This is a genomic window from Streptomyces sp. NPDC031426, from assembly GCF_055581585.1.
The window spans coordinates 113,951-170,321 of record NZ_JBVIJE010000013.1 but is presented as its reverse complement, the minus strand read 5'-3'; the positions used below and the strand labels follow the sequence as shown (position 1 = coordinate 170,321).

52 protein-coding genes and 2 pseudogenes (2 of these 54 cut by a window edge) are annotated in these 56,371 nt (G+C 73.2%); 27 read left to right on the top strand and 27 right to left on the bottom strand.

The genetic code is table 11. The features are described 5' to 3' along the window. Both glgX and treY read left to right on the top strand, forming a co-directional pair. A protein-coding gene (gene glgX / locus ACZ5NH_RS26770; RefSeq protein ID WP_468778706.1) for a glycogen debranching protein GlgX crosses the window boundary here: on the top strand, positions 1-2,075 show its 3' portion. Its footprint begins 37 nt before the window's first position; 2,075 of the gene's 2,112 nt are visible here — the last part of the coding sequence; its start codon lies off the left edge, out of view; its stop codon occupies positions 2,073-2,075. Between the two features lie 195 nt (positions 2,076-2,270). Continuing rightward, positions 2,271-4,646, top strand: a complete 2,376-nt coding sequence (treY, locus tag ACZ5NH_RS26765) for a malto-oligosyltrehalose synthase (RefSeq protein WP_468778704.1) — start codon at positions 2,271-2,273, stop codon at positions 4,644-4,646. A gap of 26 nt (positions 4,647-4,672) precedes the next feature. Here treY and ACZ5NH_RS26760 read toward each other — a convergent pair whose 3' ends face one another. Continuing rightward, positions 4,673-5,575 carry a LysR family transcriptional regulator gene (locus tag ACZ5NH_RS26760; RefSeq protein ID WP_468778702.1) on the bottom strand — a complete coding sequence of 301 codons (903 nt, stop codon included), beginning with the start codon at positions 5,573-5,575 and terminating at the stop codon, positions 4,673-4,675. Between the two features lie 96 nt (positions 5,576-5,671). Between ACZ5NH_RS26760 and lpdA the strand changes: the two genes are divergently transcribed. Together lpdA and ACZ5NH_RS26750 are read left to right on the top strand one after the other, a co-directional pair. Further along, positions 5,672-7,219 carry a dihydrolipoyl dehydrogenase gene (gene lpdA / locus ACZ5NH_RS26755; protein WP_468778700.1) on the top strand — a complete coding sequence of 516 codons (1,548 nt, stop codon included), beginning with the start codon at positions 5,672-5,674 and terminating at the stop codon, positions 7,217-7,219. A gap of 138 nt (positions 7,220-7,357) precedes the next feature. After that, positions 7,358-8,608, top strand: coding sequence for a M14 family zinc carboxypeptidase (locus ACZ5NH_RS26750; protein ID WP_468778698.1), 1,251 nt, complete (start codon positions 7,358-7,360; stop codon positions 8,606-8,608). 35 nt (positions 8,609-8,643) lie between these two features. Here ACZ5NH_RS26750 and ACZ5NH_RS26745 read toward each other — a convergent pair whose 3' ends face one another. Beyond that, complete coding sequence (locus ACZ5NH_RS26745; RefSeq protein WP_468778696.1) at positions 8,644-9,057, bottom strand: SSI family serine proteinase inhibitor; 414 nt, start codon at positions 9,055-9,057, stop codon at positions 8,644-8,646. Between the two features lie 110 nt (positions 9,058-9,167). Continuing rightward, positions 9,168-9,719: an FHA domain-containing protein gene (locus ACZ5NH_RS26740; RefSeq protein WP_451557700.1), complete on the bottom strand. Its 552-nt coding sequence runs from the start codon at positions 9,717-9,719 to the stop codon at positions 9,168-9,170. Between the two features lie 191 nt (positions 9,720-9,910). Here ACZ5NH_RS26740 and treZ point away from each other — a divergent pair, with 191 nt between their 5' ends. Continuing rightward, entirely contained in the window at positions 9,911-11,656 is a 1,746-nt protein-coding gene (gene treZ, locus ACZ5NH_RS26735; RefSeq protein ID WP_468778694.1) for a malto-oligosyltrehalose trehalohydrolase, read from the top strand. Positions 11,657-11,735: 79 nt separating this feature from the next. Here the strand turns inward: treZ and ACZ5NH_RS26730 are convergent, their stop codons facing one another. The 4 genes from ACZ5NH_RS26730 to ACZ5NH_RS26715 form a co-directional block, all read right to left on the bottom strand. Continuing rightward, positions 11,736-12,671, bottom strand: coding sequence for a phosphotransferase family protein (locus ACZ5NH_RS26730; protein WP_468778693.1), 936 nt, complete (start codon positions 12,669-12,671; stop codon positions 11,736-11,738). 65 nt (positions 12,672-12,736) lie between these two features. Further along, positions 12,737-13,864, bottom strand: a complete 1,128-nt coding sequence (locus tag ACZ5NH_RS26725; RefSeq protein ID WP_468778691.1) for an aminopeptidase P family protein — start codon at positions 13,862-13,864, stop codon at positions 12,737-12,739. A gap of 254 nt (positions 13,865-14,118) precedes the next feature. Further along, complete coding sequence (locus ACZ5NH_RS26720; RefSeq protein WP_468778689.1) at positions 14,119-14,703, bottom strand: PDZ domain-containing protein; 585 nt, start codon at positions 14,701-14,703, stop codon at positions 14,119-14,121. 159 nt (positions 14,704-14,862) lie between these two features. After that, positions 14,863-15,729: a LysR family transcriptional regulator gene (locus ACZ5NH_RS26715; RefSeq protein ID WP_468778688.1), complete on the bottom strand. Its 867-nt coding sequence runs from the start codon at positions 15,727-15,729 to the stop codon at positions 14,863-14,865. A gap of 94 nt (positions 15,730-15,823) precedes the next feature. Here ACZ5NH_RS26715 and ACZ5NH_RS26710 point away from each other — a divergent pair, with 94 nt between their 5' ends. Continuing rightward, positions 15,824-16,546 carry a CTP synthase C-terminal region-related (seleno)protein gene (locus tag ACZ5NH_RS26710; protein WP_468778686.1) on the top strand — a complete coding sequence of 241 codons (723 nt, stop codon included), beginning with the start codon at positions 15,824-15,826 and terminating at the stop codon, positions 16,544-16,546. 139 nt (positions 16,547-16,685) lie between these two features. On the opposite strand, the gene cyc2 is transcribed toward ACZ5NH_RS26710, so the two are convergent. Together cyc2 and ACZ5NH_RS26700 are read right to left on the bottom strand one after the other, a co-directional pair. Then, positions 16,686-18,848, bottom strand: a complete 2,163-nt coding sequence (gene cyc2 / locus ACZ5NH_RS26705; protein WP_468778685.1) for a germacradienol/geosmin synthase Cyc2 — start codon at positions 18,846-18,848, stop codon at positions 16,686-16,688. 52 nt (positions 18,849-18,900) lie between these two features. After that, a complete protein-coding gene (locus ACZ5NH_RS26700) occupies positions 18,901-19,149 on the bottom strand; it encodes an LLM class flavin-dependent oxidoreductase (RefSeq protein WP_468778683.1) in 249 nt (82 codons plus the stop codon). Positions 19,150-19,244: 95 nt separating this feature from the next. Here ACZ5NH_RS26700 and ACZ5NH_RS26695 point away from each other — a divergent pair, with 95 nt between their 5' ends. Together ACZ5NH_RS26695 and ACZ5NH_RS26690 are read left to right on the top strand one after the other, a co-directional pair. After that, positions 19,245-20,117: an alpha/beta fold hydrolase gene (locus tag ACZ5NH_RS26695; protein WP_468778681.1), complete on the top strand. Its 873-nt coding sequence runs from the start codon at positions 19,245-19,247 to the stop codon at positions 20,115-20,117. After that, entirely contained in the window at positions 20,114-21,376 is a 1,263-nt protein-coding gene (locus ACZ5NH_RS26690; protein WP_468778679.1) for a cytochrome P450, read from the top strand. The genes ACZ5NH_RS26695 and ACZ5NH_RS26690 overlap by 4 nt, the downstream gene beginning before the upstream one ends. Here the strand turns inward: ACZ5NH_RS26690 and ACZ5NH_RS26685 are convergent. Both ACZ5NH_RS26685 and ACZ5NH_RS26680 read right to left on the bottom strand, forming a co-directional pair. After that, entirely contained in the window at positions 21,369-22,559 is a 1,191-nt protein-coding gene (locus ACZ5NH_RS26685; protein WP_468778678.1) for a damage-control phosphatase ARMT1 family protein, read from the bottom strand. The genes ACZ5NH_RS26690 and ACZ5NH_RS26685 overlap by 8 nt on opposite strands. A gap of 22 nt (positions 22,560-22,581) precedes the next feature. Then, entirely contained in the window at positions 22,582-23,229 is a 648-nt protein-coding gene (locus tag ACZ5NH_RS26680; RefSeq protein ID WP_388624271.1) for a ScbR family autoregulator-binding transcription factor, read from the bottom strand. A gap of 437 nt (positions 23,230-23,666) precedes the next feature. Here ACZ5NH_RS26680 and ACZ5NH_RS26675 point away from each other — a divergent pair, with 437 nt between their 5' ends. Then, a complete protein-coding gene (locus ACZ5NH_RS26675; protein ID WP_468778677.1) occupies positions 23,667-24,482 on the top strand; it encodes a lytic polysaccharide monooxygenase in 816 nt (271 codons plus the stop codon). Positions 24,483-24,512: 30 nt separating this feature from the next. Here ACZ5NH_RS26675 and ACZ5NH_RS26670 read toward each other — a convergent pair whose 3' ends face one another. Then, positions 24,513-25,166: a Tat pathway signal sequence domain protein gene (locus tag ACZ5NH_RS26670; protein WP_468778675.1), complete on the bottom strand. Its 654-nt coding sequence runs from the start codon at positions 25,164-25,166 to the stop codon at positions 24,513-24,515. 591 nt (positions 25,167-25,757) lie between these two features. On the opposite strand from ACZ5NH_RS26670, the gene ACZ5NH_RS26665 reads away from it, so the two are divergent. Beyond that, positions 25,758-26,480, top strand: a complete 723-nt coding sequence (locus ACZ5NH_RS26665; protein WP_468778775.1) for a DUF6230 family protein — start codon at positions 25,758-25,760, stop codon at positions 26,478-26,480. A 5-nt stretch (positions 26,481-26,485) separates the two neighbouring features. Beyond that, complete coding sequence (locus ACZ5NH_RS26660; RefSeq protein ID WP_468778673.1) at positions 26,486-26,947, top strand: DUF6114 domain-containing protein; 462 nt, start codon at positions 26,486-26,488, stop codon at positions 26,945-26,947. A 181-nt stretch (positions 26,948-27,128) separates the two neighbouring features. Here ACZ5NH_RS26660 and ACZ5NH_RS26655 read toward each other — a convergent pair. Beyond that, positions 27,129-27,658, bottom strand: a pseudogene (locus ACZ5NH_RS26655) (P-type ATPase actuator domain-containing protein); the annotation flags it as partial. 230 nt (positions 27,659-27,888) lie between these two features. On the opposite strand from ACZ5NH_RS26655, the gene ACZ5NH_RS26650 reads away from it, so the two are divergent. Together ACZ5NH_RS26650 and ACZ5NH_RS26645 are read left to right on the top strand one after the other, a co-directional pair. Beyond that, a complete protein-coding gene (locus ACZ5NH_RS26650) occupies positions 27,889-28,344 on the top strand; it encodes a tellurite resistance TerB family protein (RefSeq protein ID WP_388624291.1) in 456 nt (151 codons plus the stop codon). A gap of 29 nt (positions 28,345-28,373) precedes the next feature. Beyond that, positions 28,374-29,366, top strand: coding sequence for an Lrp/AsnC family transcriptional regulator (locus ACZ5NH_RS26645; protein WP_468778671.1), 993 nt, complete (start codon positions 28,374-28,376; stop codon positions 29,364-29,366). An 89-nt stretch (positions 29,367-29,455) separates the two neighbouring features. Here ACZ5NH_RS26645 and ACZ5NH_RS26640 read toward each other — a convergent pair whose 3' ends face one another. From ACZ5NH_RS26640 to ACZ5NH_RS26580, 13 genes and pseudogenes are all read right to left on the bottom strand, one after another. Next, positions 29,456-30,847, bottom strand: coding sequence for an MFS transporter (locus ACZ5NH_RS26640; RefSeq protein ID WP_468778669.1), 1,392 nt, complete (start codon positions 30,845-30,847; stop codon positions 29,456-29,458). Between the two features lie 216 nt (positions 30,848-31,063). Beyond that, positions 31,064-32,023, bottom strand: coding sequence for an ABC transporter substrate-binding protein (locus ACZ5NH_RS26635; RefSeq protein WP_468778667.1), 960 nt, complete (start codon positions 32,021-32,023; stop codon positions 31,064-31,066). 114 nt (positions 32,024-32,137) lie between these two features. After that, positions 32,138-32,806, bottom strand: a complete 669-nt coding sequence (locus ACZ5NH_RS26630) for an ABC transporter permease (protein WP_468778666.1) — start codon at positions 32,804-32,806, stop codon at positions 32,138-32,140. After that, entirely contained in the window at positions 32,803-33,456 is a 654-nt protein-coding gene (locus tag ACZ5NH_RS26625; protein ID WP_388624306.1) for an ABC transporter permease, read from the bottom strand. The genes ACZ5NH_RS26630 and ACZ5NH_RS26625 overlap by 4 nt, the downstream gene beginning before the upstream one ends. Positions 33,457-33,938: 482 nt before the next feature. After that, positions 33,939-35,054, bottom strand: a pseudogene (locus tag ACZ5NH_RS26620) (ABC transporter ATP-binding protein); the annotation flags it as partial. A 126-nt stretch (positions 35,055-35,180) separates the two neighbouring features. Further along, positions 35,181-35,900, bottom strand: coding sequence for an FAD:protein FMN transferase (locus ACZ5NH_RS26615; RefSeq protein ID WP_468778664.1), 720 nt, complete (start codon positions 35,898-35,900; stop codon positions 35,181-35,183). Between the two features lies 1 nt (position 35,901). After that, a complete protein-coding gene (locus tag ACZ5NH_RS26610) occupies positions 35,902-36,324 on the bottom strand; it encodes an FMN-binding protein (protein WP_451553894.1) in 423 nt (140 codons plus the stop codon). A 15-nt stretch (positions 36,325-36,339) separates the two neighbouring features. Then, the gene (locus tag ACZ5NH_RS26605; protein ID WP_468778662.1) at positions 36,340-37,677 is read right to left on the bottom strand and encodes a ferredoxin reductase family protein; all 1,338 of its coding nucleotides are present in this window, start codon (positions 37,675-37,677) and stop codon (positions 36,340-36,342) included. Between the two features lie 286 nt (positions 37,678-37,963). Next, positions 37,964-39,322 (bottom strand): PP2C family protein-serine/threonine phosphatase, encoded by a 1,359-nt coding sequence (locus ACZ5NH_RS26600; RefSeq protein WP_468778660.1) that lies wholly within the window; start codon positions 39,320-39,322, stop codon positions 37,964-37,966. A gap of 191 nt (positions 39,323-39,513) precedes the next feature. After that, entirely contained in the window at positions 39,514-39,921 is a 408-nt protein-coding gene (msrB, locus tag ACZ5NH_RS26595) for a peptide-methionine (R)-S-oxide reductase MsrB (protein ID WP_388624320.1), read from the bottom strand. 14 nt (positions 39,922-39,935) lie between these two features. Next, entirely contained in the window at positions 39,936-41,324 is a 1,389-nt protein-coding gene (murC, locus tag ACZ5NH_RS26590) for a UDP-N-acetylmuramate--L-alanine ligase (RefSeq protein WP_468778658.1), read from the bottom strand. 148 nt (positions 41,325-41,472) lie between these two features. Continuing rightward, entirely contained in the window at positions 41,473-41,946 is a 474-nt protein-coding gene (locus ACZ5NH_RS26585; protein WP_388624326.1) for an indole-3-glycerol phosphate synthase, read from the bottom strand. Positions 41,947-42,076: 130 nt separating this feature from the next. Continuing rightward, the gene (locus ACZ5NH_RS26580) at positions 42,077-42,973 is read right to left on the bottom strand and encodes a pyrimidine reductase family protein (protein WP_468778656.1); all 897 of its coding nucleotides are present in this window, start codon (positions 42,971-42,973) and stop codon (positions 42,077-42,079) included. Between the two features lie 37 nt (positions 42,974-43,010). Between ACZ5NH_RS26580 and zapE the strand changes: the two genes are divergently transcribed. From zapE to ACZ5NH_RS26535, 9 genes are all read left to right on the top strand, one after another. Beyond that, entirely contained in the window at positions 43,011-44,114 is a 1,104-nt protein-coding gene (gene zapE, locus ACZ5NH_RS26575) for a cell division protein ZapE (RefSeq protein WP_468778654.1), read from the top strand. A 166-nt stretch (positions 44,115-44,280) separates the two neighbouring features. Beyond that, a complete protein-coding gene (locus ACZ5NH_RS26570; protein WP_468778652.1) occupies positions 44,281-44,619 on the top strand; it encodes a hypothetical protein in 339 nt (112 codons plus the stop codon). Positions 44,620-44,696: 77 nt separating this feature from the next. Further along, positions 44,697-45,275, top strand: a complete 579-nt coding sequence (locus ACZ5NH_RS26565) for a carbonic anhydrase (RefSeq protein WP_451553887.1) — start codon at positions 44,697-44,699, stop codon at positions 45,273-45,275. 8 nt (positions 45,276-45,283) lie between these two features. Beyond that, a complete protein-coding gene (locus ACZ5NH_RS26560) occupies positions 45,284-46,762 on the top strand; it encodes a SulP family inorganic anion transporter (protein ID WP_468778650.1) in 1,479 nt (492 codons plus the stop codon). 137 nt (positions 46,763-46,899) lie between these two features. Beyond that, on the top strand, positions 46,900-47,751 hold the full coding sequence (locus ACZ5NH_RS26555) for a slipin family protein (RefSeq protein ID WP_388624341.1): 852 nt from the start codon (positions 46,900-46,902) through the stop codon (positions 47,749-47,751). A gap of 10 nt (positions 47,752-47,761) precedes the next feature. Further along, on the top strand, positions 47,762-48,319 hold the full coding sequence (locus tag ACZ5NH_RS26550) for a YbhB/YbcL family Raf kinase inhibitor-like protein (protein WP_468778648.1): 558 nt from the start codon (positions 47,762-47,764) through the stop codon (positions 48,317-48,319). A gap of 50 nt (positions 48,320-48,369) precedes the next feature. Then, on the top strand, positions 48,370-49,227 hold the full coding sequence (locus ACZ5NH_RS26545; protein WP_468778647.1) for a PPK2 family polyphosphate kinase: 858 nt from the start codon (positions 48,370-48,372) through the stop codon (positions 49,225-49,227). Positions 49,228-49,244: 17 nt separating this feature from the next. Continuing rightward, the gene (locus tag ACZ5NH_RS26540; protein WP_468778645.1) at positions 49,245-50,768 is read left to right on the top strand and encodes an FAD-dependent oxidoreductase; all 1,524 of its coding nucleotides are present in this window, start codon (positions 49,245-49,247) and stop codon (positions 50,766-50,768) included. An 81-nt stretch (positions 50,769-50,849) separates the two neighbouring features. Then, complete coding sequence (locus tag ACZ5NH_RS26535) at positions 50,850-51,704, top strand: polysaccharide deacetylase family protein (protein WP_468778643.1); 855 nt, start codon at positions 50,850-50,852, stop codon at positions 51,702-51,704. A 64-nt stretch (positions 51,705-51,768) separates the two neighbouring features. Here ACZ5NH_RS26535 and ACZ5NH_RS26530 read toward each other — a convergent pair whose 3' ends face one another. Then, positions 51,769-51,987, bottom strand: coding sequence for a hypothetical protein (locus ACZ5NH_RS26530; protein ID WP_468778641.1), 219 nt, complete (start codon positions 51,985-51,987; stop codon positions 51,769-51,771). Positions 51,988-52,071: 84 nt separating this feature from the next. On the opposite strand from ACZ5NH_RS26530, the gene ACZ5NH_RS26525 reads away from it, so the two are divergent. The 5 genes from ACZ5NH_RS26525 to ACZ5NH_RS26505 form a co-directional block, all read left to right on the top strand. Then, positions 52,072-52,806 carry a peptidyl-tRNA hydrolase gene (locus tag ACZ5NH_RS26525; protein ID WP_468778639.1) on the top strand — a complete coding sequence of 245 codons (735 nt, stop codon included), beginning with the start codon at positions 52,072-52,074 and terminating at the stop codon, positions 52,804-52,806. A 107-nt stretch (positions 52,807-52,913) separates the two neighbouring features. Further along, the gene (locus ACZ5NH_RS26520) at positions 52,914-54,230 is read left to right on the top strand and encodes an MbnB/TglH/ChrH family RiPP precursor modification enzyme (protein WP_468778637.1); all 1,317 of its coding nucleotides are present in this window, start codon (positions 52,914-52,916) and stop codon (positions 54,228-54,230) included. A gap of 249 nt (positions 54,231-54,479) precedes the next feature. After that, positions 54,480-55,253, top strand: a complete 774-nt coding sequence (locus tag ACZ5NH_RS26515; RefSeq protein WP_468778635.1) for a DUF4142 domain-containing protein — start codon at positions 54,480-54,482, stop codon at positions 55,251-55,253. Positions 55,254-55,358: 105 nt separating this feature from the next. After that, positions 55,359-56,138 (top strand): TIGR04222 domain-containing membrane protein, encoded by a 780-nt coding sequence (locus ACZ5NH_RS26510; protein WP_468778633.1) that lies wholly within the window; start codon positions 55,359-55,361, stop codon positions 56,136-56,138. Positions 56,139-56,309: 171 nt separating this feature from the next. Next, a protein-coding gene (locus ACZ5NH_RS26505; RefSeq protein WP_468778631.1) for an alpha/beta hydrolase crosses the window boundary here: on the top strand, positions 56,310-56,371 show its beginning. The gene runs 1,579 nt beyond the window's last position; 62 of the gene's 1,641 nt are visible here — the first part of the coding sequence; it begins with the start codon at positions 56,310-56,312; its stop codon lies beyond the right edge, outside the window.

The following is a 56,371-nucleotide window of genomic DNA, read 5'->3' as shown; positions in this document are numbered from 1 at the left end:
CCACCTATGACGGCGCCGGAACCAACTTCGCGGTCTTCACGGAGGCCGCGGACCGAGTAGAGCTGTGTCTGCTGCACGACGACGGCTCGGAGACGGCGGTGGAACTCCGCGAGACCGACGCGTTCGTGCGGCACGCGTACGTGCCGGGCGTGATGCCGGGGCAGCGGTACGGGTTCCGGGTGCACGGCCCGTACGACCCCGGGCGCGGACTGCGCTGCAACTCCGCGAAGCTGCTGCTCGACCCGTACGCGAAGGCGGTCAGCGGGACGGTCCGGTGGGGCGAGGAGGTGTACGGCTACCACTTCGGCGCTCCGGACAGCCGCAACGACCTGGACTCGGCCCCGCACACCATGGCCTCGGTGGTGATCAACCCCTACTTCGACTGGGGCGACGACCGGCCACCGCGCACCGAGTACCACCACACGGTGATCTACGAGGCCCATGTCAAGGGCCTGAGCATGCGTCATCCCGGACTGCCGGAGGAGCTGCGCGGCACTTACGCGGCGCTGGCGCATCCGGCGCTGATCGAGCACCTGACCAAGCTCGGGGTGACGGCTCTGGAGCTGATGCCGGTCCACCAGTTCGTGCACGACCACCGGCTGGTCGACATGGGACTGAGCAACTACTGGGGCTACAACACCATCGGCTTCTTCGCCCCGCACAACGCGTACGCCTCCTGGGGCGACCGCGGCCAGCAGGTGCTGGAGTTCAAGTCGGCGGTCCGGGCGCTGCACGAGGCCGGGATCGAGGTCATCCTGGACGTCGTCTACAACCACACCGCCGAGGGCAACCATCTGGGCCCGACGCTGTCCTTCAAGGGCATCGACAACCGGCAGTACTACCGCCTCACCGAAGACCCCCGCTACTACATGGACACCACGGGCACCGGGAACTCGCTGCTCATGCGGTCCCCGCACGTGCTCCAGCTGATCATGGACTCGCTGCGGTACTGGGTCACCGAGATGCACGTCGACGGGTTCCGCTTCGACCTCGCGGCGACCCTGGCCCGGCAGTTCCACGAGGTGGACCGGCTGTCGTCGTTCTTCGACCTGGTGCAGCAGGACCCGGTGGTCTCGCAGGTGAAGCTGATCGCGGAGCCCTGGGACGTGGGTGAGGGCGGCTACCAGGTGGGCAACTTCCCGCCGCTGTGGACCGAGTGGAACGGCAAGTACCGGGACACCGTGCGGGACCTGTGGCGGGGCGAGCCGCGGGCGCTGGCGGAGTTCGCGTCCCGGCTGACCGGATCGTCCGATCTGTACCAGGACGACGGACGCCGGCCGCTGGCCTCCATCAATTTCGTGACCTGCCACGACGGCTTCACGCTGCACGACCTGGTCTCGTACAACGACAAGCACAACGCGGCCAACGGCGAGGACAACAGGGACGGCGAGAGCCACAACCGGTCCTGGAACTGCGGGGCGGAGGGCGAGACCGACGACCCGGACGTGCTCGCGCTGCGCGCCCGGCAGATGCGGAACTTCATCGCCACCCTGATGCTGTCCCAGGGCGTGTCGATGATCAGCCACGGCGACGAGTTCGCCCGCACCCAGCAGGGCAACAACAACGCCTACTGCCAGGACAGCGAACTGTCGTGGGTGCACTGGCCGGAGGAGCCGGAGAGCGACCTGCTGGAGTTCACGCGCGCGATGGTGTGGCTGCGCCGCGACCACCCGGCCTTCCGCAGGCGCCGTTTCTTCCACGGCCGCCCGGTGGAGGGCACCCACGACGAGCTGTCCGACATCGCCTGGTTCACTCCGGAGGGCGCGGAGATGACCCAGCGGGACTGGGACTCGGCGCGGGCGTCCGCGCTGTCAGTGTTCCTGAACGGCAACGCGATCTCCGAGCCCGGCCCGCGCGGGGAGCGCATCACCGACGACTCCTTCCTGCTGATGTTCAACGCCTCCCCGCAGCCGCTGGACTTCCTGGTGCCGGTCAACCACGGCAGGCAGTGGCAGGTCATCGTCGACACGGCCCGTCCGGACGGGGTGCCACCGGGATCCGGACCGAAGGTCGGCGCGGGCGACCGGCTCACCCTGCCCGACCGCAGCCTGACGGTGCTGCAGCGGCCGACGTAGCCGGGGTCCGCGCGCGGCGGCAGCCCCCGTCGGCGGGGCTGCCTGTCCGGTACGCGTGCGTGGAGGACGTTTTCGCCGCGTCGGCCGGAAGGGGCGAGTCGGCCGGAAGGGGCGAGCATGAGCCGTTCGGGGCGAGCATGGGTCCGTTCGGGGGCCGATGACACGAAAGGCGGCGGGCTGGGTACGTAGGTTTCCATGACTTCTGCGCGACTCGCACCGGAGGTGCCCACCGCCACCTACCGGCTGCAGCTCCAGCCCGCGTTCCCGTTCGCCGCCGCCGCGGCGGCCGTACCGTACCTGGCGTCGCTCGGCGTCTCGCATCTGCATCTGTCCCCCGTCCTGGAGGCCGTGCCCGGCTCGCTGCACGGCTACGACGTGGTGGACCACGCGCGCGTACGCGAGGAACTGGGCGGTGAGGAGGGTCTGCGGTCGCTGGCGCGGACCGCGCGGGAGCACGGTCTGGGCCTGGTGGCCGACATCGTGCCGAACCACATGGCCGTGGTGCCCCGGCACAACCACGCCCTGTGGGAGGTGCTGCGCGAGGGCCCCGACTCGCCGTACGCCCGGTGGTTCGACATCGACTGGGAGGCGCAGGACGGACGGCTGCTGCTGCCGGTGCTCGGCGGTCCGGTCGGCTCGCAGCTGGAGCACCTCGTGGTGGACGGCGACGTGCTGCGCTACCACGAGCACGCCTTCCCGCTGCGCGAGGGCACCCACGGCCTGCCGCTGCCGGAGCTGCTGGACGCCCAGTGGTACCGCCCGGTGTGGTGGCGGCTGGCCCGCACCGAGCTGAACTACCGGCGGTTCTTCAGCATCTCGGAGCTGATCGGGCTGCGCGTGGAGGACCCGGAGGTGTTCCAGGCCACCCACGCCAAGATCCTCCAGCTGCTGCACGAGGGCGTGCTCGACGGGCTGCGCGTCGACCACCCCGACGGGCTCGCCGACCCCGACGCCTACCTCGCGCGGCTGCACGAGGCGACCGGCGGGCGCTGGACCGTGGTCGAGAAGATCCTCGCCGAAGGCGAATGGCTGCCGGCGTCCTGGCCCGTCGCGGGCACCACCGGCTACGACGCCCTGCGCCAGGTCGACGGCCTGTTCACCGACCAGACGGGGGCGTACGAACTGCTGGGCCGCTACCGGGCGTTCGCGGCGCCGCAGACGGACCGGGGCGGCAACTGGGAGGCGACGGCACGGCGGGCCGCCTACAAGGTGCTCACGCACGAGCTGGCCACCGAGGCCGACCGGCTCACCCGGGTGGCCACCCGGCTGTGCGCGTCCTCGCCGGATCTCGGCCTGCGCGACCGGGCTCCCTGGGCGCTGCGCACGGCCGTGGAGGAGCTGCTGGTGCGGATGCGGGTGTACCGGCCGTACGCCTCCGGTGACGCGGCCGCCGTCGTCACCGAGGACGCCGCCGAGGAAGCCCGGCTCGCGTTCGTGGTGCCCGAGGAGGCGGAGGCCGTCGACATCGTGCGCCGGCTGCTGGTCGAGTCCCCCGGTGACCCGTCGGCGCCGGACCACGCCGACCGGGTGGAGTTCCGCACCCGGTTCGCGCAGACCGCGTCGGCGCTGCGCGCCAAGTCGGTGGAGGACACGGCGTTCTACCGCTATGTGCCGCTGCTGTCGGCGACCGAGGTGGGCGGCGATCCGGGCCGGCCGGGGGTGCCCCCGGAGGACTTCCACGCGTACTGCGCGCGCGTGCAGCGCGACTGGCCGGCCACCGGCACGGTGGTCTCCACGCACGACACCAAGCGCAGCGCCGACGTACGCGCGGCGCTGGCCGTGCTCACCGAGTGCCCCGGCCGGTGGGCGGAGCTGCTGGCCGAGGTGAACCGGCCCGAGGAGGGCGTGGGCGTCCCGGACGGCCAGCTGGCCTGGGCGGCCTGGCAGACGGTGTTCGGGCTGGGGCCCGCCGAGGAGGAGCGGGTGCAGCAGGCGCTGCTGAAGCACGTGCGCGAGGCGGGCATTTACACCAGCTGGACGGAGCAGGAGCCGCCGTACGAGGAGGCGGTGGCCTCGTTCGTCGCGGCCGGGCCGTGCGGGCCGCCGGGCGAGCGCGTGGCGGCCTTCCGCAAGGCGCTGGAGACGCACATCCGGGCCAATGTGCTCGGCACCGCCCTGGTCCATCTGACGATGCCCGGGGTGCCGGACGTGTACCAGGGCACGGAGGGCGAGTACCGGGCTCTGGTGGACCCGGACAACCGGCGTCCGGTGGCGTTCCCGCCCGAGGTGCCCGGCGAGAAGGACGCCCTGACGGCGGCGGCGCTGCGGCTGCGCGCCCGCCGTCCCGGCGCCTTCGGCGCGGCGGCCTCGTACGATCCGCTGACCGCCGAGGGCCCGGCGGCCGGGCACTGTGTGGCGTTCGCGCGCTCCGGCGAGGTGGTGACGGCGGTGACCCGGCTGTCGCTGCGGCTCGCGGAGGCGGGCGGCTGGCGGGAGACCCGGCTGGCACTGCCGCCCGGACGGTGGGCGGACGTGCTGGCCCCGGAGCGGGAGTTCACCGGCGACGCGCGCGTGGCGGACCTTTTCGACCGGTTGCCGGTGGCGTTGCTGGAGCGGGTCGCCGAGGGGTGAGCGGCAGGGCGGAACGCTGAGGAGCCTCAACGGACCGGAGGGGCTCCCGGGGCGGCCCAGGTGGCGCGCAGGAGGTCCGTGAAGGCCTCGGCGGCGCCGGTGGGCGGCACGCGCGCGTAGACGGTCAGGGGGCGCTTCCAGGCCGGGTCGGGGGTGAGGATCACACAGTCCTCGCCCACGGCCCCGCGCACGACGTCGGCGGACGCGGCGCACACGCCGACCCCGGCGGCGGCCATGCGTACGGCTGTCGAGGTGTGCTCGGTCCACACGGCGGTCCGCGGCCGGAACCCGGCCTTCCCGCACGCCCAGTCGAGGAAGCGCTCGCCGTGGACGACGGGTTCCAGCGCACAGCGGACCCAGGCGCGGTCGGCGAGCTCGGGCAGCGTCACCGTCGTACGACCCGCGAGCCGGTCGTCGAACGGGACCACCAGGACGAGCTCCTCCTCCCCGACCGGTACGACGGTGCCCGGCGGGTCGGCGGGCTCCGGGCCGAAGGCGAGGTCGGCGGTGCCGCGCAGGACGGCCTCCTCCAGCGCCTCGGCGGTGGCGTACTCGTGCAGCCGCAGCAGAACCCGGGGATGGTCCGTGCGCCAGCGGGCGAAGACATCGGGCAGGACGCCGACGGCGAGGGAGTGCAGGGTGGCGACGTGCAGTTCGCCGCCCTCGGCGCCGACGGTGGCGCGGGCCGCGCGGCGGGCCTGCGCGGCGCTGCGGACGGCGAGTTCGGCGTGCGGCAGGAAGGCCCGCCCCATCGGGGTGAGGCGCACACCGCGGGCCATGCGCTCCAGCAGGGCGCCGCCGACCGACTTCTCCAGGGCCTTGATCTGGTGCGAGAGCGCGGGCTGGGTGACGTGCAGGGCGTCCGCCGCGCGGGTGAAGGACGCCTCCTGGACGACCGTCACGAAGTACTCCATCTGCCGCAGGCTCAACTCCGCGCCCTCCCTCGCTCCTCATAAGCATCCTGCATGGCTTCCACAAGAACATTGCCTTGGACTCATGGCAAAGGGCAAGCGGAGGGTGGGGGCATGAGCACACGGGGCATGAGCACACAGGCCACGAACACAGCGGACGTCATCGTCATCGGCGGCGGCACGGGCGGTTACAGCACCGCCCTGCGCGCCGCCGCGCTGGGTCTTGACGTGGTCCTCGTCGAACGCGACAAGGTCGGCGGAACCTGTCTGCACCGGGGCTGCATCCCGAGCAAGGCAATGCTGCACGCCGCCGAACTGGTCGACGGCATCGCCGAGGCACGCGAGCGGTGGGGCGTGAAGGCCACGCTGGACTCGGTCGACTGGGCGGCGCTGGTGGCCACGCGGGACGACATCGTGGCGCGCAACCACAAGGGGGTCGAGGCGCATCTGGCGCACGCGGGCGTGCGGGTGGTGCGGGGCAGCGCACGGCTGACAGGGGCGCGCACGGTGCACGTGGAGGGCGTGCGCGCGGATTCCGCGCTGGGGACGCAGAGCATGTACGCGCCGGGCGCGCACGCCTCTGCCACACGCCCGCTCACCGATCCCGCGCCCGGCGTACAGCCGCAATCCGCGCCGGGCGTTCACGACTTCAGGGCGCGCCGGGGCATCGTGCTCGCGACCGGTTCGCGACCGCGCACGCTCCCGCAGCTCCAACCGGACGGGCGGCGGGTGGTGACCAGCGACGACGCGCTGTTCGCGCCGGGGCTGCCCGCGTCCGTGCTGGTGCTGGGCGGGGGCGCAATCGGTGTGGAGTACGCCTCCTTCCATCGGTCGATGGGCGCGAAGGTCACCCTGGTCGAGGCCGCGGACCGGATCGTTCCGCTGGAGGACGCCGATGTGAGCCGGCATCTGACGCGCGGGCTGAAGAAGCGCGGGATCGATGTGCAGGCCGGCGCGCGGCTGCTGGACGCGGAGGTGCTGGAGAACGGCGTACGCGCGCGCGTGCGCACCGGGCGGGGCGAGACACGCGCGGTGGAGGCGGAGCGGCTGCTGGTGGCCGTCGGCCGGGCGCCGGTCACCGAGGACCTGGACCTGGCCGCGGCCGGCCTCACGACGGACGAGCGGGGATTCGTCGTACCGGCGGACTGGAACCGGCTGGAGACGGCCGTGCCGGGGATCCATGTCGTCGGGGACCTGCTGCCGCCGCCCTCCCTGGGCCTCGCCCACGCCTCGTTCGCGGAGGGCATGCTGGTCGCCGAGACCCTGGCGGGCCTGCCGTCGGCCGCGGTGGACTATGCGGCCGTGCCCCGGGTGACGTACTCCTCGCCGCAGACCGCCTCGGTGGGGCTGAGCGAGACGGAGGCACGCGCGCGTGGGCGTGCGGTCGAGGTGAACACGATGCCGCTGACGGCGGTGGCCAAGGGCATGGTGCACGGCCAGGGCGGCATGGTGAAGGTCGTCGCCGAGGCCGGCGGGCCGGTGCTCGGCGTGCACCTGGTCGGCCCGAACGTGTCGGAGATGATCGCCGAGAGCCAGCTGGTCGTCGGCTGGGACGCCGAGCCCGCGGACGTGGCCCGGCATGTGCACGCGCATCCGACGCTGTCGGAGGCGGTGGGCGAGGTGTTCCTGACGCTCGCGGGACGCGGCCTGCACCAGCAGTGAACGCACGGCACGCACCGCGCCCGCCGCGCCCCCGGGATCCCGCCCGGGCGCCCCCGGGAGCCTCCCCCGCCGAATCCTTGACAGTTCACCCTTCTCGTGCGGGACTTGGAGGGCGAAGCCGGGCGGAACAAGTCGGGGGTGAGTCTTCTGCCGGAGCTGCGCTACCCCAGCGTTCCCGAACTGATCGCCTCCGCGAAGGCGTTGGCCGCTCAGGAACCTGGGCTGTGCTCGCTCAGGCGGGTGGGCGTCTCGCGCGCGGGAAGACCCCTGCACCTGCTGTCGGTGGGGCACGCCCGGCAGGCGGTGCTGGTGGTCGCCGGCGCCCACGCCAACGAGCCGACCGGGGGCTCCACCCTGCGGGTGCTGGCCGAACGCGTACTGGCCGAGCGGGAGTTGCGGACGAACACGTCCTGGCACTTCCTGCTGTGTGCGGATCCGGACGGCGCGAGCCTGCACGTGACGCCGGCGCCGCGCAGCCTGCTCGACTACCACCTCGGCTTCTACCGGCCGACGGGCGCCGAGCAGCCGGAGTGGTCGCCGTCCGTGCTGCCCCCGGACCGGCTGCCGCCCGAGACCCGGGCGCTGACCGGGGTGATCGACGAGCTGCGGCCCTACCTCCAGGTGACCCTGCACGGCACGGACCTGGGCGGCAGCTGGGTGCAGCTGACCAGGGACGTGCCGGGGCTCGCGGAGCCGTTCGCCAAGTCCGCGGCGCAGCTGCACATCCCGGTGGAGACGGGCGCCTCGGACGCCGCCGGCTGGCCGGCCTCCGGCCCCGGGGTGCATGTCATGCCCGGCCCGGAGACGGGCGTGGCCTATCCGAGCATGCCGGACGACGCCCGGCACAGCACCTGGTACCACGCGCACCGCTACGGCGGTCTGACGGCCGTGGTGGAGGTGCCGATGTGGGCGAGCGACCTGGTGGACGATCCGGCGCCGCACCCGGCTCCGGCGGCGGCGATGCGGCGCCTGGCGCAGCGGCTGCTGCGGGACTCGCTGGAGGTGGAGCGGATCCTCGCCGAGGCGCTGCCCCGCCTCGACGGCGCGGACGGCCCGCTGCTGCGGGCGGCGCGCTGGGGGCTGGAGCTGATCCCGGGTCTGGCCGAGGACTGGACCCACACCCCGCCGGCCGCCACGACGATGGCGTACGTCGGCAGTGTGGACGCCTTCGGGCGGCGGCTGCCGCTGCGCGCGGCGGCGATGCTGCTGCGGGTGCTGCGGGAGACGGACGACCTGGCGGCGCCGCGGCTGGAGCAGCTCGTCGCCGACTGGTGCGACGCCTTCGCGGCCCGTTTCCGGGCCCGCTGGGTGCCGTTGGAGCATCAGGTGGAGCACCAGTCCCGGACGGTGCTGGTGGCGGCGCAGCAGGCCCGGGAGCGGGCGGTGTGAGCCGGCTGGGCCCCCACCGCCCACCTGATCGGTGGTCAGCCGTCCAGGGCGAACACCGCGCCGGTCCGCGCCTTCATGACGCACGTGTTGGCATACGTCTGCCGGAAGTGGACCGGCCGGCCGTTCCAGCGGCCGCTCGCGTGGGCGGTCACCGGGGCGTAGATCATCGGGCAGAAGACTCTCTTGGGCGGGACGCGGCCGATGTCTCCGTCGGCGGCGGCGAGTTCGGCGCAGGCCTCGGCCGCGTGCCGTTGGCCCAGGGGCGGGTCGCACAACAGCAGGGTGCCCCGGGCGCCGCCCGGACTCGCCTCACCCTTGGTGACGGTGAGGTGGAGCCAGTTGCCGGGGAGGAGATCGCGGGACGCCGCGTGGGCCGGGCCCGCGGCGAGGAGCCCGGCGGCCGCCAGCAGGACGCCGCCCGCCGCTGTCGCTCTGGTGAAGTACGTCATGCCCCCTTGCATCGGCACGCCGGCGCGCGTTCCCCAGCCCGGCTCACCCGATCGGGACCCCACGCGCCCGTGCCGGGAGCATCCGTTCGAACGGGACCGGCCGGCGCCGCTCAGCTCGCGGCGAGCCGGAACGCCATCCTGCCGAAGGCGACCTGGTCGCCCTCGCTGACGACGACCGCGCCGATCACCCGGCGGCCGTTGACGGTGGTGCCGTTGGTGGAGCCGAGGTCCCTGAGGACCCACACGCCGCCCTGCCGGCTGAGCTCGGCGTGCACGCGGGAGACGGTGTCGTGGTTCAGGCGCAGCCCGTTGGCCGGGTCGCGGCCGATGCGCAGCGGATGGGTGCGCGCCGGGTGCGGCAGCAGCAGCTTGGGCAACCGCTCGGCCTGCCAGGCCCGGCGCAGCCGTACGGTGAACCCGGAGACGGCCTCGACGGTGCCGAGGACCGCGCGGGAGAAGCGGTTCTCCCGGGGCAGGTCGGCGACGAGGGCGGCCAGTTCGTCGGCGCGGCGGGCGGCCAGCGCCAGCTCCATGCGGCGCACGAACGTGTCGTGCGAGAGCCGGCCCATGGCGACGCCGTCACGCAGCACCTGCAGCGCCTTGTCGCGCTCCGCGTCGGACAGCCGCGCGGGGTACGTGGAGAACTCGAAGGACGACGTCACGCAGGTGATTGTCGGGCAGTGAACCCCGGGTGTCCAGAAGACGGGGAATCGACGCCGATCTGCGGGTACTTCCGCGACACCCACCGGGAAAGGACGGATTCGAAGGCGGATTGATCGTCCCGGCGGGCACGATGGGAGCGCGGGACATCACGGTGAGCAGGCGAGACATCACAGACGAAGGGGAACCGTCCGTGCAGTTCGAGGTGTGGGCACCGCAGGCAGACCGAGTGACGCTCCATTGCGAGGGCGGCACGCGCGCGTTGGCGCGCGATACCGAGCGAGCGGGCTGGTGGACGGGGGAGGCGGAGGCCGGGGACGGCGCCCGGTACGGCTTCGCGCTGGACGACGGCCCCGTCCGGCCCGACCCGCGCTCACGCCGCCAGCCGGACGGACCCGACGGGCTGAGCGCGGTCGTGGACCACGGGCGCCACGCGTGGCGCACCGAGTGGGCGGGGCGGGGCCTGCCGGGTGCCGTGCTGTACGAGATGCACGTGGGCACGTACACCGCGGAGGGCACCCTGGACGCGGCGGCGGCCCGGCTGGAGCACCTGGTGGAACTGGGCGTCACCCACGTGCAGTTGCTGCCGGTGTGTCCGTTCCCCGGCCGGCACGGCTGGGGCTACGAGGGGGTGTCGCCGTGGGCGGTGCACGAGCCGTACGGCGGCCCGGAGGCGCTGAAACGATTCGTGGACCGGGCGCACGAACTCGGTCTGGGTGTCGTGCTGGACGTCGTGCACAACCACTTGGGGCCGTCGGGCAACTATCTGCCGCTCTTCGGGCCGTACTTCACCGACGCCCACCACACGCCATGGGGCTCGGCGGTGAACCTGGACGGGCCCGGCTCGGACGAGGTGCGCGCGTTCTTCGTCGGCAGCGCGCTGGCGTGGCTGCGGGACTACCGGATCGACGGGCTGCGGCTGGACGCGGTGCACGCGCTGTACGACACGCGCGCGTGCCACTTCCTGGAGGAGCTGTCGACGGCCGTGGACGCTCTGGCCGAGGAGCTCGGCCGGCCGCTGTTCCTGATCGCCGAGTCGGACCTGAACGACCCGCGGGTCATCACCCCGCGCGCGGAGCACGGCCTCGGGCTGCACGCCCAGTGGAACGACGACTTCCACCACGCGCTGCACACCGCGCTGACCGGTGAGTCGCAGGGCTACTACGCGGACTTCGCGCAAGGACCGTTCGCCGCGCTGGCCAAGACGCTCACCGGTGGCTACTTCCACGACGGCACGTACTCCGCCTTCCGCGGCCGGCACCACGGCCGGCCGCTGGACCGCGCGCGGGTGGCCGGGCACCGGCTGCTCGGCTACAGCCAGACACACGACCAGGTCGGCAACCGCGCCCAGGGCGACCGGCTGTCCGCCCGTCTCTCCCCCGGTCTGCTGGCCTGCGCGGCGACGCTGACGCTGACCTCGCCGTTCACGCCGATGCTGTTCATGGGCGAGGAGTGGGCGGCGGGCACGCCGTGGCAGTTCTTCACCGACCACACCGATCCGGAGCTGGCCGAGGCGGTACGGCGGGGCCGGCGGCGGGAGTTCGCGGCGCACGGCTGGGCCGAGGAGGACGTACCGGACCCGCAGGACCCGGCGACCCGCGAGCGGTCCTGCCTGGACTGGTCGGAACCGGAACGCGAGCCCCACGCGCGCGTGCTCGCCTGGTACCGCCGGCTGATCGCCCTGCGGCACGAGCAGCCGGACCTCACCGACCCGGACCTGGCCGACACGAAGGTGGCGTACGACGAGGACGCCCGCTGGCTGGCCTTCCGGCGCGGTGACGTACGGGTGGTGGTGAACCTTGGCAAGGCCCCGGCGGCGATCCCGCTGGGCACCCGCCCCGCGGTGGTCCTGGCGGCCTGGGAGCCGGTGGAGCTTCCGGGCCCGGACGGGGTGCTCCAGGTGCCCGGGGAGTCGTGCGTGGTGCTGGCGCAGCCCTGAGCGGGTCTGCGCCCGGTCTGCGACTCCCGCCGCGCGGGCGCCCCCGTTGTGCGCCCCGCGGCGGGCCGGAGCCGGTGCGCTACGGCTCCGGCCCGTCCTCCTTGAAGTCCGACAACCGCTCCAGGAGGATCGGCTCCCACGCGCGCCGCAGCTGCGTCCGCAGCAGCGCCGGGGAACCGCCCGCGCGGCCTTCCAGGTGGCCGGCGAGGTGGATGACGGCGTCGCAGCGGGCGAGCCACAGGCCGCGCAGGCAGGGGCGGGTGCCGTAGCCGGCGAGGGTGGCGGCGCGGACGGCGGCCGGGGAGCCGACGGCGAGGGCCAGGCCGGCGATGTCCTCGGCGGGGTCGCCCAGGGCCGCCCGGGTCCAGTCCAGGATGCCGCGCACCCGCCCGTCGGCGCTGACCACCACGTGCTCGCCGGTCAGACCGTGGTGGGTGAGGACGGCGGTGCCGGGCTGCGCGGCGAGCTGGGCCGCGCCGGGCGGGGTCAGCTGGTGCATCCGGGCGGCGTCGAACTCGTCGGCGGCGGCGAGCCGTTCGGCCGCGTGCACGGCCATGCGGCGCAGCGCCTCCAGGGAGCGCGGGGCGGTGCGCGGCACGCCGAGCGCCTCGGCCTGCCGCGCGGGCACCGCGCGCAGCCCGGTGAGCAGCCCGGCGAGGTCGGCCTCGCCGACAGCGGAGACGTCGTGCTCGTCGGCGGTGCCGCCGGGCACCTTGGTGTCCAGGGTGTAGGCGAGGCCGGGCGCCCAGTCGCCGTGCGCGACGCTGGTGGGGACGGCGACGGGCAGGTGCGGCCGGAGCAGGTCGCGCAGGCGTAGTTCCCGGCGGCGCCCTACCGAGGCCTCGCGGTCGGGGGCGAGGCGGAGCACATGGCGGGTGCCGACCCACCAGGTGTACGCACGGCCCTCCGTCACGGGCCGCACATCGGGGCCCGCGGTGTCGTCGCCGCCCTCCTTGAGCAGCGAACGGACCAGTCTGCGGACGGTGTCCGCGGTGGGTGTCGGTGCCTGGGTCATGGGTCGCGCGTCGCCGTTCCTGAATGTCCGTCGCGGGTGTGTCTGCGGAGTAGCTCAGTGCTCTCTCAGTCCACCATGACCAGGTCGTGCGTGGTGTTGTTGAGGCGGCGGCCGCCGCCCTCCGTCACCGTGACGATGTCCTCGATGCGCACCCCGAAGCGGCCGGGCAGGTAGATGCCGGGCTCGACGGAGAAGCACATCCCGGGCACGAGGGGCTGTTCCTCGCCCTCGATCATGTACGGCGGCTCGTGCGTGGTGACGCCGATGCCGTGCCCGGTGCGGTGGATGAAGTACTCGCCGTATCCGGCGTCGGTGATCACCGCGCGGGCGGCGCGGTCGACGTCCTGGCACGCCGCCCCGGGCCGTACGGCCTGGTAGCCCGCCTCCTGGGCCTCGCGCACGATGTCGTGCACCCGGCGCTGCTCCTCGGTGGGCTCGCCCACATGGACCGTACGGGTGGTGTCGGAGCCGTAGCCGTCCTTCAGGCCGCCGAAGTCCAGGACGACCATGTCGCCGCGCCGGATGACGCGGTCGCCGACCTCGTGGTGCGGGTTGGCACCGTTGGGGCCGGAGCCGACGATGGTGAAGTCGACCTGCTCGTGGCCGAAGCGGCGCAGCAGGCCGGCGAGATCGTGGCCGACGTCGGACTCGCGGCGGCCGGCGAAGGGAACTTTGCGGATCTCCTCGAACGTTGCATCGGCAGCCGCTCCGGCGGCGGCGAGGAGTTCCAGTTCCGCGGCGTCCTTGACGGCGCGCAGCATGGGGAGGGCGTCGGTGAGAGAGGCGTAGGAGGTGTCCGGCAGGGCCCGCTGGAGGCCCAGCAGGTGCATGGCCCAGGTGTTGTCGCTGATGCCGAACCGGCCGTGGCCGTCGAGGAGGGCGGCGGTGACGGCGTAGGGGTCCTTGCCGTCGGTCCAGTCGCGCAGGGTGAGCGCGGACGCGCCGGTCGCGTGCTCGGCGTCGGGGGCCTCCAGGGTCGGCACCACGAGCACGGGCTCCCGGCCAGGGGTGAGGACCAGCACGGTGAGCCGTTCGGTGACGGCGGTGGGCGTGTAGCCGGTGAGCCAGACCATGTCGGGTCCCGGTGCCACGAGCAGCCCCGCGAGGCCGGCGTCGGCCGCGGAGCGCGCGGCACGCTCCATGCGGGCCCTGTAGTCGGCGGCGGTGAAGAGCGCGGGCGTACTACCGGTCATCCGGGCCTCCGGGCGGGTGGGGATACGGGCGACGGCGTCTCGGGCAGCATCCTGCCCGGCCGGACAGGGTCACGCGAGCCGATCGCCGGTGCTCCCCGCAGGGCGCGGTCGGCTCGGAAGGGACTCGGCATGGGGCCATCATGGCGCGCGGGGCGCACGGTGACCAGCGGGTTTCCCGGGGTGACCGAGAGGTCGTGGGCCGGTGGCCGCGCCGGCCCGCCGAAGTGTCCTGAGACGGGCCCGCGCCGGCCCGCTCAGGTCGCCATGCCCGGTACGACCGTCAACTGCTGGCAGACCCCGCCGCTGTGACGCACGGTGAGGAGCACCTGCTTCCCGGGGCGGGCCTGGGCGACGGCCCGGGCGAGGTCGGCGGCGGTGTCCACGCGCGCGGAGCCGAACCGCAGCAGCACGTCCCCGCGGACCAGGCCGGCCGCGTAGCCGGGGCCCGGCACATGCACGCCCACGACCAGCGCGCCCGCCTTCTCGGCGTCGACGACCTCCACGCCCAGGGTCGCCCCGGTCGCGGCGGCAGGGGCGGGGCTCGGGGTGGCGCCGGGGGCGGCGGGGACGGTGGACATGCCCCTGGCCGGGGGTGCGCTCGGCGGGGCCTGGCGTTGCAGCTCGGCGAGCCTGCTCATGCCGATCACCGTGGCGCCGACGGTGCCCATGCCGACGCCGGACAGCACCAGCAGGGTGCCGGCGCACAGGACGAACAGCAGGGTCCGCAGCCGCCGTCCGCGCCGTGGCACGGCGTGCGGGCGGTGGGGCGGGCCGGTGGTGCCGCCCTCCCGTGGGTCCTGACCGGGCATCGGCTTGGGACGCAACGCAGTCTGTTCCATGGTTCGCTCGCCTCCGGCTGGTGCTCTACCCGGGACGCCGGGCCGCGACGTGACACGAACGAGTGAGAATGGCCGGAGCGTGGCGGAGGGTAGCCATGGCCTGAAGAGGCGGCGCCAGGGGAGCGCCCGGACCACCACGCCCTCCGCGCGAGGCGGTGATCACACCGTTCCCACCAGCCTCCGCACCACCTCCTGCGCCGCTGCCCCGGGACTCCCGCCGTGGACGAGTTCCGTGCGGTGGACGACCCGGGGCGCGGTGAGCGGGACGGCGACCGCGTCGGGTACGGCGGTGACGGCCGACCGGGGCAGCAGGACGAGGCCGTGTCCCGCGGCCGCGAGGGCGGTGAGGGCGCGCAGATCGGTGCCCTCGTAGCGCAGGGCGGAGCGGAACGCGCGGCCGCCGGTCGCGGCGCGCAGCTGGTCGAGCGGGAGGGCGGCGTCCGGCGCGTCGAGCCAGCGGGCGTCGGCGAGGTCGTCGAGGCGCAGGCCGGCCCGCGCGGCGAGGGGGTGGCGGGCGGGCAGCAGGACGCTCACGGGTTCCTCGGCGAGGCCGTGCGTGGTCAGCGGCGCCACGTCCGGCAGGCGCAGCGGGTCGCTGGGTGCGGCGAGCCCGTCGACGAGGCCGAGATCGGCGGTGCCGATGGCGACGGCGGCCGGGATCTCCTCGCGGGTGAGGACACGCAGGGTGACGCCGGCCGGCGGGAGGGCGGCGAGGACACCGGCACCGAGCGCGGTCGGGGTGGTGACGAGGGTCAGGCCCCGCTGGGGTGCGGCGGCCATACGGAGGATGTCGGCGCGGGCCGCGTCCAGCCGCAGCAGCAGCGGGGCCGCGTGCTCCAGCAGCCGCTCGCCGGCCGCGGTGGGCGCGACCGGCCGCCGGGTCAGCAGGGATGCGCCCAGGTCCTGTTCGAGCGCGGCGATGTGCTGGGAGACCGCGGACTGGGTGTAGCCCAGCTCGCGGGCGGCCTCCGAGAAGGAGGCGAGGCGGGCCACGGTGACGTAGGTGCGCAGCAGATGCGGGTCCATACGGCCCAGGATCCCATCACCATCAGCTGCGCTTATCGACAGTGCAGGAATCATCGTTGGACGTGAACTGACGCCGGCCCGGAGGATGGCGGCCATGACGAACAACGCAACCGTCGCCCTGGTCGGCGACCGCTCGCCGCATGTCCTGTCGCACACGCGCGTGCCGCTTCTGCTGGAGACCCTGGCCGAACGCGACCGGCTGGTCCTGGACGCGTACTGGATCTCCTCCGAGGACGCCGCGGCCGAGGACGCGGTCCGCGGCTTCGACGCCGTGTGGGTGCTGCCGGGCAGCCCGTACCGCAGCGAGGCCGGTGTCCTCGCGGCCGTGCGCACGGCGCGCGAGGAGGGCATTCCGTTCCTGGGCACGTGCGGCGGCTTCCAGCACACGCTGCTGGAGTTCGCCCGCGATGTGTGCGGACTGACCGAGGTGGCGCACGCCGAGAACGACCCGGACGCCGCCGACCCGCTCATCGAGCCGCTGGCCTGCTCGCTGGTCGGCCATGAGGCGGCGGTGACGATCGAGCCGGGCTCGCTGGCGGAGTCCGTGATCGGCTCGCGGCGCACGGTCGAGCGGTACTTCTGCGCCTACGGCCCCTCCCGCCACCTCGACACGCTCCGCGCCCACGGACTGCGGTTCTCCGGGCACGACGAGGACGGTCAGGTGCGGGTCGTCGAACTGCCCGGCCACCCCTTCTTCCTGGCGTCCCTGTTCCAGCCGGAGCTGTCCGGCGACGGCTCGCGCCCGCACCCGATGATCCGGGCCCTGGCGCGAGCCGCGGTCGGCCACGCGGTGTCCGGGCTCGCCCGGCCGGCGTGACCCGCTCCACGAGAAGGTCCGCCGAGGCCGAACTGCGCGGGGCGGCCCGCACGGCGCTGGACAGGGCCGCCGGGGAGCCGGCCGAGCGGTTCGGCGAGTCCGGCTGACGAGTGGCTCGGTCAGCCGGCGAGCGGCGCGGTCAGCCGACGAGCTGGACGGGCGGCGCCGGGGCCCGGTCGGGCAGGAAGCCGTGTGCGCGGCGCCCCAGCCACTCGGCCCTGTAGCGGTCCACGTTCCGGTGCCAGTTCAGGATGCCGGCCATCCAGTTCTGCAGGTCGAGGACATAGCCCTCCATGGCGGCCCGGCCCGCCTCCGAGAGCTGGAAGTCGTCGTGGAGCGCGGGCAGTTCGTGCTCCACGACCTGCTCGAACTGCTGCATGCGCTGGGTCGTCAGATCGTGTACGACCCGGAGGGCGGTCGGGTGGTCGACGCCGAAGAAGTTCTGCACCACCAGGACGGAGTTGTGGATCTCGCCCTCGAACTCGATCTCCTTCTGGTACGAGAAGATGTCGTTGACCAGACAGGCGTAGTCGATGGCGGCGTTCTCCAGGGAGCGGACCGGGCCGCTGCGGTACACCTCCGGCGGGACGGCGGGGCCGTGACCCATGCGGCACAGGCTCAGGGTGAGGTCGGAGCCGAAGGTGGCGCGCCGCATCTCCAGGTAGTCGACCGGGTCGGGGATGCGGTTCTGCAGCTTGTTGGACAGCTCCCACACCCAGCTCTCGGTCATCGTGTCCACGGTGGCCTTCAGGGTGCGCCGCTGGTCGGCGGTCATGCCGGCCGTCGTCCGCGCCCACAGGTCGGTCAGCCCCCGCTCCATCGCGTCGGCCGGGACCAGGGCCGGCTCGCCCTCGACGGGCATGCACCGCGACAGCCGGGCCGTGGTCAGCCGGGCGGCGGCGAGGTTCCGGCGGTGGCCGTGGACCAGCGGGTAGTAGTCGTCACCGTAGGTTCCCCAGGCGAGCCACTGGGCGCTGAGGTCGAGCGCCTCGGGCGTGGCGTCCGGGTCCAGGCCGGCGGAGCACAGCGCGAGGTCGTAGGCGGCGAGTTTGTCCTCGTCCCAGACGCCCTCCTCCAGGATGCCCATGCGGTGCGACCAGTCCACGAGGTTGCGGCGCGCGGCGTCGAGATGGGGGCTCAGTCCGAGCCGGTAGGGCATGTGGAACTCGGGCAGTACGGACGGGCCGACCTTCTGGTACGGCAGGTGGGTGTAGGCGCGCAGGCGTTCCTGCGCGGCAGCGGCGAGGAGTGCGCCGACGTCGGCGGCCGAGACGCCGGGGCCGCTCGGCAGCTGCCAGGGCGAGCCGGGCCGCGCCCCCTTGTTCATGTAGCGGCCGGAGCGCATGTGCCATTCGTGGCCGCCGGACTGCCAGTCCTGCAGTCCCTTGGTGTACGCGGCGACCGCGGCGACCTGGTCCGGGGTGAGCCCCTTCTCCAGCGCCACGACGGGGACTTCGGTGAGCGCGGTGTGCTCGAACTGGTGCAGGCGTGAGGTGAGGATGTCGTTGACGGTCTCGGCGGCCTCCTGGGTCGTACAGCCGAAGAAGGTCTCCAGCACCAGCACGCCGTTGCTGTTCTCGCCCTCGTCCTCGACCTCTCGCTGGTAGGAGAACAGGTCGTTGCGCAGGTGGACGGCGTCGGAGAACGTCTCCATGAGGACCCGCAGCGGCCGGGTGCCGGCGACGGCGGCGGGCACCTCGGCGGTCGCGTACTCCACGAGCCCGGCCGACCAGGGGGCGCCGCCCACCTTGCGGCGCATCTCGATGTACTCGACGGGGTTGGCGATCCGCCCCTCGTTGATGTTCGACAGCTCCCACATCGACTCGTTGAGCAGATGCTCGGTGGCCACGGAGAAGCGGCGGCGCCAGGCCACGGACATCGACGGCACCGTGCGCGCCCACAGGTCCTTCAGCCCCGCCTCGACGGGATTCTCCGGTTCCGGCACGGGGGTCGCCGGGTCGAGCGGCATGAACAGCGGCAGGCGGTCGAGGTGGGCCTTTCCTGCGGCGCGGTCGGGGGTGCGCTTGTACATGTCGAGGAAGTGGTCGTCGAAGAAGAACACCCACACGTACCAGTCGGTGATCAGCGAGAGAGCCGGGCCGTCGCAGTCGGGGTGGGTGTAGGCGCACAGGAGTCCGTAGTCGTGCGCCTCCAGGTCGGCCTGCTCCCAGATCCCGGAGCCTTCCAGCATGCCCGTCTCGCGCGCCCACTCGGTCGAGTGGGCGCGGGCCTCGTCGAGGTGCGGGTTGAGCCGCGCGGGATACGGCATGTAGAAGTGCGGGAGTTGGAACGGCTGCGTCATGGCCGGGGCCCTACCCGCGGTCTCCGACGCCCATCCGCCGTGCGGGACATGATCACACCATCGCGTGAACCGCCCCTGAATCGGGGAACTCCCGCCGCCTGCCTCGGGCGTTCACGACCGGGGCGGCAGAAGTTCCGCGGCGCTTCCGAGTCGGCCGTTGGGAGGGCTGGTCGAGGGTGGCGGTCTGGTGGGCGAGGAGGACCGGGTCGTGCAGCGCCGTCACCAGGACGCTGGTGACCAACCGGATCCTCCGGGTCGCGCCGGCCATCGCGAAGAGCAGGACCAGCGGCGCCGGGCTCACCCCGACGTCTCCGGCCCGGGGCAACACCGCCGCCCCCGCCCCTGTGCCACCTCCGGGCCCTTGCCGTGCCCCCGCGCGCGGGCCACGGTAGGCGCATGACCTCCTTTGTGCTGCCCCATGAGGTGCACGGCGACGGCGCCCACAAGGTGTTCGCCGTGCACGGCTGGTTCGCCGACCGGTCCGCCTACGCCGCCGTCCTGCCGGATCTCGACCGCACTGCCTTCAGTTACGTGCTGGTCGACCTGCGCGGCTACGGCGAGGCCCGGGACGCGGCGGGCGCGTACACGACGGCCGAGGCGGCCGGGGACCTGGTGGAGCTGGCCGACCGGCTGGGCTGGGACCGGTTCTCGGTGATCGGGCACTCCATGGGCGGCGCGGTGGCACAGCGCCTTGCGGCCACGGTCCCGGACCGGCTGCGCCGGATGGTGGGCGTCTCCCCGGTGCCGGCCTCGGGGGTGCCGCTGGCCGACGGGCAGGGCACGCTGTTCACGGACGCCGCGTACAAGCCGGAGAACCGGCGCGCGATCCTCGACCTCACCACCGGGGGCCGGCGTCCCGCCGCCTGGCTGGACCGGATGGTCGCCCGCTCGCTGCAGCGCAGCGACGCGAAGGCGTTCCGGGCCTGGCTGGACTCGTGGGCGGGCGAGGACTTCCACGCCGACGTGGCGGGCAGCGAGGTTCCCGCGCTCGCCGTGGCCGGGGAGCTGGACCCGGCCCTGTCGCCGGAGGTGATGCGGCAGACCTGGATGTCCTGGTATCCGCGTGCCGAGCTCGTGGCACTGCCGTTCGCCGGGCACTACGCCATGGACGAGGCCCCGCTGGACCTGATCCGCGTGGTCGAGGACTTCCTGCGCGCGGACGCCGAAAGCCCGGCGGACGCCGAAGACCTGGCGCCCGCCGTGGACCCGGCGCCCGCCGTGGACCCGGCGGCCGCCGTGCCCCACGCCGACGCGAGTGAGCCGGCGTGAGCGTGCGTGAGACCCGGCCGGTGCCCGACGTGTTCGACCCGCGCCGGTACGCCGTCGGTGTGCCGCACGACGACTACCGGCTGCTGCGCGACCGCCATCCGGTCGTCTGGCAGGAGGAGCCGGAGGTGCTGGGCTGGCCGGCCGGGCCGGGCTTCTGGGCGGTGACCCGGCACGCGGACGTCGTCCGGGTGCTGAAGGACGCCACGACGTACTCCTCGCATCTCGGCGCGACCCAGATCCGCGACCCGGATCCGGAGGATCTGCCGTTCATCCGGCGCATGATGCTCAATCAGGATCCGCCCCAACACGGGCGGTTGCGGCGGCTGGTGAGCCGGGCCTTCACCCCGGGCCGGGTCGACCGGTTCGCGGCCGTCGCCCGGGAGCGGGCGCGCACCCTGCTCGACGGGGCGTTCGGGCAGGCGCGGGAAGGGGACGGCACGGTCGATCTGGTGGCCACCGTCACCGACGAGTACGCCCTGCTCAACCTGGCGGATCTGCTGGGCGTGCCGGAGAGCGACCGGCGTTTGCTGCTGCACTGGACGCAGCGGGTCATCGGTTACCAGGACCCGGACGAGGCCGGTCCGGCGGTGCTGGACGAGGCGGGCAAGCCGGTCAATCCCCGGTCCCCCGCGATGCTGAAGGACATGTTCGCCTACGCCGGACAGCTGGCCGCACACAAACGACGGCATCCTGCCGACGACATCATGACCACGCTCGCCCAGGATCCCGAACTCGCCGACGGGGAACTGGAGATGTTCTTCTTCCTGCTCACCGTCGCGGGCAACGACACCGTGCGCAGCGCGGCCCCCGGCGGGCTGCTGGCACTGGCGGAACACCCGGAGGCGTACGCGGCATTGCGCGCGGGCAAGATCGAAGTCGCCACCGCCGTGGAGGAGTTGCTGCGCTGGCATCCGCCCGTGCTGACCTTCCGCCGGACCGCCGCACGGGACACGGAACTGGCGGGTCGGCGGATCCGGGCCGGGGACAAGGTCGTGGTCTTCCACGCCTCGGCCAACCGGGACGAGCGGGTCTTCACCGATCCGGCCCGGCTCGACCTCGCCCGCTCCCCCAACCCGCACGTGTCCTTCGGCGACGGCCCGCATGTCTGCCTGGGCGCCCACTTCGCTCGGCTGCAACTGCGGCTGCTCCACGAGGAGGTGCTGCGTGTGCTCCCCGAGCCGCGGCTCGCCGCACCGGCCGGGCGTCTCGTCTCGAACTTCATCAACGGCATCAAGTCACTGCCTGTGCGGGTCACTTGAGGTCGGCGCCCGACACCTGGATCAGCGCGTGCGTGCCGCTGGTGCGCCAGCGCCCGTCCTCGGTGGCCACCAGCGCGGCCTCGGTCGTCGCGGACAGGCCGGTGATCACGTCCGACTTCAGGGTGCGCAGTGCGGCGACCGGGCCGGGGAAGTAGGCGGTCGTCTCCTGGAAGGGCGTGGTCGGCGGCCAGAGCCGGTCGCCCACCAGACGCCGGTAGTTGAGGTCGCCCTTGAAGACGGTCAGGGTGGCCGCGGCGAACTCGGCGCGCAGGTCGTCCGGCATCTCCGCATACGGCAGCGGGGCGCAGGAGAACGGGTGTGCGCGCACGGTGAGGCGGCCGTCGGCCATGGCCGACCAGAGCACGCGCGCGTACTCGGCGGCCGCGCCGGACGCGGCCCGCAGCCGGTGCAGCGCGTCGACGACGTCGGCAGTGGTGGCGTCGGAGACGTAGTACGGATACGGCTTGACATGCAGCACCGCCCGCGCGGCCCGGCCCTCGGCGAGAAGGTGGCCGAGCAGCAGCAGGTCCGGGACGAGTTCGCGGCCCGCGTTGTCCGCGACCAGGACGAGCGTGGCCGCGTTGCCGGGCGGTAGCAGCGACCACAGGGCCGCGCTGTCGTCGGCGACCAGCGCGGGGGCCGGGTCCAGGGCCTCGGCGCCCTCGGCGGAGAGCCGGAAGCCGAGGTCGGCCCGGTTGCCCCACAGCGAGCCGTGCAGCAGGGCACGCGCCCGCTCCTCCTCCGGCAGGCCGGGCAGGGCGTCCAGCGCGGCCAGTTCCCCCTCCGTCTCCGGCGCGTCGAGTTCGGCGCGCTTGAACGGGCGGAAGGGGTCGATGCCCTGCCAGGCGCCGGGGCCGAACCAGCCGACGGCGTCCAGCAGCCGGCGGTAGAAGTAGCTCTCGGACCACAGCCACGGCACGTCGTACCAGGAGAGCCCGGCACAGCCGGCCAGGCCCCAGTCCTGCCACCGGTCCCGGTCCGGGGCGTCGGCGGGCAGCGGCTGGACCGTGCCCTCGGTGCAACTCTTCAGCAGCTCGTCCAGCGCCCGGTGCTGCCCGGGGCCGTACGGGAAGGCGTCCCGTACCCGGCTGATGATCGCGGGGTGCCGCTCGGCCAGCACGCTGTGCGGGAACGAGCCGGGTTCGTTGCCGAGGATCACGGGTGCGAACGAGGTGGAGGGCATGTCCGTCACCGTATCGCGTGGGTCAGGCGGTTCTGATCTCCCGCTCCAGCTGCGTGGCGAGGGTGACGTAGCGGGGGCGGCGGTGGACCGGGACCAGGCCCCGGATCAGGAGGTGCCACATCTCGGCGACCCGGCGCGGAAGCCGTCCTACCGGTTCGAGTGAGCGGCCCGCGACCCGGGTGCCGACGAAGAAGGAGACCAGGGAGTGCGCGACGATGCCGATGTCGAGATCGCCGTGCACATCGGACTCCCTGACGGCCCCGTGGAACTTCCGGTTGGCGAACTCCAGCCATTCGGTGAACGGGTGCCGCAGGGGCGGCCGTACGGCGACGCCGGCGGTGGCGAGGCGGAGCGCGGCGCGCGGCACGGGGTCCTCCACGGCGAGTCTGGCGATCCCGAACGTGGCGCGCATCAGGCCTTCCAGCGAGGAGTAGCCGCGGCTCTCGACCTCGGCGACAAGCGCTTTCGCGGCGCCCGCGTTGAGTTCGAGGATGGCGTGGGCGAGGTCCTCCTTGGCGGCGAAGTGGAAGTACAACGCCCCCTTGGTGACCTTCGCGTGCGCGACGATGTCGCTCAGGCTCGTGGACTCGTAGCCCTGCCGGTCGAACAGATCGGCGGCGGCCGTGATGATCGTTGCCCGGGTCTGTTCGGCGCGTAACTGCCTCGCCATCCTGGGACCCCTCCTCGCGACTCGTACGAACGGGACATGCGGTTTGTTTTTGACCCCTTGCACACGATAACTCACTGTCCGGCAGCGGCAGTCCGGGGTGCGGGCCGGCGTCGGGACACGTGTCATCGGCGGATCCGGCATCGGGCGGGCCCCCAGCGGTCCGTGAACGACGAGACCAGAACGGTTCCCCCCTTCCTTGCCCGGCTGTCCTCGGCAGCCGCGGGGCGGCGGGTGCCGGACCCATGATCGCCACGATACGAGGACGACCGCCGGCTCCTCAACGGGGTCGCGAATCAGGCGCGAAACGTCCGTACCGGTCGGTGGTTTCGCACCCCCCCCGGGCCATCGATGCGCCGGTCCGGCTGAACGCGGGGAACGCCTGCGCCGTACTGGACCGCGCAGACCCCGTTCCCGCGCCCGCCGAGGAGACATCCCGGATGACCCGGATGACCGCCCGCCCGAGCGTCACGGTGGCCGTAGCCGCGGCCCCGCTCCTGCTCCTGTCGTGGGCGGCGGGGTCCGCCCAGGCGCACGGGGCCCCCACGGATCCGGTCAGCCGGGTCTACGCCTGCTCCCCTGAGGGCGGCGACGCCGGCCGCTCGGCGGCCTGCCGGGCGGCCGTCGCGGCGAACGGCGCTCCCTTCACCGCGTGGGACAACCTGCGCGTGGCCGGGGTGAACGGCCGTGACCGGCAGGTGATCCCGGACGGCAGACTGTGCAGCGGCAACCTTCCGGCGTACCGGGGCCTGGACCTGGCGCGGCGGGACTGGCCGGCGACCCGGCTGACACCCGGCGGCAGACTGACGATGACATACGCCTCGACGATCGCGCACACGGGCACGTTCCGGCTGTACCTGACCGAGCCCGGCTACGACCCGTCGAAACCGCTCACCTGGTCCGAGCTGCCGGAGCGGCCCTTCGCGCAGGTCACCGATCCACCGCTGCGCGGCGGGGCGTACCACATCGCCGCGACACTCCCGAAGGACCGGACGGGGCGTCAGGTGCTGTACACCATATGGCAGAACAGCAGCACGCCGGACACCTACTACTCCTGTTCCGACGTGGTCTTCGCGGCGAAGGGGGCGGGGACGGCGGAAGCCGGACCTGCCGTCTCGGCAGGTCCGGCTTCCGCCGCGGGCGGGCAGGCCACCCGGGAGACGGGCCCCTCGGCGCCCGCGCTGGCGGGCGGCGCCGCCGCGGTGCTGGTGCTCACCGGAGGCGTCGCCCTCGCCGTACGGCTGCGGCGTCGCTGAACTCGGCGCTGCCGCAGTCCGGTTGACGGCTCAGTTGACGTAGACCGGGGTGCCGCCGTCCGTCACGGGCGCGTACTTGGCGGTGAAGTAGCCGCTGGAGAAGCACAGCGACGAGCCCGAGGTCTTGGTGAACTGCTGGTTGGTGAAACTGATGCTGTTGTCGGTGTTGTCGGCCTTCCCGGTCAGGGAGGGCGCCTGGTAGACGCAGGTGATGGAGCCCAGCAGGGTGCGCAGCTTGACCGTGGTCTGGATGGTGGAGCCGCTCGCCGGTGAGACGGTGAGGGTGCCGTCGGAGGCGACCGTCGCCGTGTAGGGCAGGTTGTCGACGGTGATGCTGCTGACGCCGAGGACGCCGGTGACGTTGCTGGTGCAGGAGCTGCTGTCGAAGGTGTGCCCGGTGACGGACTCGGTGGCCGGGCCGGGGGCGGTCGGGTTGCCCGTGACCGTGGCGGTGAACTGGGAGGTCTTGCAGGTGACGCCGCTGGTGCCGGTCGCGCTGGAGTAGAGCGTGGCCGACGTCCCGGAGGCCAGCGGCGCGGTGAGGGTGTCGCCGGTCGCGACGGCGGTGCCGCCCGCGCTGCCGGTGGTGAGGACGGCGCTGCCGTCGGCGGAGGCGGGGGCGGCGACCGCGAGGGCGAGTGCGGTGGCGGTGCCGGCGAGGGCGAGAAGGGATCGCGTACGCATGCGGGTGCCTCTTTCCTGGGTGGGGTCCGGGTGAGGTGGGGATGGGGGGTGGCGGTGCCGCCGGCGCAGGGCCGTGCGCCTTCTCCGTACGCGACGGTCCGGCGACGGCGGCGGTCCGGGCACCGGCCGAAGGCCTCGGGGGAAGGCCTTCGGCCGGGCCGGCAGGGGGCGGCCGGCACGGCCGGGGGAAGGGGCCGTGCGGTGCCGCACTGAGGTGAACGGTTTCTTTCGGCCGCGATGAGCGGTCGGCGCGAGACGCCGGGAAACGCATCCGGTGCCGCTCGGCGGATCCGGCGCCACGGATCCGTGAAAACAGGGGAAGTTGTAGACCTGATCAACCATCAACGTCAAGCGCTGCAAGGGGAGTTGTAGGGTGCGATCGCAGCTCGGGCACATCCGACACTCTTTTTTCACATCCGCCTTGACCCCCTGAAGTAACCGGCGGTAACTTCCTCGCAGGCTACTGACGCGTAACGAGAAAGCCCTTGCTCCGCCGGGGTGTGAGGAGGCGTACGCGACAGTCGCTGTCCGCGCCAGGACACCGCGCCGCTGAAGCCCAACCCGCATTGATCCATGCCCCTGGGAGCAGACATGGCCTCGTCCCCGGACGTCTCGTCCGTCGGAAACACCCCCGAGAACCCGGGAAACGGTTCGCCCTCCGAAGCCTCCGGATCCTTGGCAGCCTCCGGAGCACCGCACACGGCCGGGACCGCCACCGGCGAGAGACGGGGCCGGGTCCGGGCCCGCCGGGCCGCGGTGATGGCCGTACCCGCCACCCTGATAGCCGCCGGTCTCGCGGTACTCACCGCCCAGGGGGCGCTGGGTGTGCAGTTCGCGATCTCCGGCATGCCGTTCACGGTCACCGCGACGGAACTGAACGGAACCGGTTTCGAGCAGTTCGGCGGCCTCGACAACATGGCCGACGGCAGCCCGAACGCCGGGGACACCGGGGGCCAGGAGCTCGTGGTGACCTCCGCCATCAAGAACGCCACGCTCGACCATCTGTGCCAGAGCGTCGACCTCGGCGGCACCAACATGCTGATCACGGCGGGCGCCGGCGCGGACAAGGTGCAGGCGAGCCAACTGACCACGGACTCCACGCAGCTGTCCGGCGACGCCGCGTTCAACAACATCGAGATCGGCAACGACGCCAGCACGCTGACCAAGGCCGGCGTGAAGGGCCCGATCGGTGTGTTCAGCCAGCAGGCCGACACCGTGCACATCGCCAACCTGCGGCAGACCAACTACGCGACGACCGCCGGTGTGTTCAAGCTTCCCGGTCTCAAGCTCCGCTTCAGCGACTCGGGTTGCTGATCGCGGTGGCCGACCGTCCACGCCGGGGAGCGCGGGCCGCCTTCCGTGGCTGGCGGGCCCGCCGGCCGTTCTGGGGCGGGCTGCTGCTCGCGCTGGCCGGGGGCGAGATCCTGCTCACCGAGAAGGCCTCGCTGAAGGTCGTGATGCACATCGGCATGCAGGGGGTGGCCGGCTATCTGCTGCCGACGCTGATGGCGCTGCTGGGCCTGCTGATCCTCTTCAACCCGACGCAGCGGCTGTTCTACTCCATCACCGGGGTCCTGCTCTCCCTGAGCAGCTGGGTCACGTCCAACCTGGGCGGCTTCTTCATCGGCCTCCTGCTGGGCGTGACCGGCAGCTGCCTCGCCTTCGGCTGGCTCCCCGACCAGGAACCGCGCGTCAGCCGCCGCCGACGCCGGACGCAGGCGAAGGCGGCGGCGCATGCACCGGCCGCAGGGGCCGAGGGTGCGGAGGGCCTGCCGGCCTGACGAGCGGGCTCCTTCGCCTCGCTCTTGAGGATGCGCATGGACTTGCCCAGCGCTCGGGCGGTGCGCATCACGGCCGGCCCCGCGCGTGGCGGGTCGTGGCCACGGCGAGGGCCAGGGCGCACAGCCCGAGGACCGCGGCGAGCAGCAGGTGGTACGGCGCGGGCAGGGCGGTCATGCCGAGCCCGGCGAGCGGCTCCGGCAGATCGGCGGCGGCCTTGGCCACGGGCGCGGACTCGCCGGTGAGCGCGGACTCGGACACCGTCACCGGGGGGCGCAGCAGTCGTACGTCGGCGGGCACGAGGTCGCCCGGGCCGAGCGGTACGACGTCGCCGGGGACCAGGTCGGCCACCGGGACCTCGTGGGCGCGCGGGGCGGCGGTGTCGTCGGTGCGGCGCAGCACGGTGGCCGTACCGGCGACGAGTTCGCGCAGGGCGGCGGGCGAGCGGTCGGCGCGCCGCTCGCCGGCCGCGCGCAGCGCACAGCTGAGGGCTACCAAGGGGTCGCGAAGGCCCCGCAGACAGCGCCGGAGCGGGGAGAGGATGTGCGGGCGGAGCGCGCGTTCTCGCCGTGGGTGGCGAGCCGGGCGGCCGCCTCGGCGTCGGTGAGTCCGCGCGGGCCGGTGTCCAGATGCCGCAGCACCTGGAGCGACGTACCCGCTCGACGGTCCGGTCCCGGGTCCGCCCACCGGGCCGTCGACGGCTCACAGGCCACGGAGGCCGCGGGCCGGGGCCGGTACGTCCGCGGCCCGTTCGGCGAGCCCGGCCGACGAGGGGGCGCACGACGTCGACGACGGCGGCCTGTCCGGCGGCGTCCACGAAGTACACCTGGCGGCGGCAGGAACTTCCCGGTGGTCCCAGGAGTTTCCACGGTGCTGTAGAAGCTGCGGCCGGTGCGCAGAGGGGGCACCCGTCCGAGGATCACGAGCGATACGAGGAGTGCGCATGGCCCTGTGGGACCGCGTCAAGGAGTCGGCGTCGCAGATGCAGACCCAGTTGGTGGCGAAGAAGAACGACCTGAAGAGCGGCGCGTTCCGCGATGCGAGCATGGCGATGTGCGCGCTCGTGGCCGCCGCCGACGGCACCGTGGACCCCTCGGAGCGGCAGCGGGTGGCCCAGCTCATCGCGACGAACGAGGTGTTGCAGAACTTCCCGGCGGACGACCTCAGGCGCCGCTTCGAGGAGAGCCTGAACAAGCTGACGACCGACTTCGCCTTCGGCAAGGTGAGCGTGCTGCAGGAGATCGCCAAGGCGAAGAAGAAGCCGGCCGAGGCGCGCGCCGTGATCCAGATCGGCATCGTGATCGGCGGCGCGGACGGCGACTTCGACAAGACCGAGCAGGCCGTGGTGCGCGAGGCGTGCTACACGCTGGACCTGCCGCCGCACGAGTTCGACCTCTGAGCCGACCGGGAGCGCGCGAGGATGGGGGCATGCTCGACGATCTCGACCGTGCCCTCATCCACGCCCTGCATCTGGACGGCCGGGCGCCGTTCAGCAGGATCGCCGAGGCGCTCGGGGTCTCGGCGCAGACCGTGGCCCGTCGCTACCGCCGGCTGCGTACCGAGGCCGGGCTGCGCGTGGTGGGCCTCGCCGACCCGGACCGGGCGGGCCGCGCCCAGTGGCTGGTCCGGCTGACGGCGACGGCGCGCTCGGCGCAGGACATCGCCGGGGCACTGGTGCGGCGGCCGGACACGTCCTGGGTGAAGCTGACTTCGGGGGGCACCGAGATCACGGCGGTGATCCACGCCCCGGCCGAGGACGCCTCCCCCGGCTCCCTCCTGCTGCACGACGTCCCGCGCACCGGCGGCATCACGGCCGTCTCCGCGCACTGCCTGCTGCACACCTACCTGGGCGGCCCCGCCAACTGGCGGCGCAGCGCCCAGGCCCTCGACGAGCGGCAGCAGGCGGCGCTGGAGTACCGGGAGAGCGCCGAGGGAGTACGGCAACCCGGCCCGGAGGACGCCGAGTTGCTCGCGGCGCTGGAGCGGGACGGGCGGGCCGGGCAGGGGGATCTGGCCCGCGCGACCGGCTGGTCACCGGTGACCGTGGCCCGGCGGCTGGCCGAACTGCGCGCGTCGGGCGCCCTGTTCTTCGACGTGGAGGTGGACGCCGGGCTCTTCGGCGTCCACACCCGGGCCCTGCTGTGGCTGTCGGTGCGCCCGGCGCACCTGGAGCGGGTCGCGCTCGCCCTGGCCGGCCATGACGAGCTGGCCTTCGTGGCCGCGACCACCGGCCGCACGAATCTGGTCGCCCAGGCGCTGTGCCGCGACCCGGCCGATCTGCACCGGTATCTCACCCGGCGGCTCGGGGCGCTCCGGGAGATCGACGCGCTGGAGACCAGCCCGGTGCTGCGCACGCTGAAGGCGGCGAGTCCGGTGCTGAAGGCCGGGTACCGGGTGGCGCCCACCCGGCGGGGTGGTTGAGGCCCTACGCGGCTGCGCGAGCGGGTGGGTTGCTCGCGCCCACGCGGCGGAGCCGTACACCGACACAGCCTCGCACCCCTTCCGGGTGCCTAGGCTCCCTCCCCCGTCCCCACCCGCGCGCTCGCCGCCCAGGCCACCCCCAGCAGCCCCGCCGCCACCCAGCACGCGCCCTGGGGTGCGCTCGGGCCGGTCCCCGCCAGGTACGCGCTGCCGAGGACCGCCACCCCCAGCGTGGCGCCCAGCTGCTGTACCGCGTTGAGCAGTCCGGCCGCCGAGCCGACCTCCTGGGGACGCAGGGGGCGCAGGGCGAGGGTGAAGAAGGCGGGAGTGAACAGGCCGGCGCCGAGGCCGACCAGGGCGAGGGCCGGCAGCAGCGCGGCCGGGTAGTGCCCCGGCGTGGTCGTCCGGTACGCGGCCGCGGCGGCGAGCAGTCCGGCCAGCAGCAGCCCGAGCCCGTACGGCATGACCCGCCGCCCGTCCCGCCGAACCAGCCGCGACCCCGCCAACCAGGAGGCGAGGGCGAGCCCGGCGGACCACGGCAGCAGACTCAGCCCGGAAGCCAACACGCCTGTGCCTGCGTCGAGTTGGAGCTGAAGGACGACCACGACGGTCAGCCCGTTGGTCACCGCGAAGAAGGCCGTGGAGGTGACGAGGGCGGCCGGGAAACCGCGGCGGGTGAACAGGCTGGGCTCCAGCAGCGGGCGGGCCGTACGCCGCTGGTGCAGGGCGAAGCTGCCGAGCACGAGCAGCCCGCCACCGAGCAACAGCCAGTCGAGGACGCGCAGTTGGCGGAGGTTACCGCCGATCAGCGGGTACACCAGGAGCCCGGTGCCGAGGGCGGCCAGTGCGGTGCCGGGCCAGTCGAGGGACGGGCGGTGCGGGGCACGGTTCTCCGGCAGGTTGCGGGCGAGGGCCAGCACCACCGCGGCCACCGGCACGTTCACCAGGAACGCGGACCGCCAGGACGAGCCGAACAGGTCGGCGTGGGTCAGCACGCCGCCGACGACGGGTCCGCAGACCGCGGCGAGGCCCATCACCGGTCCGATGCTGCCCAGCGCCTTCGCCGTCTCCTCACCCGAGAACATCGCCTTGATCAGCCCGATGGTCTGCGGGATGATCAGCGCCGCCGCGGCACCCTGCACCGCCCGGAAGGCGATGAGCAGCCCGGGGGACGGCGCCAGCGCGCAGGCCATGGACGCCGCCGTGAACAGCGTGACGCCGAGGACGAACATACGGCGCCGGCCCGCGATGTCCCCGAGCCGCCCGCCGGTGAGGAGCAGCACGGCGAACGGCAGGGTGTAGGCGGCGCCGAACCACTGGACGTCGGAGAGCGGCCCGCCCAGGTCGGCATGGACGGCGGGCGCGGCCACCTGTACGACGGTCGCGTCCAGCAGGTTCATCGCCTCGCCGAGGAGCAGGGCGGCCAGGGCGGGCCACCGCCTGCGGTACGGGGCGGCGACAGCCACGTGTGCTGTGGTCATGGGTGTTCAGCTGTTCCTCTCGCGCTCGGTGCGGGGGCCGGGGCCGGCCCGGGGCCAGCGTGCGAGAGCGAGGGAGCGGGGCTCCAGCGGGAGCGGTGTGCATGCGGATTTCTTGCATCGGCCGCGCTGTTGGTGAAGAAATCCCACAGCAGGACGCGGGTGCTCCCGGTCTTCGGGGGCACCCGCGTCGGCTGTGCGGGGTCGTACCGAGGGACGTCAGGCGAGACCGGCGGACTGCAGCCAGGTCTTGGCCACGTCCAGCGGGTCCTTGCCCTGGACCTGTACCTGGGTGTCCAGGTTCAGCAGGGTCGCGGTGTCGAGCTTGGCCGAGACCGCGTTCAGCGCGTCGACGCCCTTCTGGGACAGGGCTCCCTTGTCGACGAGCGGTTGGACGTTCTCGAAGCCGAAGAGGTTCTTCGGGTCCTGCAGGACGACGAACTTCTCCTTGGAGATGGTCGAGTCCGTGGTGAAGATGTCCGCGGCCTGCACGGCGTTCTTCTGCAGCGCGGCCTGGGTGAGCGGGCCGCCCGCGTCGAGCGCCTTGAACGACTTGAACTGAAGGCCGTAGACCGACTTCAGGCCGAGCAGGCCCTGCTGCCGGGTCTGGAACTCCGGCGAGGCGCCGATGACCAGGTCCTTCGCGATGTCCTTCAGATCGGCGATGGTCGACTTCTCGGTGAGGTGGTACTTGTTCGCGGTGGCCGCGTTGAGCGTCACGGAGTCCTTGGACTCCGCCGCCGCCGGCTGGAGCAGGGTCAGCTTGGAGTCGAGCTTGGCCTCGATGGCCGTCGTGGTGGCCTCGGCCGTCGTCGGCTTGGCCTTGGGATCGAGGTAGGCCAGCAGCGCGCCGTTGTACTCGGGCAGCACGTTGATGGAACCGTTCTTGATCAGCCCGTAGGTGGTCTCGCGGCTGCCGATGTTCGGCTTGTAACTGACCTTGATTCCCTTGGTCTTGAGGGCCTCGCCGTAGATGTCGGCGAGCAGGGTGCTCTCGGGGAAGTTGTTGGATCCGACGACCACGGTGCCGCCGCTCGCCTTGCTGTCCGTCAGCGGGTTGCCGCCGGACTTGTCGTTGGAGGAACAGCCCGCCAGCAGAGCCGTCGCCGCCGCGAGGGCGACCACCGCCGCGCCTCGGTTCCTCCGGATGGACCTGCTGATGTGGTTGTTGGAAGTCACCCACCGATCCAATCCAGCCGGTTCTCGGTCAGTCAAGGGCCGCAGATCACCGATTGGCCTCGATCTGCGCTCACTTGGGGGCACGGCCCGCCGGCCCGCGGCGACCGGCGGGCGTCAGCTGCTCCGCCGCACCCCCGGCGAAACGGTGATCCGGGAGGCCGCCCAGAAGATCAGGAGGGTGGCCAGGGCCAGTCCCGCGACCAGGGTGGCGCCGCCGACCACCTTCTCATAGTTCCTCTGGTAGAGCCCGTCGATGATGTACCGGCCGAGTCCGCCGAGGCTGACGTAGGCGGCGATGGTGGCGGTGGAGACGATCTGGATGGCCGCCGTGCGCAGGCCGCTCAGGATCAGCGGGAGCGCGACCGGCAGCTCCACCTGGAACAGCACCCGCGCCTCGGGCATGCCCATGCCCCGGGCCGCGTCCACCGGCGAGGGGTCGACGGAGCGGATCGCCTCGTAGGTGGTGACCAGGATCGGCGGTACGGCGAGCACGACCAGCGGGATCATCACCGGCAGCAGGCCGAAGCCGATCCAGATGAACATCAGGACCAGGAGACCGAAGCTCGGCAGGGCCCGGCCCGCGGTGGCGATCAGCGCGAGGGCGTTGCCGCCGCGGCCGTAGTGGCCGGTGACCAGGCCGACGGGCAGTCCGATCAGGGCGGCGAACAGCAGTGCTTCCAGGGAGTACCTGACGTGTTCGGCGAGCCGGGTGGGGATGCCGTCGTAGCCGTGCCAGTGGGCGCTGTCGCTGAAGAAGGCGTGTGCGAAGTTCAGGACGTTCACCGGGTGGCACCCTTCCTCGGCATCCAGGGGGTGAGCAGGCGGCGGACGAGGACCAGCAGGGCGTCGGCGAGGATGCCCAGCAGCGCGGTCGTCAGCACCGAGTTGACGGCCAGGGCGGGCCGGTGGTAGGTGGTGGCGTCGTTGAGCATGTTGCCGAGCGCGCCCTGGTTGCCGATGAGCATGCCGACGCTGACCAGGGAGAGGCTGGAGACCACGGCCACCCGCAGGCCCGCGATGATCGCGGGGGCGGCTATGGGCAACTGCACCTGGAGGTACCGGCGTACCGGGCCGAAGCCCATGGCCTGCGCGGCGGCCAGGGTCTCCTGCGGCACCGACCGGACGCCGTCCACGATGCCCGGCACCAGCACCACCAGGCTGTAGACCGCGAGCGGGATCATCACCGTGGTCTCGCTCTGCCCGAAGTAGTCGATGAGGACGACGAAGAGGGCCAGCGACGGGATGGAGTAGAGCACGGTGGTGATACCGAGGACGGGTGGGTAGACCCAGCGGAAGCGCACGCAGAGCTGGGCCACGGGCAGCGCGACGAGCAGCGCGGCCAGCACCGGCAGCAGGCCCTCGCGCACATGCAGGCCGACGAGCCCGAGATAGCTGTGCTGGAGATCGCTCGGAAGGTCGAAGAAACCGTTCATCGGCCGGCCTTGAGATCGACGTCGCCGTCCGTGCCCCGACCGGGCATGGCGCCGCTGTCGTCCGCGCCCTGGCCGGGTGCGGCGCCGGTGTCGCCCGCCGCCTGGGCAGGTACGGCATCGGTGTCATCCGCTGCCTGGCCGGGTGCGGCGCCGGTGTCGTCCGCGACTTTGGCAGGTGCGGCATCGGCGTCCTCCGCGGCCTCGCCAGCTGCGGCATCGGCGTCCTCCACCGCCTGGCCCGGCGCGGCATCGGCGTCCTCCACCGCCTGGCCCGGCGCGGCATCGGCGTCCGTCGCCGCCTGGCCCGGCGCGGCATCGGCGTCCTCCACCGCCTGGCCCGGCGCGGCATCGGCGTCCGTCGCCGCCTGGCCAGGTACGGCGCCGGTGTCGCCCGCCGCCTGGCCGGGTGCGGTGCCGGTGTCGTACTCGGACTGGGCAGGTACGGTGCCGGTGCCGGTTCCGGCCGCTGGTCGGCCGTGCTCGGTGTCGGTGCCGGTCGCGACGCGGCTGTGCGCGGCGCGGATGGCCTCGCCGATGACCTGCTGGGAGACGACACCGACGGCGCGTCCCTCGCCGTCCACCGCGACGGCCCAGCCGGTCGGCGAGAGCACCGCCCCGTCGAGCGCGGTGCGCAGCGAGTCCCTGCCGGGCACGAACGGCCGCCCGTGGTCGAGGAGTTGCTCCCGGTCGACGGCCCCGGCGGTGAGCCGGCCGGGCTCGCTCCAGCCGAGCGGTCTGCCGTCGGGGTCGGTGACGAGGAGGTAGGGGGCGTCGGCGTGGGCGGCGAGCCGGCCGGCGTCCGCGTCGACGCCCACGATCGGCCCGGTTTGCAACTCCAGCCCGGCGGACGGGAAGAAGGACAGCCGGCGGATGCCGCGGTCGGCCCCGAGGAAGTCCTCCACGAAGGCGTCGGCGGGCGCGCTGAGCAGGTCGGCGGGCGGGGCGAACTGGGCGAGCCGGCCGCCGGTGCGCAGGACGGCGACCATCGTGCCGAGCTTGATCGCCTCGTCGATGTCGTGCGTGACGAAGACGATCGTCTTGCCCAGCTCGTCCTGGATGCGCAGCAGTTCGTCCTGGAGCCCCTTGCGCACCACCGGGTCGACCGCGGAGAACGGCTCGTCCATCAGCAGCACCGGCGGGTCGGCGGCGAGCGCCCGGGCCACGCCGACGCGCTGCTGCTGACCGCCGGAGAGCTGGTACGGGTAGCGCTTGGCGAGCGCGGTGTCGAGCCCGACCCGCTCCATCAGCTCGGCCGCTCTCGCACGGGCCTTCTGCTTGCTCCAGCCCAGCAGCCGGGGCACGGTGGCGATGTTGTCGAGGATGGTGCGGTGCTGGAAGAGTCCGGCGTTCTGGATGACGTAACCCATCGAGCGGCGCAGGGTGTTGACCGGCTGCTGCCGGATGTCCGTGCCGTCGAGGAGGATGCTGCCCTCGGTGGGCTCCACCATCCGGTTGATCATCCGCAGGGTCGTCGTCTTGCCGCAGCCGGAGGGTCCGACGAGGACGGTGATCGCGCGGTCGGGTATCTCCAGCGACAGCCGGTCGACCGCGACCGTGCCGTCCGGATACCGCTTCGTGACTGACTCTATCCGTATCAAAACGCCGAATGCCCTTCGGGTTTGGCGGATTTCCGCCCGCTTTCGGCCACGGTCGTCGGTGCGCAGGCCGTTGCGGGGAGAGTCTAGACCGCGAGTGTTTCAGCGTTCTGGCGGGCGAGCGGCCCTTCAGACCACCGGAAGTCCCGGTGTGCGCAGCACGCCGCGTGCCGCGTCGACCGCGAACACCTCACAGCCGGGGCGGGCGGCGGCCCAGGCCGGCCCGTGGGCGCCCAGCGCGAAGGCGGCCGTGGCGGTCACGTCCGCCTCGGTCAGGGTCGGGGCCACCACGGTGAGGCTGAGCAGCTCCGTCGCGGGGCGTCCCGTGCGGCCGTCGAGGATGTGGTCACCGCGCTCGTACCGCCCCGAGGTGGCCACGGCCGCGTCGGTGACCGCCAGCACGGCACAGACCCGGTCGGCCTGTTCCGGATGCCGTATCCCGACCCGCCAGGGCCCGCCGGAGACCACCACGTCACCACCGGCGTTGAGGCAGAACCGCCGCGCCCCGGCAGCCGCCAGCAGCCCGGCCGCCCGCTGCACCGACCAGCCCTTGACCACCGCGCAGGGATCGAACCCCCGGCCGGGCAGCCGCACGTCGAAGGCACCGCCGGTGGCGGCCCGGTACCGCTCGCCCAGGCCGAGCACCTCCGTCAGGTCCGGGCTCAGCTCGCCGTCTGCCAACTCGCCGCGCCCGTACCGGGACACCTCGCTCCCCGGCCTGAACGGGCTGAAGCGGGCGTCGACCTGGCGCAGCCAGGCGAAGGCCTCGTCCGCGGCCGCGCCGAAGTCGCCCTCGTCGTCGATCCGCAGGGAGACCGGGAGACCCATGAGGTGCTCGACACGTCGCACGTCAGGAGCCCTTGGCGTCGAGCGCGGCCTGGAGGGACGCCCGGTATCCCTGGCTCGTGATCGTGGCCCCGGACACCGTGTCGATGTGCGCGCTCTGCGCCTTGAGCGTCTCCGCGATCAGCTCCGGTACGGCCCACCGGGTCTGCGGATGGTGGGGCGCCTGGAGCATCCGCACGGAGGCGATCCGGTCGCCCCGGAAGGTCACCTCCACCTGGAACACGCCCTTCGTGGTGCTCACCGCGGTGCCCGGGACGACCTTCGAGGCCGACGGCGCGGAGGGCGCGGCGGACGAGGCGGTGGAGGGCGCGGTACTCGGCGTCGCCGCGGGCTGTGCGGTCTCGACGGCCCCGGTCGACGGGTGGTAGCGCCACACCGGTACCAGGCCGGCGACGGTCAGGACGAAGACGGGAATGGCTCGCTTCACGGTCGACGCCCTCTCTCAGCCCGCGAGGCTGAAGCGCTCGAAGTGGATCTGCCGCTTGGGCACGCCCAGCTCGGCCAGGCTGCGCAGCACGGCGGACATCATGCCGGGCGGCCCGCACAGGAAAACGTCCCGTTGCCCGATGTCGGGTACGAGCCGCTCCAGTTCGGGCGGGGCGAGCCGGTCCGGGAGGACCGGTCCGGTCACCAGGTGCAGCTCGGCGCCCTTGGTGAGGGCGAGGTCGCTCAGCTCGTCGTAGAGGACGGCGTCGCGGTCGGTGGTCACCCGGTAGATGACCACGGCGTGCCCGTCCAGGTCCTCCAGCAGTGCCCGGATGGGCGTGACGCCGACGCCGCCGGCGATCAGCACGGACTCCGGGCGGGTGCGGTGCAGCGTGGTGAAGGCGCCGTAGGGGCCCTCGGCGAAGACGCGGGTGCCGGGCTTGAGGTGCCGCAGTGCGGCGCTGCCGTCGCCGGACGCCTTGGCGGTGAGCCGCAGGATGCGGCCGTCGGGGGCGGCGGACAGGGAGAACGGGTTCGCCTGCCACCAGCGGTCCCGGGTGAGGAACCGCCAGAGGAAGAACTGGCCGGCCCGGGCGGGCAGCCGGTCCAGGTCGCGGCCGGTGATGTAGACGGAGACGACGTCGTCGGACTCCGGGACGACCGCCGAGACCCGCAACCGGTGCCGCAGGTTCCGCCACAGCGGCAGCATCAGCCGGCCCACGAGCAGCGAGCCGAGGGCGCAGCCCCACAGCGTGTACCAGTACGTCCGCGCGAGGGGCGAGGAGGTGAAGGTCGTACCGGCCGCGACCTGGTGGGTGAAGGCGAGGACCACCGCGGCGTAGGTGTACATGTGGATGAAGTGCCAGGTCTCGTAGGCGAGTCGGCGGCGCGCCCAGCGGCCGGAGACCGCGCCGACCACGACGATCAGCGCGAGCGCGACGATCGCGCGCAGCACGCCCTCGACGGTCTCGGCGAGGTTCACGATCTGGCTCACCGGGTCCATGGCGGACGCCTGGGCGTAGCCGAAGGTGATGAACACGGCATGCGTGAGCAGGGTCCACAGGATGCCGAAGCCGGTGCGGCGGTGCCAGGAGGTCAGCCGGTCCATGCCGATCCGGCGGTCCAGCCAGGGCAGCCGGGCCACCAGCAGCAGCTGGAAGGCCATGAGGAGGGCGCCGTACAGACCGCAGAGGCGGCCGAGCACGATCAGGGGGTTGGAGGCGAATCCGGCCTGGACGAAGAACCAGGCCACGACGGCCGCGTTGGCGGCTAGCAGGGTGTACAGGCCGGTGCGGGCCACGGCCTTGGGGCGGATCGTCGCGGGGGATGCGGGACGGGTCTGGAGGGTCGTCACGGACGTGGCTCCTTGATCGGCTCCTGGGTGACGAGCTTCGCCCGCGGACGCTGTCGACTTCCTGCCGGACGACTTTCACCTGAGTATTGATGCGGCCGGTGGGAGCCGGCAGCTCGGACGCGGCCGGACGGGTGGCGCCGGCCCGGTGGCCACGGTCGCCCGCTACGAGGGCTGGGAGGCGGTCACCGCGTACCGCGGGGAGGAGGCGCCGGTCGGGTGGCTCCGCGGCGCCGCGCCGGCATCGGCCCGACCGAGCCGGTGCGCGAGGCCGCGGACGCCCGTACCGCTACCGCGCGACACCCGTACTACCGGCCGCGACCCACTGCCGGCTGTGCGGCCGTGCGGCCATGGCCGCGACGTCGTCCTCCGCATGCCGCGCGTCCAGCCGGCCGAGGATGGTGTCCAGGACGTCGTCCAGCCCGTCCCCACCGGGGAAGCGCAGGGCGGACAGCCGGGCCATGGACCGGTCGATGTCCTCACCGCGGCGCTCCACCAGGCCGTCGGTGAACAGCACCAGGGTCTGCCCCTCGGCCAGCGGATGCGTGGCCGACTCGTAGCCGCCGAACCCGGTGCCCAGCGGCGGTCCGACGGGGACCGGCACGATGGAGGTCTCGCCGTCCGTCGTGATGCGCACGGGCGGCAGATGCCCGGCGCTGGCCAGCGTGACCTGGTGGCGCCCGGGGTCGACGCGGGCGAGCAGGCAGGTGGCGGGCCTGAGGTCCGCCTCCCGGGAGGCGATGTCGTCCATCTGCCGCAGCACCCGGTGCGGGGGGAGGTCGGCGGAGGCGATGTAGCGCAGGGAGGAGCGGTAGGCGTTCATGTCGACGGCGGCCTCCAGGCCGTGGCCCATCACATCGCCGACGACCAGCAGGGTCCGCCCGAAGTGCAGCCGTACGGTCTCGCACCAGTCGCCGCCGACCAGCACGCCGCCCCCGGCCGGCAGGTAGCGGACGGCGATGTCGAGGTTGGGGTGCGGGCGGCCCGGCTCGGCGAGCAGGGCGCGCTGCAGGTCGCCGGCGGTGCGGTTGATGCTCTCGTAGGCGCGTGCGTGCCGGATGTGGGAGGCGGCGCGCTCGGCGAGCAGGCTGAGCAGCTCGGCCTCGGCGCGGCGCAGCGGCTCCCCGGTGCGGGCCCACACCAGGATGCCGTACCGGTCCGAGCCGCTGATCAGCGGCGCGCACAGCGCGATCCGGGTGGCGCCCACGTACTCCAGCCAGGGCTCCGGCTGTGCGCCGAGCGCCGGTGTCCCCGCCTCGCGGGCCGCCGCGGTGGCCCACCGGGCGTCGGGCAGCGCGTCGGCGTCCCCGGTGATCGCCTCGTATGCGGATATGGTCTCGCCACTGCGGCGCATCACGGCGGCCGTGCCACCGGCCAGCCGTACGGCGAGCCGGGTCAGCTCGGCGCAGGTCGTGCCCTCGTCGAGGGTCGTGCCGATTCCGGCCAGCGCCTCCCGCAGCACGCTCAGTCCCGCGCCGGCCACCGTGGCATCGGCGGCCGGCCTGCCCTCCGCCGCCTGTGCGGAGCCGGCGCCAGCCGCGGAATCCTGGGCCCGCGCGGACTTCGCCGTCGCCCCGCCTTCGTCCTCGGGGTGGCGGCCGCTGTCGGCGGGCACAGGCCTGCGACGGGACTGGATCCAGCGCGCCACACCCAACACCCTCACAGAATCTCAAACCGGAGCAAGTGGGGCACCAGCCTCAGCCGTCCCAGCGCCCTCGGCAGGCCCAGGACGAACCTTGAGTCACGCTCCGGTGTCCTATGACGTTCATCCTCGACCGGATGAGCCCAATCGCGGATGCCTTTTGGCCAGATTCGGAGTGTCGATCGATCGAGCGGGGGTCAGTCCTCGGCGGGCGTCAGCCGCAGGGAGATGGAGTTGATGCAGTACCGCTGGTCGGTCGGGGTCGGATACCCCTCCCCCTCGAAGACGTGCCCGAGGTGGGAACCGCAGCGGGCACAGCGCACCTCGGTGCGGACCATGCCGTGGGAGCGGTCCTCGACCAGTTCCACCGCGTCGGTGTCCTTCGGGTCGTAGAAGGACGGCCAGCCGCAGTGCGACGCGAACTTCGTGTCGGAGGTGAACAGTTCGGCGCCGCAGGCCCGGCAGGAGTAGACGCCCTGGGTCTTGGTGTCGGTGTACTCACCGGTGAAGGCCGGCTCGGTGGCGGCCTGGCGCAGCACGGCGTACTCGGCCGGATTCAGCTCCGCCCGCCACTGCTCGTCCGGCTTCTCGACGTCGTACGACATGTGCCTCAGCCCCTCTACTGCGACAGGCGGTCCAGGATCAACGGGCCCAGGTCGGTCACGTCGCCCGCGCCCATGGTGAGAACGAGATCGCCGGGCTTCGCCATTCCCGCGATCACCGACGGGATCTCGCCCTTGTCGTGGACGGCGGTGACGTCGGCGCCCGCGGCGCGCGCGGCCTCGATGATCAGCTCGCTGGTCACGCCCGGGATCGGGTCCTCGCGGGCCGGATAGATGTCCAGCACCACGGAGGCGTCGGCGAGGGCGAGGGCCTGGCCCATCTCCTTGCCCAGCTCCTGGGTGCGGGAGAAGAGGTGCGGCTGGAAGACGACGAGGATGCGGGAGTCGCCGGCGGCAGCGCGCATGGCCTCCAGGTCGGCGGTCATCTCGGTGGGGTGGTGGGCGTAGGAGTCGATGACCTGCACCCCGGCGGCCTCGCCCTTGAGCTGCAGGCGCCGCTTGACGCCGGTGTAGGCGGCGAGCGCCGGCGCGAGCCCGTCGGCCGGGATGCCGAGGGCGGCACCGGCGGTGAGCGCGGCGACCGCGTTGAGGGCGTAGTGGCGGCCGGGCACGGAGACCGCGAAGGTCAGCTCCTGCCCGTCCAGGACCGCGGTGACCTGGCTCTTCAGCCCCTGCGGGACGATCGACAGGACCCGTACGTCGGCGTCCTCGGCCTCGCCGTACGTCACCGTCTTCACCGAACCCGCGAGCCGCCGGGTCAGCTCCCGTGCGCCCTCGTGGTCGGCGGAGATCACCAGCGTGCCGTCCGGGACGATCTTCCCGGCGAAGGTCTCGAAGGACTCGTAGATCTCGTCCATCGACGCGTAGTTGGCGTGGTGGTCCAGCTCGACGTTGAGGACGATGGCGACCTCGGGCGCGTACTTGTGGAAGCTGCGGTCGCTTTCGTCCGCCTCGGCGACGAAGATGCCGCCCGCGCCGTGCAGCGCGTTGGAGCCGGGCGCGTCCAGGTCGCCGCCGATGGCGTACGACGGTTTCAGGCCCAGCGCGGTGAGGGAGACGGCCAGCATCGAGGTGGTCGTCGTCTTGCCGTGGGTGCCGGCCACGGCGATCGGGCGCAGCCCCTCCATCAGCGCGGCGAGCGCGTCGGAGCGGTGCACCACCGGGATGCCCAGCTCGGCCGCGCGGGCCAGCTCGGGGTTGTCCTCGCGGATCGCCGAGGACACCACGACACAGCTCGCGTCGTCGGCGAGGTGCTCGGCCGCGTGCCCGATGTGCACGGTGACCCCGAGCGCCCGCAGCGCCTCGGCCGTCGCCGACTCCTTGGCGTCACTGCCCGCGACCTCGGCCCCGCGCTGCGCGAGGATCTTGGCGATCCCCGACATCCCGGCGCCGCCGATGCCGATGAAGTGCGGTCGGTCCATGGCGGTAGGAAGGCCGGGTGCCATGTGGTTCTCCCCAGAGACGGTACGTACGAGAGCGGGCCTAGCCTATGCGCTGAAGCACCGGGCTCCTTGCAGCGAGGGGCAGGGCCGCCGGCCTCAGGGGCGCGGGGCCGTGTCCCGACGGCGCTCATCGGCCGAACCCGCGGAGCGGCTACGCCTTGCTGTGCGAGAAGAGCTTCAGCACCGGCACCCCCACCTTGTGCCGCGCCCGGGAGGCCCAGTCCCGGTGGAAGAACTCCTCCACGTAGTGGGGGTCGGTGAGCACGATCACCTCGTCCGCGCCCACCTCGGCGACGAGGGACTTCAGCGCGTCCAGCGGATGGTCCTCCACCATCTGCCCCTCCGCCCGGCTCCCCGCGGCCCGCAACGCCTGCACCGACACGTCCAGGGCCTGCTGCCCGACGCTTCGGGCGTCCTCCCCCTCGGGCGTCTCGTGTTCGCGGACCGCCTCGTCGAGTTCGCCGAGCGCGATGTCGTCGATGGCCCGCAGCAGGCGGTCCGCCTGGTCGCCGCGCGGCTGGAGGAGCACGTGGAAAGCGACCGGCTCGTCTCCGTGCAAGGTCGTGACGAACTCCACGTCGGCGGACGTCAAAGCCTTCTCGATCATCAGAACGCTGGTGAACACCAACCGCCTCTTCTCCTTCGTGGGCCCTGGCAGGGCCCCTGCGGAAACCATCCTGCCCCGGGATCGCACGGGTTGTGCCGGACTAAGTCTGCCCTCCGGAAGCTAAACGGAACGGCACATTCCGCTCATTTCAGGACCATCGGTACCGACCGAACAGAAATCCGGCGTCCTCGAGGAGGGAGACGAGCTCGAACCGGCGCGGCACGGCGACCGACGGCCCCCCGGCGATGCGCTGTGCGTCGCCCGCCGTGAGCATGGGCGACAGGGTCAGGCACAGCTCGTCCAGCACTTCGGCGGCCACCAGCTGGCCGAGCAGCCGGGGACCGCCCTCGGTGAGCAGCCGGGTGTGGCCGAGGCCGGCCAGGGCCCGCACCGCCCGCGCGGGGTCGATGCCGCTGCCCTCGCCCGCGGTCACCACCGTGGCGCCGGCCTTCTGGGCGGCGGCGACACGGTCGGGGGCGGCCGCGGATCCGGTCAGGACCAGCGTCGGCACCAGGGGCGAGGTGAACAGCGGGAGCGAGAAGTCCAGGTCCAGGCTCGCGGTGACGACCGCGATCGCCGGCGCCGGGCCCTGTCCGGCGGCTTCCCGGGCCTCGGCGAACTCCGCACGCGCGCGTGCGGGGCGGTACCCCTCCTGGCGCACCGTTTCCGCGCCCACCACGACCACGTCCGCGAGCGCCCGCAGCGTGCCGAAGATCCGCATGTCGGCGGCGCTGGAGATGGGCTGGGAGCGCCCCTCGTGCTGGGCGGCGCCGTCGAGCGTGGAGACCATGTTGGCCCGCAGCCACGGCCGCGGGGGGCCGGGCGGCTCCGGGTAGGCGTAGGCGGCGGCCAGCTCGGCGAGACTCCACTCGCGGTCGACGTGGGCGTCATGCTCGACGTGGGCGCCGTGGTCGACGCGACCGCCGACACCACTGGGCGCATGGGCCACCAGAGCCCCGGCAACCCCCCTCGCCCCCTCCCTCTCGGCCGTCCCGCCGGAGGCCCGGGCTGCTGTTTCGTCGGTCACAGGGAACAGGCGTCGCATGTCGTGCAGTGTGACACGGCGCTTAGCATGGACAACCGTGTCGTCCTCCACCACCGCCCCCGGATCCAGCCCTCTGACCGACGCGGGCCCCCTCTCCCTGTGCGCCCGCGAGCCGCATGTGCCAGCGGACCGGCTGGTCGCCGAGATGGTCCCGCCTCCGCGCTTCGACTCGGTCCGCTTCGCGACGTACATACCGGACCCGAACCAGCCCAGCCAGACCGAGGCCGTGACGGTGCTCGAAGGCTTCGCGGGCGGGCTCGGCGGGGCGCACGCCTCCGGCGCCGGCCGGCGCGGCTTCCTCGGCTTCGGCAGGGCCAGGGCGCCCAAGGCCCCGGCCGGCCCGCGCGGGGTCTATCTGGACGGCGGCTACGGCGTCGGCAAGACCCATCTGCTCGCCTCCCTGTGGCACGCCACCCCGGCCGAGCCCGCGCTCAAAGCCTTCGGCACCTTCGTGGAGCTGACGAACCTGGTCGGCGCGCTCGGCTTCCAGAAGACCGTGCAGACCCTGTCCGGCCACCGCCTGCTGTGCATCGACGAGTTCGAGCTGGACGATCCGGGCGACACGGTCCTGGTGTCGACCCTGCTCGGCAAGCTGGTCGAGGCGGGCGTGGCGCTCGCCGCCACCTCCAACACGCTGCCGGGCAAGCTGGGCGAGGGCCGGTTCGCCGCCGCCGACTTCCTGCGCGAGATCCAGGGCCTGTCGGCCCACTTCCGCACCCTGCGCATCGACGGCGAGGACTACCGCCACCGCGGCCTGCCCGAGGCACCGCGCCCCTTCACCGACGAAGAGGTGACGAAGGCGGCCTACGCCACCCCGGGCGCCTCGCTCGACGACTTCCCGCATCTGCTGGACCACCTGGCCAGGGTCCACCCGAGCCGGTACGGCGCGCTGACCGACGGGGTGAGGGCGGTGTGCCTCACCGATGTGCGGCCGGTGCCGGACCAGTCGACGGCGCTGCGGCTCGTGGTGCTGGCGGACCGGCTCTACGACCGTGAGGTCCCGGTGCTGGCCTCGGGTCTGCCGTTCGACAAGCTGTTCAGCGAGGAGATGCTGAACGGCGGCTACCGCAAGAAGTACTTCCGCGCGATATCCCGGCTCACCGCGCTGGCCCGCGACGCGAAGGGGCTCGTCGGCTCCTAGTCAAGAGCGAGATCGCGCCACGCGGCCGGCACTTTTCACGCTCTCTTGCGCTCGTAACGCGTAGTTAACCCTGCAAAGGACTTTGCAGGGTTAACGTGTTTCTTGACCAAGCATTGACCAATACTTGGTGCCCACGAGAGCTGTGAGACGTCGGGGAGGAGGGCGCATGGTGCGAGGTACGACGGCCCGGACCGTGCTCGTCGCCGCGACCGTCGCCCTGCTCGCCCTGCTGTTCCCGGCATCCGCGGAAACCTTCACACCTGCGCACACTCTCAGTGAAGCAACAGCCAAGGCCGAGGCCGGAACCACATCGGCCGAACAGCCGGAGGGCGACGAGCCGGACGCGTTCCGCGGCTCCGCCTCCCGCTGCGCGCGGCAACACCCGCCGATAGCCGGCCGGGCAGCCGGTACCGGCCCCGCACACACACCCGGCACCGCGCACGGCCCGGCCCCCAGAGCCTCCAGAGCCCACGCCCCGGCAGCACTTCAGGTCTTCCGCTGCTGACAGGCGCTCACCTTTCCCCCCACAACCGCCGTTCAGGTCCGACGCGCCGCTCCGACGCGCCAGGAGGAACCACATACATGCAGCCCCTCATCGACAACGCCCGTACCTTCGGACAGCGCCCTGAGGAGTTCGCCAAGCTCGCCGAAGGCCAGTCCCCGCAGGTGCTGTTCATCACCTGCTCCGACTCCCGGGTCGTCCCGGCCCTGATCACGGGCGCCCGCCCCGGCCAGCTCTTCGAGCTGCGCACCGCGGGCAACATCGTCCCGCCCCACACCTCGCAGCACCCCACCAGTGAGGCAGCCACCATCGAGTACGCCGTGGAGGTGCTCGGCGTCCGGGACATCGTCGTCTGCGGTCACTCGCACTGCGGTGCCGTCGGCGCGCTCGTGCGCGGCGACGACCTGACCGCCGTACCCGCCGTGCGCGACTGGCTCGCGCACGCCACCCCGCGCCCGGCCGGCCAGGCCGAGGACCCGGAGGTCGCCATGGGCGTACAGGCCCACGTCCTGACCCAGCTGCTGCGGCTGCGCTCGTACCCGTGCGTCGAGCGGAAGCTGGCGGAGGGCCAACTCGGCCTGCACGCCTGGTACTACGAGGTGCACACCGGCGCCGTACGGGCGCACCGCCCGCAGACCGACACCTTCGAGTCCCTGTGAGCGCGCCGATGACCAGCAAGAACCTCATATCCCGGTTTCCTTGTGCGCGGCAGGACTTCGCCGCCTCCCTCGTGGTCTTCCTGGTCGCGCTGCCGCTGTGCGTGGGCGTGGCCGTCGCCTCCGGTGTCCCGGCCGAACTCGGCCTGGTCACCGGGATCGTGGGCGGCCTCGTCACCGGGCTGATGCGGGGCAGCAGCCTGCAGGTGTCGGGGCCGGCGGCCGGCCTGACCGTGCTCGTCCTCGAGGCGGTCAAGGAGTTCGGGCTGCCGGCCCTCGGCGTGATCGTCCTCGTCTCCGGACTCCTCCAGGTGGCGATGGGCCTGCTGAAGCTGGGCCGCTGGTTCCGGGCCATCTCGGTCTCCGTCGTCGAGGGCATGCTGGCCGGAATCGGACTGGTGCTCATCGCCGGGCAGTTGTACCCGGCGCTGGCGGCCAAGGCCCCCGACTCCGGCCTGGGCAAGATCGCCGGGTTGCCCGGGGCGTTCCTGGACGCCCTCGGCGACGGCAGGGCGGTGGCCTCGCTCGCGGTGTGCGCGGGCACGATCGCGGTGCTGCTGCTGTGGCAGCACCTCCCGGCGAAGGCGCGGACGCTGCCCGGCCCGCTGGCCGCGGTCGGCCTCGCCACGGTGGCCGCGTTCGCGCTGGACCTGCCGGTGGCCACGGTCGAGGTGCGGGGCCTGCTGGGCTCGGTCCAGCCGCCGCCGCTGAGCGCGTTCGGCGAGCTGGCGAGTACCGGCATGCTCGGCACGGTCGTCGCCTTCACCCTGATCGCCTCCGCCGAGTCGCTGTTCAGCGCGGCGGCCGTGGACCGGCTGCACTCCGGGCCGCGCACCGAGTACGACAAGGAGCTGCTCGCGCAGGGCGCCGGCAACGCGGTGTGCGGCCTGCTGGGCGCACTGCCGATGACCGCGGTGATCGTGCGCAGCGCGGCCAACGTCCAGGCGGGCGCCCGTACCAAGGCCTCCCGCGTCCTGCACGGCGTGTGGCTGCTGCTGTTCGCCGCACTGCTGCCCGACGTGCTCGCCTACATCCCGATCCCGGCGCTCGCGGGCATCCTGATCCACTCGGGCGCCAAGCTGGTCCCGGTCCGGGCGCTGGCCGAGCTGTGGCGCGAGCACCGGGGCGAGGCGCTGATCATGGCGGTGACGGCGGTCTCGATCGTCGCGGTCAGCATGTTCGAGGGCGTGCTGATCGGCCTGGCGATGGCGGTGGTCAAGACCGCCTGGCAGGCCTCGCACATCAGGCTGGAGGTCGTCGACAAGGGCGCGGGCCCGATCGACGCCTGCCTCTCGGGCAACGCGACCTTCCTGCGGCTGCCGAAGATCCTGGACAGCCTGGAATCGCTGCCCCAGGACCGCCCGGTCCGCCTGGACCTGTCCGGCCTGCACCATCTGGACCACGCCTGCCGTACGGCCCTGGAGAACTGGGCCGCGCGGCACAGCGCCGCGGGCACGGAACCGGTGCGGGTCACGACGCCGGCCCGCTGACGTCCCCTGTCTCCGGGCCGGGATGCCGACGCCCCTCGGCACCCCGGCCCGGTCCCCGGGCTTGTGGCTTCCGCCCCACCCCGGGGCATATGGTTACAGCAGCGGACGAAATCGGACCTCTCCGTGAGGAGGTCACCATGCTCCAGGAGCTGCTGGGCGCCGTGGCGGCGGCGGGTTCGGCCGCCGTGGTCTACCTGGCAATGGCGGCGCGGGTCGTCAAGCAGTACGAGCGAGGCGTGCTCTTCCGCCTCGGCCGGGTGGTGGGAGGCGAACGCCAGCCCGGTCTGACCCTGGTGATCCCGTTCGTGGACCGGCTGCACAAGGTCAACATGCAGATCGTCACCATGCCGATCCCGGCCCAGGAGGGAATCACCCGCGACAACGTCACCGTCCGGGTGGACGCCGTCGTCTACTTCCGCGTGGTCGACGCGGCGAGCGCCCTGGTGAAGGTCGAGGACTACAAGTTCGCGGTGTCGCAGATGGCCCAGACGTCCCTGCGGTCGATCATCGGCAAGAGCGACCTGGACGATCTGCTCTCCAACCGCGAGAAGCTCAACGAAGGCCTGGAGCTGATGATCGACAGCCCGGCCGTCGGCTGGGGCATCCAGGTCGACCGGGTCGAGATCAAGGACGTCTCGCTGCCGGACACGATGAAGCGGTCCATGGCCCGCCAGGCCGAGGCCGACCGGGAACGCCGGGCCCGGATCATCAACGCCGACGCCGAGTACCAGGCCTCCAAGAAGCTGGCCGAGGCGGCCCAGCAGATGGCCGACACCCCGGCCGCCCTCCAGCTGCGGCTGCTCCAGACGGTGATGGCGGTGTCCGCCGAGAAGAACTCCACGCTGGTCCTGCCCATCCCGGTGGAGCTGCTGCACTTCCTGGAACGGGGCAACCAGCCGGCCGCGCCGAACGGCGACGGCACACCCCGCCTGGAGAAAGGCGAACAGCAGGCCGTGCCGAACGAGGGCGGAGAGCCCCACTCCGGATAACGTGCCGGGCATGCGCAGAAGCTGGGTGATCGCCGTGGCCGCGATGGCCTTCGCCGCGGGCTGCGGGGACGGTGTCGAAACGGCCGCCGCGCCCTCCCCCTCCCCCGCCGCCGCCCGCCGGATGACCGTCACCAGTACGGCATACGCCGACCGCGGCACCATCCCGCGCCGGTACACCTGCGACGGCGCCGACGTCTCGCCTCCGCTGTCCCTCGCCGGCGTACCCGCGGGCACGGCCTCGCTGGCCCTGCTCCTGCGGGACGCCGACGCCGCGCACGGCAGGTTCACGCACTGGCTGGTGTGGGACATCGACCCGCACACCAGGCGGCTGTCCGCCGGGGAGCATCCGCGGGGGGCGGGCGAGGGCCGCAACGACTTCGGGAGGACCGGGTACGGCGGTCCGTGCCCGCCGCGCGGTGACCGGGCGCACCACTATGTCCTCACGGTCTATGCCGCGGACCGCCGTGTGTCGCCGGGCGCGGGAGCCACGTCTGCGGATCTGCTGCGGGCGCTGTCCGGGCACACGCTCGCCGTGGGCGTGTTGATGGGCCGGTACGGGCGGGGGTAGTCACCGGCGCCGCGCAGACGCACGACCAGGGATCCGGAGGGAAGGTGCCCATGGCGAAGAAGAACGGCAGGGACCTGCGGGAGGCGCTGCGTCTCCCGCCCGGTGAGCCCGTCGAACTGGACGCGTACGACACGCGGGCCACACCCGGTGCCCCCGGTGGGAAGAGGACGGCCCTGCAGGACACCGCGCGCACGGGAAAGCGGCTGGCCGAGTTCCAGGCGCGGTTGTGGGCGGCGAGCACGGCGGGGGACCGGCGGCGGGTGCTGGTGGTGCTCCAGGGGATGGACACCAGCGGCAAGGGCGGCACGGTCAAACACGTCATCGGCCATCTCAACCCGGCCGGCTGCCGGATCCGGGCGTTCAAGGCGCCCACCGAGGAGGAGCGGCGGCACGACTTCCTGTGGCGGGTGCGCCCGGCACTGCCCCGGCCGGGCGAGATCGGCATATTCGACCGCTCCCACTACGAGGACGTGCTCATCGCCCGGGTCCGGCATCTCGCCCGGGCCGCCGAGATCGGCAGCCGCTACGGCCTCATCAACGACTTCGAGCGGTCCCTCGCCGAGGACGGCGTGACCGTGATCAAGTGCTTTCTGCACATCTCCCGCGAGGAGCAGCGGCGCCGCCTGCTGCGCCGCCTGGACCGCCCGGACAAGCACTGGAAGTTCGATCCCGGCGACATCGACGAGCGCGCGCTGTGGCCCGCCTACCGGGAGGCGTACCAGCTGGCCGTGGAGCGCTGCGCGGCGCCGTACGCGCCCTGGTACGTGATCCCGGCGGACCGCAAGTGGTACCGGAACTGGGCGGTCGGCCGCCTGCTGCTGGAGCATCTGGAGGAGCTGGATCCGCGGTACCCGAAGGGCGACTTCGACGTGGCGGAGTGCCGGGAGCGGCTGCTGAAGGGGCCGTAGCGGGGTACCCGGCGGCCATGCGGGAACAGCGGCAGATCACCGACTCGTACTGGCTCCGGACCGCAGCGGGGCCGCCCCGTCCCCGGCTGAGCGAGGACCTGGACGTGGATGTGGCCGTCGTCGGCGCGGGCATCGCCGGACTGAGCACCGCGTACGAACTGGTCCGGGCCGGGCTGCGGGTGGCGGTGCTGGAGGCCGGGCGGGCCGCGGCCGGGGTCACCGGACACACCACGGCCAAGCTGACCGCCCAGCACACCCTCGTCTACGACCGGCTGCGGCGCACCCGCGGACCCGAGGGGGCGCGGCTGTACGCCCGCTCGCAGTCGGAGGCGATCGAGCACGCGGCGGCGCTGGTGGCCGAGCTGGGCATCGGCTGCGAGTGGGAGACCCGGGATGCGTACACGTATGTGCGGGACCGGTCGCGCGTGGACGAGGTGCGGGCGGAGGCGAAGGCGGCGCGGGAGGCGGGGCTGCCGGCCGCGTTCACCACGGAGACCGGGCTGCCGTTCCCCGTGGCGGGCGCGGTCCGGGTGACCGGACAGGCGCAGTTCCATCCGGTCAGGTATCTGCGGGCGATCACCGACGATCTCGTGGCGCGCGGCGGTCAGCTGTACGAGCGGACCCGGGTCGTCGGGCTGCAGGAGGGCGGAGTGCCGTGCCGTCTGACCACCGAGGCGGGCCACACGGTCACGGCGCGGGACGTCGTTATCGCCACCCACTACCCGGTGTTCGACCGGGCGCTGCTGTTCGCCCGGCTCGCCCCGCGCCGGGAACTGGTGGTGGCGGGCCCGCTCGGCGCGGGCCCAGACCCGGAGGGCATGTACATCACGCCGGAGGAGAACACCCGCTCGGTGCGCACGGCGCCGTACGGCGCGGACGGGCAGCGGCTGCTGGTCGTCACCGGGGAGCACTTCACGCCCGGCACCGGCGATGTGCGGGCCGGCTTCGACGGACTCGCCGCCTGGGCCGAGGAGCACTTCCCGGGTGTGGCCCTGGACCACGCCTGGGCCACCCAGGACAACGACTCCACCGACACCGTGCCGCTGGTCGGCACCTTCCACCCGGGCGCCCGGCACACCTACGTCGCCACCGGCTTCGGCGGCTGGGGCCTGAGCGGCGGCATCATGGCCGGGCTGCTGCTGACCTCGCTGATCACCGGGCGGGACTGCGCCTGGCGCGAGCTGTACGACCCGCGGCGGCTGAAGCCGGTGGTGCGCGAGGTGCCGTCGCTGCTGAAGACACAGGCGGAGGTGGCCCGGCACTTCGTCGGCGACCGGCTGAGGCCGCCGGCCTCGGTGGACGGCCTGGCGCCCGGCGACGGGGCGGTGGTGCGGGCGGACGGCGGCCGGCTCGCGGTGCACCGGGACGACGAGGGCGCCCTGCACGCGGTGTCGGCCCGGTGCACCCACCTCGGCTGTCTGGTCGCCTTCAACCGGACCGAACGCGCCTGGGAGTGCCCGTGCCACGGCTCGCGCTTCGACGTCGACGGCGCGGTGCTCCAGGGCCCGGCGGTGCGGCCGCTGGAACAGCGGGAGATCTGAGGGCCGCCGCGCGGGTGACCGTAATGCCGCGCCATGGAACATATCGCCATACAAGCGGTCATCGAGACCTACGTTCATACGGTGATCACTCGACTACGCCATATCAGCGCCCTCGGTGCCCTGGGCCTGGCCCTCGCCGCCTGCGGTACGGCGAGCCACCCGGACGGTGTCCACCGGACCCCGGCCAGGCCGTCCGTCGCCGCCTCCCCGTCCGCCTCGCGGCCGCCCGTGCTGGCCCCGGGTCCCGGCGGCCTGACCCCGGTCTTCGAGCACGGCCCGCGCACCCTGGGCAAGACCGTCGCGCTGACCTTCGACGCCGACATGACCGCCGACCAGGGGCCCCGCGCCGCCGCCGGCGAGCACTTCGACAACCCGGACCTCATCGGCACCCTGCGGGCGCTGAAGGTGCCGGCGACGATCTTCATGACCGGCCTGTGGGCCGACCAGTACCCGACCGAGGCCAGCAGCCTCGGCCACGACCCGCAGTTCGAGGTCGCCAACCACTCCTACAGCCACTACGCGTTCACGGCCGACTGCTACGGCCTGCCCACCGTCGCCCCCGACAAGATGCGCTCGGAGGTGGAGCGGGCGTACGCCTCCCTGCGCAAGGCGGGCGTGCCGCACGCGCTGCCGTACTTCCGCTTCCCCGGCGGCTGTTACGACCGGCGGGCGCTGCGCGCGCTGAGCGGGCTCGGGGTGACCGCGATCCAGTGGGACGTGCTGAGCGGCGACGCGTTCGCCACCGACGCCGACGCCGTCACCAAGCAGGTGCTGGACGGGGTGAAGCCCGGCTCGGTGGTCGTCATGCACTGCACCCGCAGCGCCGCCCCGACCACCGAGCGGGTCGTCCGCGCGGTCGTACCGGAACTGCGCGGGCGCGGCTACCGGTTCGTGAAGGTCTCCGAGCTGATCGGCGAGGCCGGCGGGCACCGCTGACGGACCTCCGGAGCCCGCCGGGCCGCCGTGTGCCATGGGCGCCGGCTCGGGGTGACCGGCTCGCTCAGGGGGACCGCCGGCCGGCGAGCCGGCCGGCCAGGGCGAAGGCCACGGCCGTGAGCAGGGCCGCCCCGGACAGCGGCAGCAGCGGCACCGGCGCGCGGCCGGTCTGCGAACCGGTGACCGTTCCGGGGGTGACGGTGAGGTCGACGCCTCTTGACACCCAGGGGCCGCGGATGCCGTGGCGGCGGCCTACGGCGGTCAGTCGCAGGTCACGCTGCATGCGGACATTCCGGTCCGGTCCCGGCTCGGGGCTTGGTCAGCTTGCCGGTCGGACAAAACCGCCCGCCCCTTAAGGTTGGCTGGTGTGAGCCATGTTTCAGCCTCCACCGAAGACAGCCCCTTCCAGTCCGAGCGCAATCCGCGCGACGAGGCGCCCCAGTTCGTGCTGCCCCTCGTCGTACGGATCGAGAAGAGCGCGCCCCCGGCGCGTACTGACGCGCTGGAGACGGCCGCCCGGGCGGTGCTGGTGCTGCTCGGGGACGAGCGGGCGCACGGGGACGGCGAGTGGGCCGAGGCGGTGCGGAGCTGGGAGGACGCACGGATCCGCAAGGTCGCGCGGCGGGCCCGGGGCGCCGAGTGGCGGCGGGCCGAGGCGCTGCCGGGGATCACGGTGACCGGCAAGTCCGCGCAGGTACGCGTGTTCCCACCGGTCCCGCTCGACGGCTGGCCCAAGGACCTGGCCAAGCTCCAGGTGTCCGGCACCGAGCTGGACGACCCGGAGCCGCCCGTCGCCGCCGACCCGGCCCTGCCCGTGCTGTGGCTGAACCCGGAGCTGGAGATGTCGGCCGGGAAGGCGATGGCGCAGGCCGGGCACGGTGCGCAACTGGCCTGGTGGGCGCTGTCCGCCGCCGAGCGCACCGCCTGGCGGGACGCGGGCTGGGCACTGGCCGTCCGTACGGCCGACCCCGCCGACTGGGCACGGCTGGCCGGCAGCGGCCTGCCGACGGTGCGGGACGCCGGCTTCACGGAGATCGCCCCGGGAAGCTGCACGGTCGTCGCCGACCATCCGGCGCTGCCGACCGCACCCGACCGGCGCTGAAGCTCAAATGTTGCTCTGAACACGGCACGGAGGAGGTTCGGGTCCGGGCGCCGGGGCCATACCCCCGTCATTCGACGGCGGGGTTGGCTCGACGGAGGGGAGGCGCCATGCGGCGACTGGGCACGGGGATCGGCTGGCGGCCGGAGATCGCGGACGCCGTGGAGCACATGCCGGGCATCGACTGGGTGGAGGTCGTGGCGGAGAACGTCTGCCCCGGGCACCTTCCCGAGTCGCTGCTGCGGCTGCGCGAGCGCGGGGTGACCGTGGTCCCGCACGGCGTCTCCCTCGGCCTCGGCGGCGCCGACCGCCCGGAGGAGGCCCGGCTGACCGCGCTGGCGGAGCGCGCGGAGGCCCTCGGCTCGCCCCTGGTCACCGAGCACATCGCGTTCGTCCGCGCGGGCGGCCCGCTCACCGCCTCCCCGCGCCTGGAGGCCGGGCACCTGCTGCCGGTGCCGCGCACCAGGGACGCCCTGGACGTCCTCTGCGAGAACGTCCGCATCGCACAGGACGCCCTTCCGGTGCCGCTGGCCCTGGAGAACATCGCCGCACTGTTCTCCTGGCCGGGCGAGGAGCTGACCGAAGGGCAGTTCCTGTCCGAGCTGGTCGAGCGCACCGGCGTACGGCTGCTGATCGACGTGGCCAATCTGCACACCAACCACGTCAACCGGGATGAGGACCCGGCCGAGGCACTGGCCACGCTGCCCGTGGAGGCGATCGCCTACGTCCATGTCGCGGGCGGCTTCGAGCGGGACGGCGTCTGGCACGACAGCCACGCCCACCCCGTGCCGCGCCCGGTGCTCGACATCCTGACCGACCTGGCCTCCCGCACCGCGCCGCCCGGCGTGCTCCTGGAACGGGACGAGAACTTCCCCGAACCGGCCGAGCTGGAGGGGGAGTTGACGATGATCCGGGACGCGGTGGCGGCTGGGCGCACCCGGGCCGCCGGGAGTACGGGGGCCGGTGCCGCCGGTGGCTCGGCGGGCGGAGGTGTCGCCGTCCTGGCGCGGCCTACGGTCCGTGCGCGGGAGCGGCTCGCCGTCGCCCAGGCCGCCGTGCTGTCCTCGCTGGTGGCCGGGACGCCGGTGCCCGAGGGGTTCGACCGGGTGCGGATGGGGGTGCAGGCACGGGCGCTCGCCTCGAAGCGGGCGGACGTGGTGGCGAAGGTGGCGCCCGAGCTGCCGGTGATTCTCGGCGCCGGGTACCGGGCGGCGTTCCTGGACTACGCCCGGGTGCGGCCGATGACCGGCGGCTACCGACGCGACGCCCTGGATTTCGCCGGGCACTTGCTGAAAGTGAACCGACCGGAGGACCCGGGGGCTCGCCGACGGCTCCGTGCATGGTGGCTGGACCGGGCGGGTCCGGCACCGAGGTCGGGCGGACGGGTGGCCCGGGCGGCGCGGAGGGTGCTGCCGCGCAGGGCGTGACTGCCCCAGCTACGGCGCGAGTGCAGGTGTGGCGACGGCAACTGCCCAGGGGCGCGGGGCCGTATCGATACGCGGCTCCGCCGCGTGGGCGCGACCAGCCACGACGCACCCGCGGTCGCCAACGCGCCGCATCCCCGACGGCACCCATGCGCACCCCCGAGCCCGGCGGCAGCCAACCGCAGCCGAGTAATATGCCGCCCGCACCCCACCCCCCTGCACAGTCGCGTGCGGTGCGCTACAGGAGGCGTCATGCGACCCCGACCCCCCGTCAAGGGCCGAGGCATATTCAGCGGCACGGGCCTCGTCATCGCGGCCCTCGCGGCGACCGCGGCGGCGCTGCTCTACCCGCTCTGGTCGTACGCCGACCGCCAGAACCCGGCGGCCGGTGCGACCGTGCTGAGCACACAGACCGTGACGACCCCCTACGGCCCCCTGTCCGCACAGGACCGGGACTTCATCACCAAGGTCCGGCTCGCGGGGCTGTGGGAGCTGCCCGCCGGCGAACTGGCGGAGCGCAAGGGCACCACGGAGGCCGTCCGCACGGCGGGCCAGCACCTGGTCGACGGGCACACCTCACTGGACGCCCATGTCCGCACCGTCGCCACCCAGCTCGGCGTACCGCTGCCCAACGAGCCGAACACACAACAGCAGCAGTGGCTCGACACCTTGAAGACGGCACAGGGCCAGGACTTCGACCGCCGGTTCGTCGGCATCCTCCGGCTCGCCCACGGCCGGGTGTTCACGCTGGTCGCCGAGGTCCGGGCCGGCACCCAGAATTCCCTGGTCCGCGATCTCGCCGACGACGCGAACGCGACCGTCCTGGATCACATCAAGGTGCTGGAGGCGACCGGGTACGTCGACTTCGCGGCGCTCGCGAGGGAGCTGGCCGCCTCGCCCAGCCCCGTACCGACCCCGCCCGCCGTCGACCCGAGTGCCGCGGTGCCGGTCATCCCGTCGCCGGGCGAGTCGTACTCCCTGCCGCCCGCCACCACCAGCCCGCCGCCGGTGACGAGCGGCTCCTGACTGCCTGACCTGGGCGCGAAACGGAATGTCACAGGCCGCTAACACTGTGTCCGGATGATGAACAGGGCATGGCGCCAACCCAGGCCTCTGACATAGAAACACGTCATGTTCTGGGTCCTTCTCCTGTTCCTGGCCTGGGCTTTCGCCGGTACGGCGTGCACCCGGCTGTGCCTGGCGGCCGTCCGCGCGGCAGCCCTGGACGCGGATGCCGCGACGGCGGACCGGGAGCACGATCTGACGCTGTACGAGGCGGCCTTCCTCTCCGGCGGCCCGGCCCGGGTCGCCGATGTGACGATGGTCGCCATGGCCCGCCAGCGGCGCCTGCTGCTCGCGCACACCGGCTGGGCCACCGTGGTGGACCCCCAGGGGCGCGACGAGATGGAACAGTCCGTCATAGGGGCCATAGGTCCGGAGGGGCAGTCGCGCATCGCACCCGCGCGGGCCCGGGCGGCCGGTGCGGAGGCGGTGCGGCGGCTCGCCGACCGGCTGGTGCGCGCCGGGCTCGCCGTCCCCGACGGCAGCGGTGCGACCGTGGGCGCCGCCGTCCGCCAGGTGCGCGCCGCCGTGCCGGCCGTGGCGGTGCTCGGGGTGACCGCGCTGCTGCTGCCCATCCAGACCGGGACGCCACGGCTGCTGGTCGCAATGTGGTTCGCCCTGCCCCTCATCCTGTCCCTGAGCTGCCTGGCCATCGCCCGGTTCGAGGTGCACCCGTACTCGCGCTGGGCCTCCCCGGCCGGGCAGCGGCTGCTGGGCGCCCTGGTGCGCAGGCCGGCCGGCGACGAACGGTCGTTCCTGACCTCGGTCGCCGTACGCGGGATCCGCGCGATCGGCGAGCCGCAGCTGCGCGCCGCCTTCACCCACCGCGACCAGCCCTGGCGGGAGTGAGAGCGCCCGCGGGGTCTCCCCAGGGTCGTTCCAGGGGCGCATAGGGGGCATAGGTGCCGACACCGGCCGGATGGTGCTTGCCTTCTCCGAGAACCGAACGAAATATCCCTTTTGTTGTCGCCGGGGCGTGGCGGCCCTGCCATCGCCGCCGCCGCACCGAAGGGATACGCGATGAGAGCTGCCGCCCTGTACTCGGCCGCCGGGTCCTTGCTGCTGACCACTCTGGCCGTCGC

Bases quoted from the DNA above. Each gene is read 5' to 3' on its own strand.
- ACZ5NH_RS26665 (WP_468778775.1), top strand. From the start codon at position 25,758: ATGGCCTCGTCCCCGGACGTCTCGTCCGTCGGAAACACCCCCGAGAAC.
- ACZ5NH_RS26745 (WP_468778696.1), bottom strand. From the start codon at position 9,057: ATGACGTACTTCACCAGAGCGACAGCGGCGGGCGGCGTCCTGCTGGCG.
- ACZ5NH_RS26625 (WP_388624306.1), bottom strand. From the start codon at position 33,456: ATGAACGGTTTCTTCGACCTTCCGAGCGATCTCCAGCACAGCTATCTC.
- ACZ5NH_RS26640 (WP_468778669.1), bottom strand. From the start codon at position 30,847: ATGACCACAGCACACGTGGCTGTCGCCGCCCCGTACCGCAGGCGGTGG.
- cyc2 (WP_468778685.1), bottom strand. From the start codon at position 18,848: ATGACGCAGCCGTTCCAACTCCCGCACTTCTACATGCCGTATCCCGCG.
- ACZ5NH_RS26645 (WP_468778671.1), top strand. From the start codon at position 28,374: ATGCTCGACGATCTCGACCGTGCCCTCATCCACGCCCTGCATCTGGAC.
- treY (WP_468778704.1), top strand. From the start codon at position 2,271: ATGACTTCTGCGCGACTCGCACCGGAGGTGCCCACCGCCACCTACCGG.
- ACZ5NH_RS26515 (WP_468778635.1), top strand. From the start codon at position 54,480: ATGCGACCCCGACCCCCCGTCAAGGGCCGAGGCATATTCAGCGGCACG.
- ACZ5NH_RS26570 (WP_468778652.1), top strand. From the start codon at position 44,281: ATGGTGCGAGGTACGACGGCCCGGACCGTGCTCGTCGCCGCGACCGTC.
- ACZ5NH_RS26560 (WP_468778650.1), top strand. From the start codon at position 45,284: ATGACCAGCAAGAACCTCATATCCCGGTTTCCTTGTGCGCGGCAGGAC.
- ACZ5NH_RS26720 (WP_468778689.1), bottom strand. From the start codon at position 14,703: ATGGAACAGACTGCGTTGCGTCCCAAGCCGATGCCCGGTCAGGACCCA.
- ACZ5NH_RS26680 (WP_388624271.1), bottom strand. From the start codon at position 23,229: ATGGCGAGGCAGTTACGCGCCGAACAGACCCGGGCAACGATCATCACG.
- ACZ5NH_RS26695 (WP_468778681.1), top strand. From the start codon at position 19,245: ATGACCTCCTTTGTGCTGCCCCATGAGGTGCACGGCGACGGCGCCCAC.
- ACZ5NH_RS26715 (WP_468778688.1), bottom strand. From the start codon at position 15,729: ATGGACCCGCATCTGCTGCGCACCTACGTCACCGTGGCCCGCCTCGCC.
- lpdA (WP_468778700.1), top strand. From the start codon at position 5,672: ATGAGCACACGGGGCATGAGCACACAGGCCACGAACACAGCGGACGTC.
- ACZ5NH_RS26510 (WP_468778633.1), top strand. From the start codon at position 55,359: ATGTTCTGGGTCCTTCTCCTGTTCCTGGCCTGGGCTTTCGCCGGTACG.
- ACZ5NH_RS26710 (WP_468778686.1), top strand. From the start codon at position 15,824: ATGACGAACAACGCAACCGTCGCCCTGGTCGGCGACCGCTCGCCGCAT.
- ACZ5NH_RS26685 (WP_468778678.1), bottom strand. From the start codon at position 22,559: ATGCCCTCCACCTCGTTCGCACCCGTGATCCTCGGCAACGAACCCGGC.
- ACZ5NH_RS26550 (WP_468778648.1), top strand. From the start codon at position 47,762: ATGCGCAGAAGCTGGGTGATCGCCGTGGCCGCGATGGCCTTCGCCGCG.
- ACZ5NH_RS26725 (WP_468778691.1), bottom strand. From the start codon at position 13,864: ATGACCGGTAGTACGCCCGCGCTCTTCACCGCCGCCGACTACAGGGCC.
- ACZ5NH_RS26565 (WP_451553887.1), top strand. From the start codon at position 44,697: ATGCAGCCCCTCATCGACAACGCCCGTACCTTCGGACAGCGCCCTGAG.
- ACZ5NH_RS26650 (WP_388624291.1), top strand. From the start codon at position 27,889: ATGGCCCTGTGGGACCGCGTCAAGGAGTCGGCGTCGCAGATGCAGACC.
- ACZ5NH_RS26555 (WP_388624341.1), top strand. From the start codon at position 46,900: ATGCTCCAGGAGCTGCTGGGCGCCGTGGCGGCGGCGGGTTCGGCCGCC.
- ACZ5NH_RS26540 (WP_468778645.1), top strand. From the start codon at position 49,245: ATGCGGGAACAGCGGCAGATCACCGACTCGTACTGGCTCCGGACCGCA.
- ACZ5NH_RS26580 (WP_468778656.1), bottom strand. From the start codon at position 42,973: ATGCGACGCCTGTTCCCTGTGACCGACGAAACAGCAGCCCGGGCCTCC.
- ACZ5NH_RS26730 (WP_468778693.1), bottom strand. From the start codon at position 12,671: ATGACCCAGGCACCGACACCCACCGCGGACACCGTCCGCAGACTGGTC.
- msrB (WP_388624320.1), bottom strand. From the start codon at position 39,921: ATGTCGTACGACGTCGAGAAGCCGGACGAGCAGTGGCGGGCGGAGCTG.
- ACZ5NH_RS26545 (WP_468778647.1), top strand. From the start codon at position 48,370: ATGGCGAAGAAGAACGGCAGGGACCTGCGGGAGGCGCTGCGTCTCCCG.
- ACZ5NH_RS26530 (WP_468778641.1), bottom strand. From the start codon at position 51,987: ATGCAGCGTGACCTGCGACTGACCGCCGTAGGCCGCCGCCACGGCATC.
- ACZ5NH_RS26520 (WP_468778637.1), top strand. From the start codon at position 52,914: ATGCGGCGACTGGGCACGGGGATCGGCTGGCGGCCGGAGATCGCGGAC.
- ACZ5NH_RS26675 (WP_468778677.1), top strand. From the start codon at position 23,667: ATGACCCGGATGACCGCCCGCCCGAGCGTCACGGTGGCCGTAGCCGCG.
- ACZ5NH_RS26670 (WP_468778675.1), bottom strand. From the start codon at position 25,166: ATGCGTACGCGATCCCTTCTCGCCCTCGCCGGCACCGCCACCGCACTC.
- murC (WP_468778658.1), bottom strand. From the start codon at position 41,324: ATGGCACCCGGCCTTCCTACCGCCATGGACCGACCGCACTTCATCGGC.